We start from the raw sequence: 57671 nt of genomic DNA, 5'->3' as shown, positions 1-57671 counted from the left end.
CTTAAGATATCCACTTTCAATTAAACTACGAAAAGGGGTACCATTTGTTCGTCCACCATCTTCAAAATTTCGTACATCATGATGAGCATCCCATTGAATGACTCCTATTCGGCCAAGGTTTTCCGAAAAGGCACGAATCGAGGGAAAACTCACTCCATGGTCACCACCTAAGATCACATAACGTTCACAGGATTTCTCCTTAAGCATATCTGACACACTTTGATATATTCGCTCAATCGACTCAGTTAAATCAGTTGGATGAGTGAGGCAATCACCATAGTCTAGTATTTTCATGTCATGGTGATCCTTGTCTGCTTCCCCAGAATAGGTGGTGAAGCTTTTAAAGTGAGAACGAATTTTTTGCGGTGCCTCGGCTGCCTGTGAAAGAGAGATAGATGTTTTCGAGAGTGGGAGACCGATGATACCAATCTCTCCTTTCTCACCTTTACTAAATGGCACTATGGTTTCAGACACCTTTGTCACATGTCGATCTCGGAAGACAGCTTCCTTCCCAAACGTTACGTATTCAAAGCTCATTACTCATTCCTCCGAATCATTTTCCCTGCAACATACACGGAGTTTGCATGATTCACACCAAAATGGTACGGAAGATATTGATAATTGGGAATATCCCATATAACAAAATTGGCTAGTGCACCAATTTTTAATGTTCCTGCCACATTCTCTTTCCCGATAGCAAAGGCTGCGTTTATCGTTACAGCGTTCCATATCTCCTCTGCTGACATCTTTAGTTTTAATGCTGCTAAAGACATAATCATTTGGAGATTCTCCGTTACACAACTTCCTGGATTAAAGTCTGTTGCCAAAGCCACAGCTGCACCTGCGTCGATCATTTTTCTCGCCTTTGCATAATGCTCTTTCCCCAGATAAAACGTAGTACCTGGTAATAACACCGCTACCGTATTACTAGTACCTAGCTGTTTAATTCCTTCTTCAGAAGCTGCCACTAAATGGTCGGCACTCATTGCGCCTATTGTTACCGCTAACTCTGTGCCACCAAGAGAATCAATTTCATCTGCATGGATTTTCATTCCAAAACCGAGCCTCTTCCCTTCTTCTAAAAACCGCTTAGATTGGTCGACAGTGAAAACTCCTGTTTCACAAAAAATATCTACATACTCAGCCAGTGACTTCTCTTTAATGTCCTTTAACATAGAAATCATCTCATCTAAAAATAGATCACTTTTCCCCTTAAATTCGGGCGGAACTGCATGAGGACCTAGGAAGGTTGATACCAATTGAATGGGATACTTTTCCTGTAGTTTCTTCATTACCCGTAGCTGCTTTAGTTCCGTTTCGCGATCAAGACCATAACCACTTTTACCTTCCACCGTTGTTACTCCATAAGAGATCATTCGATCTAGATGAAAAGAAGACTTTGCAAGCAATTCGTCTTCAGTACTGTTTTTTGTGGATTGGACAGTTGATAGAATTCCTCCTCCAGAGGCTAGAATGTCTAGATAAGGAACGCCAGCCTGTTTTAGTGCCAATTCATGTTCCCGTGATCCTGCAAATACGAAATGGGTATGAGGATCAACTAGACCAGGAGAGACCACTTTACCCTGGACGTCTAGAAAAGACAAAGCTTCTAGCTTCTCCCCTTCTTCCGAATGACCTATCCATGCAACACTTCCCTCTTTTACCGCAAGTGCTGCTTTTTCGATTACGTGTAGATGCTTCATTTCCTCGCCTTTTAGTGGACGAGATGAGGAAGCTGGGAGAATCAGCTGACCGATATTAAATAAAAGCAAATCGTACATCATGATCACCTTTCTCTGAAAATATCATTTTTTATAACGGACCATCGGAATATCCACGCCCTTTTCTTTTGCCACTTCAATCGCTTTTTCATATCCAGCGTCAGCATGGCGGACAATCCCCATACCAGGATCCGTTGTTAACACACGTTGTAATCTTTCCTCTGCAAGTTTTGTCCCGTCAGCTACAGCAACCATTCCCGCATGCAGGGAATAGCCCATGCCAACACCTCCTCCATGATGAACAGAAATCCAAGATCCGCCAGCAGCCACATTGATTAATGCATTTAATATAGCCCAATCACCAACGGTATCACTTCCATCCTTCATTGCTTCTGTCTCCCTGTTTGGAGATGCCACTGAGCCGCAATCTAAATGGTCACGCCCAATAACGATAGGTGCTTTTAGCTCTCCTTTTTTCACCAACTCATTAATCCCAAGGCCCATTTTCACTCGTTCACCATATCCCAACCAGCAAATACGAGACGGAAGCCCTTGGAAACTCACCTTTTCTTGAGCCATGGTAATCCATCTTTGCAATGGTTCATTTTCAGGAAAAAGCTCCCTGATTAACTGATCAGTGCGGTAAATATCATTGGGGTCCCCTGATAAAGCTGCCCAGCGAAACGGTCCTTTTCCTTCACAAAACAATGGCCGAATAAAAGCCGGTACAAAGCCTGGAAAATCAAAGGCGTTTTGTTCTCCTTCATCAAACGCCACTTGCCGAATATTATTTCCGTAGTCAAAAATGATCGAACCTATTTGTTGAAACTTAAGCATCGCTTGAACATGGGCCATCATAGATTTCTTTGACAAACTTATATATTTTTCAGGATCTTCCTTTCGAAGGATTTGAGCTTCTTCAAGTGATAAACCACTTGGAATATAACCATTTAGTGGATCATGCGCGGATGTTTGATCCGTTACAATGTCTATAGGTATCTTCTTTTGTAACAATTCGTGATGAACATCAGCAGCATTACCAACAAGAGCAATGGAAAGTGGTAATCCCTTTACCTTTGCCTCCTGCGCCCAGGCAATTGCCTCATCAACTGAGTGTGTAAAACGATCACAATATTTTGTTTTGATTCTTTTTTGCACCCGCTCAACGTCTACCTCAACCGCAATACAAACTCCTCGATTCATCGTGACTGCCAAAGGCTGAGCACCTCCCATTCCACCCAAACCAGCAGTTAAGGTAATGGTACCTTGCAAGGAACCACCAAAATGCTGCCTTGCTAACTCAGCAAATGTTTCATACGTACCCTGTAAAATCCCTTGCGTTCCGATGTAGATCCAGCTACCTGCCGTCATTTGTCCATACATCATGAGTCCCTTTTGATCCAACTCGTGAAAATGTTCCCAGTTTGCCCACTTCGGAACAATGACCGAATTGGATAAAAGTACACGAGGTGCAGCATCATGCGTTTTGAAAACGGCTACAGGTTTCCCAGATTGAATGAGCAACGTTTCATCGTTTTCAAGCCTTTTTAACGTTTCAACGATCGCGTCAAATGCCTCCCAATTTCGAGCAGCTTTCCCAATTCCACCATAGACGACAAGCTCTTCCGGTTTCTCCGCCACATCAGGATCTAAATTATTACAAAGCATGCGAAGTGCCGCTTCCTGTTCCCAACCTTTGCACTCCAGTTCGTTTCCTCGTTTGGCTATGACTACACGATTTTGATTTGCATTCATTGAACATATCCTCCTTTTTTTGAATCAGTGGGTGGTGGTCCATTTTTAAAATTAATTGTTCATTTTATATCCGTTTCCTTCAACCAGGCCGCCATCTTTTCAATATCTTTCGAAAATATTCGATCACTATCAATAGATGGGACAATGTTTCTTGCTTCTTTATAAAAAGCTAGGGTAGTTGGGGCCATTTTTTCAATCCCACGGTATTGGACAGCTTGTAGCGCACATATGCATTCGATTGCTAGGACACGTCGTACATTTTGGATTATCATATGAGCGTGCCGTGAGGCAATTGTTCCCATGCTTACGTGGTCTTCTTGATTGGCTGAGGATGGGATGGAGTCTACACTAGCTGGATGTGCTAGCGTTTTATTTTCAGAAACGAGAGAAGCAGCACAATACTGCATGATCATTGCTCCAGACTGTAATCCTGGTTGGGGACTTAAAAACGGTGGGAGGTCATTTAATCCCGGGTTTACGAGCCGTTCAATTCGACGTTCTGATATATTAGCGAGTTCAGCCATGGCAATTTTCATAAAATCCATTGCGAACGCGATCGGTTGACCGTGGAAATTCCCACCTGATATGACCATTTGGCCATCATCAAAAATTAGTGGATTATCGGTTGCTGCATTCATTTCAATTTCGAGCTTTTCCTTTACATAATCAAGCGCTTGTAACGTCGCACCATGTACCTGAGGAATGCAGCGTAAAGAATACGCGTCTTGAACTCTCTTTTCGCCTTGACTTGTTATTAGCTTACTTTCTTTAAGCAGCTCACACATTCTTGCAGCAACTTCTGTTTGCTGCACATATCCACGTGCTTCATGAATAGCAGGATGGAAGGCATCAATAATTCCTTCTAATCCTTCAATGGTCATAGCTGCAATGATTTCACTTTGATAAAACAATCTCATTGATTCAATCCAATTGATGACACCTTGCGCAGTCATTGCTTGTGTTCCATTAATTAAGGCTAACCCTTCCTTTGCCTTTAAAGAAATAGGTTGAATTCCTTTTTCTTTTAGTATGAGTATCGCTTCATATATTCCTCCTTCAACATGCACTTGTCCTTCACCAATAAGCACAAGTGCTAAATGTGATAAAGGAGCTAGGTCTCCTGATGCGCCTAACGAACCCTGCTGGGGGACAACCGGATGGATTCGCTCATTTAATAGGGTTTGGAGCTGCTGGATAATCTCTACCCTTACTCCTGAAAACCCTTTAAGCAGGGCATTTAAACGGAGGAGCACCATTGCACGTGAGACAACTTCTGGAAATGGATCACCCACTCCACATGCGTGAGAGCGGATCAAATTTAACTGCAAATCATTCACATCTTTTTCCGCAATCATACAATCGCTAAATTTCCCAAAGCCGGTAGTGATTCCATAGATCGTTTTCTTTTTTGATACAATTTCCTCAACAGAGTATCGAGATTGCTCAACTTTCCTTATACTTTCTTCTGCTATCTCTACAGTTGCAAAACCATAACAAATATCCTTTATTTGCGATAACGTTAAGGACTGACCTGTTAACACAACCTTCATGTTGCTCCCTCCACCTTCACCACTTTATGCGACTAACATTCAAATAATATATTCTGAAAGTTTTAATAATTCTATTGTAAGTGGATGTTTTTAGAAAGGTCAATAAAAAATTGGTAAATTTTAGTATATTAGAATGTTAGTTTACTACTCTGGTAAAGGGACAGAGCAAATTAAAAACAAGAAATGCCAGCTATAACATTTAGCTGGCATTTCTTGTTTTATTATTTTAAAATATCTTCTTTCGATCTCTTTCTTCCTTCAAGAGTTCAACAGCCTCACGAAATCTTTGCGAATGAATGACCTCCCTTTCCCTTAAAAAGCGAAGTGAATCATTTAAATCAGGATCATCTGACATATTTATAATCCATTGATAAGTGGCACGAGCCTTCTCTTCTGCCGCAATATCCTCGTAAAGATCGGCAATAGGATCTCCTTTCGCTTGAATATACGAAGCGGTAAAAGGAACCCCAGCAGCATTATGATAAAAGATAGCCGAATCATGGTTCGCATAGTGATCAGATATACCTGCAGCCTTTAATTGCTCTGGTGTGGCATCCTTTGTCAACTTATAAATCATCGTTGCAATCATTTCTAAATGTGCAAATTCCTCTGTCCCAATATCAGTTAACAGACCAACCACTTTGTCTGGAATCGTATATCTTTGGTTTAAGTATCTTAACGCAGCAGCCAATTCTCCATCTGCTCCGCCATATTGTTCTATTAAAAATTTTGCTAAGGTTGGATTACAGGTTGTTACTTTTACCGGATATTGCAATTTCTTTTCATATACCCACATTTTTTACCCTCCCTTTCTACACCTGCCAGGGCCAAGGAGATGTTCCCCAACTCCAATTTGCATCTGTATAACTATTTCCATATTGAAGAAGTGGACCGAACTCTGCTTCAAACTGTTGTTTAATCTGTTTACTGTATTGTGCAAATTGATTAAATTGCTGCATCGCTTGTTGATCGGTTTGGTGAGTATCTAAGTATAATGTGAGTTCTACTAGGACGAAGTCAACGGCTTGAATTTCTTCCATTAATTGATAGTATCTTTCAGGCAACTGCTTCATAAGCCCTCCCTCCTTTTTGATTCATAAGGGTTTTCATAATAATCATAAAAAATAGGCCATAGCGTGCCTTTTTGTAACGCTTCTTTCGGAGAGAATTGCTGAAGATTAGGTGGTTGAAATCCTACATAAAGATTTGGTGGTGTTGAGTAAAACTTAACTCCAATCGGACGACAAGGATCGAACGGACTGTGGTAAGGTTGGTACGTTTTCATGTGAGTAAATACTTGTTTAGGCTGGTTAGCCATAATTTCCACCTCTTTTTACCCAGTTTATAAAATATACTCGAATACCGCTTGTCACTATGTCTAAAAAGTTCTTTTCATTCAAATCGTATGTTTTCTTATCCAGCCACATATTTTTAACTGACAATCTCGAATAAGAGGTGTGGTGCGAATGAGAAATGAAAAGGTAAAGAAGACCAAAGACCAATTAATTGAAAGTCTGAGAGGTAAGCAGAGAAGAGATGGTTCGTGGAAGTTTTGTTTTGAAGGAAGTTTAATGACAAATGCATATATGATTATTTTGTTACGGTCATTGAATATCCAATCTGAGGAGATGCTCATTAAACGACTGGTGCATGAGATATGTAAAAAGCAAGAAAACAATGGGGCATGGAAATTATATTATGATGAAAGATTCGGAAACTTATCTAATACAATTGAATGTTATTTTGCACTTCTTTATTCCGGTTACCTACCAAGGGATTCTGATGTTCTCCAAAGGGCAAAGTCTTTTATTATCAATAATGGGGGAATTCAAAAATCTGAGTGGTTAACAAAATCCATGTTAGCTATTACGGGACAAATCCCCTGGCCAACCATTATTAAACTCATTCCAATAGAAATCATGCTTTTACCAACATGGTCACCCATTTCCTTGTTTGAAATCGTTGGCTACGCTAGAGCTCACTGGGTACCTATTATCATTTGTTCGAATAAAAATTATAAAAACGTTCACCCACAACGTCCTTCACTAGAAGACTTGAATTTAGGGAGAGGAGATGATCAGTCGCAAGTAGATGACCGTTCAATGAAATTGATCTCAAAAATTAAATCAGAAGCTATCAAACTAGCAGAAATACCAGAACAAATTCATGAAGAGTCATTTCATAAAGGTGAAACGTACATGCTTGAAAGAATAGAATCGAATGGTACATTATATAGCTATTTTAGCGCTACCTTTTTTATGATTTACTCCCTGTTGGCACTTGGATACAAAAAAGATCATCACATTATTAAAAATGCCATTGAGGGGATGAAATCTTTTCTATTTGAAGAGAAAGACCTCTATTATATTGAAAACTCACCATCTACGGTTTGGGATACCGCACTAATAAGTAATGCCTTGCATATTGCTGGTGTAAAGGATTCGGATCCAATGATAGCAAGATCAACTCAATATTTATTAAACCACCAGCATACTACCTTTGGTGATTGGATGATAAATTGCCCAGACACTCCACCGGGTGGATGGGGTTTTTCTCCAATCAATACAATGATTCCAGATATAGATGATACGACCGCTGCTTTACGTGCGCTTACACCTTCCACTATTGCAAAACAAATCCCTTCAACTGCTTGGGAAAAAGGAGTTAACTGGGTAATTTCCATGCAGAACAACGACGGTGGGTGGGCTGCTTTTGAAAAAAATACCACGAATAAGTGGCTCTCCTTTATCCCTTTCAGATACGAGGATCGAGTTCTATTTGACCCATCCACTGCTGATTTGACTGGTAGGACACTTCATTTTCTTGGAGAATACACGAATATCGAAAGAAAATCAGCCACAATTAATAAAGGAATTAACTGGCTTAAAAAGCATCAACTTGAGGATGGCTCATGGTATGGTCGGTGGGGAATTTGCTATATTTACGGTACTTGGGCTGCCGTTACCGGATTATTAGCTTGCGGAGTTAGCCGATCTGATCCTACCATCAAACGAGCGGTAAATTGGTTGGTTTCGATTCAAAACAATAATGGTGGATGGGGTGAATCATGCTCTAGTGACATGAAAAAGAAATATACGCCACTTTATGCAAGTACCCCCTCACAAACCGCATGGGCTTTAGATGCACTGATTTATTATTATGAGAAACCAACAAAAGAAATAGAGAATGGAATGGAATTTCTTTTATCGTCACTCGAAAAATCGAATTGGACGATTGAGTATCCAACAGGGGCAGGTTTGCCTGGAGGTTTTTATATTCATTATCACAGTTATAACTACATTTGGCCCCTCGTTACAATTAGCAATTATCAACGAAAATATTTATAGAATTCAAGTGAATAAGACCGTTTATGCATAACAATTTTTTTACTGTGGAAAATACCTCCTAAGTAGTCTTACTAGGAGGTATTTGAATGGACACTTTTATCAGGCATAAGTTACTCCAAAATCGTGACGGAGCATATGAACTCATTCTTTACTTAGACGATACTTTAACGGAGTTTTCACAGGAACTTGGCACTAAGTCATCCATCCGCTCTGATATTATGAAGCAAGCAACTCTTTTAATAAAAAATCGTTATCCTTCGATCAGAATTACAGTTGTCAAGATTGTGTTAGGTGGTTTCGTCATGAGCACCTTGCCAATAGCAGCTGATCGCGCATTTGCTAATGCTTCTATTCAGCAAACAAATTCAAACGTCTTTTACTCCGTTTCTCCTGGAGATACACTATGGGGATTAAGCAAAAAATTTGGGACCTCTATGGATCTTATAAAAAGTGCGAATAAGCTATCCTCTGACACCTTAACGATCGGACAAAAGCTAGTTATACCAAAAGCGATACATACGGTCCAAGCTGGAGATACATTATATAGTTTATCGAAAAAATACAATAAAACCGTTGATAGCATTAGAGAAGCCAATCAAATGCCATCCACTACATTATCTTTAAATCAAAAACTGATTATTCCTGCTGTACTAGAAATACCTCAAACACCTGAAGTTACAGACACCCCAGCCACACCTACTAGTGTCACCCACACGGTTGTTGCTGGAGATACACTTTATAGCCTTGCGAAAAAGTATCATACTACGGTTGTTGCTTTAAAAAAGGAAAATCAGCTAACAAGCGACATATTAAGTTTGGGACAGAGATTAACCATTCCTTCAACACAAACGGTAGATCCAGCTCTCATGCCGACCTCAACTGCCCCATCCGTTCCTGACACTTATACGGTTGTTAGCGGGGATAATCTGTATTCAATTGCACTAAAATTTGGATTAACAGTTGATGAACTTAGATCTCAAAACCAACTAGTTAGTGATGTATTACGAATTGGTCAAGTTTTACAAATTAGTGATAAGTCAGCTTCCACTCCTATCAGTACAGTTAGCTATACCACGCATAAAATTCAAGCTGGTGATTCGATTTGGAGTCTGAGTATTAAATACGGAATTCCACAGGCAGAACTTTTACAAGCGAATGGGTTAACCACGTCAAGTATGCTCTCGATCGGTCAAGAGTTACGAATTCCCGTTCATAATATACCTGTGAAAGAGACCGTCAGTCCGAATCATGGTGAATTATTAAATTGGTGGACAGAAGCCCAATATGTATTTACTATTGGCAAAGTAGCTAAGGTAACAGATCTCGCTACAGGCAAATCATTTAATATTAAACGGACAATTGGTGCGAATCATGCAGATAGTGAAACGGTCACAGTAACTGATTCAAATACTGCCAAAACCATATGGGGAGGCTATTCCTGGACACCACGAGCTGTCATAGTGGAGGTTGATGGAAGAAAACTGGCCGCCAGTATGAGCTTCTACCCTCATGAAAGAGAATACATTATGAACAATGGAATTACGGGTCACTTTGATGTGTACTTTTCAGGTAGTTCAAGACATGTGGACGGCAAACCAGATCCTTCCCACCAAGCCCAAGTGGAAAAGGCTGCTGGAGTGAGATAAATAAAGAAACAAGGAGCTTTTAATCAGCTCCTTGTTTTTTCTCATGATTATAAGATGTCTAATCTAGCAACTAGAGCTAGTAGAACTTGTAGAAGCACTTGTACGTTAACAGCTAAATCTGTATCAGTAGTTGTTACTTTTACACCACGAGAGTTTTCAATATACGTTTGTTGGCGATTCACTTGCTTATTGATTAGTTTTTGCGTTAATTCTTGAGTTAATACTTCAGCTTGGTCGCTACTTGCAATTGAGATGCTGATGACTAGTTGAATAGCTGCTTGAAGAGCAACTTGAAGGTTAATGGCTGCTTGCGTGTCAGTAGTGATTACTTCAACATCACAAGAATCTTTGATTACGATTGACTCGTAAGATGCTTGCACGCTTTTAGTTGTTTGATCTGCTTCTTGTGTGTCGTTATCACAATCCCAAGGGTGTGTGCTGCTAGGGTCTAATGCATTAAATCTTTGAGGTGCTGCGCATCCTCTGTTGTCAGAAAGAACTGGCGCCTGGCCTCTCCATACTTTTGAACTCATATATGATTTCCTCCTTATTGAATTTAGTTATTACACTATTGGTATATGTAAGTTTGACCCGGTCTGGCAGGGCAAAAGACTATATTTATAGAAAAATGGACTATAGACTAGTCATTTTTTTAGGTAAAAAACTAGAAAAAGTGGTTGCTTGTCACAACCACTTTTACAACTTACTTTTTTGTAATATTAGTAAGAGACTCTACATTTTGCTTAAGTCCTTCAATCAGACTTCTTAATTCTGCTCTATCTTCATCCGAAAGCTGTGGCTTTGTATTAAGATTGATGCCATGTCTTTTTAAAGTAGCATTAATCAATAAATCCATACTTTGTTTTGAAATTTTTTCAAATTCTTCTTTATTGCTCATTCAAATCCCTCCTACCTTTTTAATATAGGTTATGTCACGATACTTCTTGATGTGTTAAGGGTATATGACCAATTTTCAATGAAAAAATAAAAACCATAGGAATTTATCCTATGGTAGGTTAGGTGGACATGTATAGAGGTTTTTACTTAAACCAACCTTTTTCTTTCGATTGTGTAATGGCTTCAATTCTGTTCGTAACTTCAAGTTTCTCCAAAATCGCTGATATGTAATTTCTAACTGTTCCTGTTTTAATGTTTAACTGCTCAGCGATCTCCTTCGTATTCCTTCCCTCAGCAACGAGCTCAAGAACCTCACGTTCTCTTTCCGTCAAAGGATTTTCCTCTGTATAAAGATCATCCATTAGTTCTGGTGCATAAATTCGCTTGCCAGCTACAATATTTCTAATCGAGCTTGCCAATTCTTCACTTGGACTATCCTTTAAGAGATACCCTCTTACACCCGCCTTTAACGCACGCTGGAAATAGCCTGAACGCGCAAATGTCGTTAGAATAATCACTTTACAGTTCCCACCCTTTAGCTCTTCAGCCGCTTCAAGCCCTGTCTTTTCTGGCATTTCAATATCCATGATACATATATCAGGTTGTAATTGTTTCACAAGGGAAACAGCTTCATTTCCATTATTCGCCTTCCCAATCACTTCCATATCATCCTCTAGGCTTAAAAGTGATCCTAAAGCGCCTAACAGCATTCGCTGGTCCTCTGCAATGACAATTTTGATCATACTGAATTTTCCTCCTTTGCGACCTGGACAAGAGGCACCTTCATAATTAGCTTGGTTCCACCATCACCGATAATTTTAAGACTTCCATTCACAAAATCAAGACGTTCTCTCATCCCAATTAACCCATGTCCTGGTGATTGGCTCTGCTTTTGCCAAAGACCTATACCATCATCTTGTACAATAATCGTTATGTCTTTTGATGATTGTTTTATTGTCAGTTGAACGACATTTGCCTGACTGTGCTTAACGACATTCGTTATTGCTTCTTTGATACACATGCTTAAAATGTTTTCAAGAAATAGTGATACATGTGTAACTGGTTTTTCTTGACTATAAATAAACTCAATATCTGCTGCTTTTAATATTTGTCTAACGAGTACAATTTCTTCATCCAGCCTAATCCCTCTCATTTGTGATACTAATTGTCGAACCTCATTTAACGCAGTTCTTGCAGTTTGCTGCACATCCCTTAGCTCATCCTTGGCCTGTTCAGGATCCTTTGTAATCAATCTTCGAGCTAAGTCACTTTTTAAGCCGATAAGGGAAAGCTTCTGTCCCAAAGTATCATGTAAATCGCGAGCAATCCGTTGCCGTTCCTCTTGTTTCACCAATTCGGCAATGCGCTTGTTGGCATCCTCCAACTTTTCTTCAAGTACCTCTTGTTTTTTACGATTATATATATTAAAAGGTAATAAAATAACACTTATCCAGATAATAATGACAAATGGCAGCTGTCTTAAAAACTGAGGATCTTGTAGAACCACATTGTAATTAATTGCGAATGTGGTTGCGACAAGATGAATAACATATAAAGTCATAAAAGCAACACGTTTTTTAATATTACCGTTGTAATACGCTATGTAAAAGGCAAAGTACACAAACGAAAAAAGTATAGCCATGGTAATAGAAATACTGATTAATATCATCGTCCATAAGTAGACTGGCCATCTTTTAGATAAGAACGCAAATCGTAAGGTAATGAAAAATATAACAGTCAGAATGATTCCTACGACAATTTCAGGAGTGGATGATGATTGGAAGATAAAATAAAAAGGAAGTATACTGATAACGCTCCAAATATATGGCGAAATGCCCCAATTTCTTTTTGATATTGGATTTTTTAACACGAATCAAACCCCATTTTCTTACCAGCTTTTTCTATATAGTATCATATCTTTTAGAAATGAAAAGAAGGTTGCCTATATTAAGCACCCTTTGTAAGTGAACATTAAATTATGTTGCGGCATTTGATGAGTTATTACGCTTTTGTATAGCGTTTACCCCCATGATTACAGCTATTAATTCTGGTGATGTTATCGTATTAGAGTGATTGTCTAATTCGTAAGCAGCGGAAGAAAACATACCACTTACTTTCTTAAAAGTCGCAATCACCGTTTCGTCTGCTTCTCGCTTAATCACATATTCCTGTGAAAACAATTCTGAATCAATAAAAAAAGTGTCTCGATCATATGCTTCATACAAATATTTTTTTGAAAAGAAAGCAAATTTCTCCTTTAACTTTCCTAACTCTGAACCTTCACTATCTAATACTCTCCAATGAATACCTAACATCGGAAACTTTCCACTCACTAAAACCTCATGTTTTCCATTCAATATATCTACAGATGAAGAAAACATACTTTTAAGATCGATCTCTCCAATCTTTTCTTCCTCTTCGGTTAATATATCCGTCTTCCCCGTAGAAAAGAATGAATCGGAAAAGTACAGTTTCTTTTGGTTCACCGGAAATCCCCCTAACTTGCTTTTAACTTATCTTTAATACGGGTCAACTTTTAAAAAGATTCAAAAATTAAAAAACCACTCAAATGAGTGGTGACTACTTACTGGCTAAAACTGCAATAAACTCTCTCATATAATCAGGTAAGTCTGGTGGACGGCGACTTGAGATAATATGTCCATCGACGATAACTGGAACATCTACCCACTCAGCTCCCGCATTGATCATATCATCTTTAATTCCTGGAGTACTTGTTACCTTTCTACCTGATAGGATTTTTGCAGAGATTAATACCCATCCGGCGTGACAGATTTGACCAATCGGTTTTTCAGCCTGATCCATGGAACGAACCATGGAGAGAATACTTTCAAACCTTCTTAATAAATCCGGTGACCATCCACCCGGTACAAGAATGGCGTCATAATCTTCTGGGTTAATATCTTTAAAGGCCAGATCAGATTTAATAGGAACTCCATATTTCCCGATATACGTTTCTCCAGCTTTTTCTCCAACAATATCAACGATTGCCCCTTCTTCACGAAGTCGCAGAACCGGATACCATAATTCTAAGTCCTCGAAATCATTGCTAACCAACTGGATGATTTTTTTTCCTACTAACTTCAATCCTTCTCACTCCTTTTGTATAGTCTTACTTCTCTGGGATCTCACATGAATCATCTGTACATACTCCCGCAGTGTCGGAAGACAGATTTTGAAGTGGAATATTTGCGTTCTCCTCTTCCCAAACCTTTTCTAGCGCGTTTTTAAACGTTTCCATAGGCTGCGCTCCGGAAATTCCATATTTATTATTCACAACAAAGAATGGTACGCCTGTTATTTTGTATTGCTGGGCAATCGTTTCATCGATACGAACATCATTCGCGTAAAGAGTGTTATCATCTAACACTTTCATTGCGTCCGCTCTTTCAATACCCACACTTTCAGCAATTTCTACTAATACTTCTTTTTTAGATAACTGTTTGTTCTCCGTAAAATAAGCATATAAAAGCTTTTCGGTCAGTTCCTTTTCTTTCCCTACCGTTTTGGCATACTTGGCTAAACGGTGAGCATCAAAGGTATTACTAGGCATCATATCGTCAAAGCGGAATTGTAATCCGACAGAATCCGCTTGCTTCGCCATATTTTCATTTGCTCGTTTGGCTTCGTCCACACTCATCCCATATTTCTTTGCCAACGACTCATGAATTTTCATAGTTGGCTCTAACGGCGAGTTAGGATCCAATTCGAATGCTTTAAACTCTACTTCTACTTGGTCTTTATGTTCAAATTGATTAATTGCTTCCTCTAGTCTTCTTTTGCCAATATAACAAAATGGACAAACAAAATCTGACCATACTTCAATCTTCATAGAAACCCCACCTACAACAATATTTATTTGCATATGAACCATAGTTTGCAACAACAAAAAGTAATTAAACACACTTGTGATTTGTTAATTGTACCCCTCTCATATTATGCTGTAAATTATTCTGCTCACATGAAAAAATCCCACTTTCACAGGTGGGATCCCAGTTTTATGAAAACAAGCTTTTCAAACTATCTATAAACGACTTAAAGAAATTTGCAATGGTATCCAAAAATCCTTTATTTTCACTAATTGCATTCTCAATACGATTTTGGATATCCTTTGATAGATCTTCAAGCTGAGATTGAACATTATCAAAATTAATATTCAGATTACGCATTTTCTCAAAAAGGTCAATTAATAGCTGACGATCTTCTTCACTTAATTGAACATTTAAGGTTTGGAGCTTTTCGTCAATCAATTGCTCCAATTCTTCCTTTGTTGCTGGTTTTTGTTCGGCAATTTCTTTCTTTATTTCCGTTAGCAGCTCACTTACCTTATCTTCATCGAGCCCTTCTTTTTTGGCTAGATCTGTGGCTAGCGTTAGTTCTTCATTCGCTACTTCTGTTCGCTCCTGATTCAGCTCGCTCCCTTCACCCTCGTCGTAAGCTTTATAAATACCAACAAGAGCAGAGTGTCCACTTACCTTAACCGGAGATGCTACATCTACGACTGCGTCCTCAATTCCCGCAGTCAATAATGCATTGGCGTACATTTCACTCGTTACTTCTGTAATGTTTTCTGGTGTAACTTGGTTAATAACCAGTCCTTCCCCTTTTTCCTTACGAGTAATCTTTGCTGAAGAGTACATATTTGAGTTTTTATCTCCATCAATATAATAAACAAGGTCTTCCCCTGTTACGGTGATTTCAGTTACTTTACTTGTATCCTTCACCCCGAGCAGGTCTCTAACCTCTGTTTTCTGACTGTCTGACAAGGCTTCACCATATACAACAATCGGAAGACCAAATTTTTCATTAATACTTTCTTCGTCATTTGAATCAGTAGAGGCATAAACCATTTGAGTTGAACTGACCACTCCAAAAGCCAGGGCAATCATACAAATCCATTTTAACAACTTCATTTATCTTTCCTCCTAATAGTGGGTAAGCATGTACTCTCTATCCTATGTTCTTGACTTATTAATATTTCATTAATTAAATCGTTTGAACAAATGAAAAGATAAATGCGTATACCAGTTGGTAAGCCTCCGCAACGGTCATATCCTCCCGAAAACCTGGAAGTGTATGTAGGGAAAAGTTAATATTCCAAATGCCTTCTTGCGCGTCGAACATTAAGTCTACAGGCTCTTCAGGAACTTCTGAGTGTTCCGTAAAATAGTCTCTAAGCTTTGAGGAATACTTCTTTTGAATTTTGAGACCGAGCATCACATCGTAGGTTCCAAATAAGTCGTCAACTTCAAAGGAAATCGCATCGATTCCAATTAACGTAAACCATTTTGATTCCATATATAAAAACTCATTCATATGCTCCTTAAAATACGTAATCCGCTCATTTAAAAAGCTCGCATTTTCCTCTGCCAGAAATTCTTCTGTTTCCTTATTTGAGCGCTCCATATAGGCATCATGAAATCTAGATTTCCCGTCAATTTTAACTACTTCCGTATCTGAGTTGATTAATCCATTGTTTATGACAAAATTGTATTCCTCTGGATATAATTCAACCTTGCTTTGATTTTTCATTAAATTCTGTAATGACTCTTTTAACATGAGAGAATCCTCCTAAGTAATTGCTATCTTCAGTTTTTACAAACTCACTTCAATGCATACCGGGCAGTGGTCACTTCCCATTACATCGCAATGAATCTGTGAGTCTAATAAATTCATAGCAATCCTATTTGATAAAATGAAATAATCAATACGCCATCCGATGTTCCTTTCTCTGACCTTGCTCATATATGACCACCAAGTGTACGTATCTTTTTGTTCTGGGTATAAATAGCGGAAAGAGTCTACAAAGCCAGAACTGAGCAGGTTGGACATTTTACCTCTTTCTTCCGATGTAAAACCAGAGTTTCCGATATTGCTTTTTGGATTTTTCAAATCAATCTCTTCATGGGCCACATTTAAATCCCCACAATAGATGACCGGTTTTTTCTTATCTAGTTGTGTTAAGTAGTCTGATAATTCATCCTCCCATTCTAAACGAAGGGGCAATCTAGCTAAATCACGTTGTGAATTCGGTGTATACACATTTACTAGGTAAAAGTTTTCATACTCAAGGGTAATTATTCGTCCTTCTGACTGCGATTCATGTTCACCCACACCATAAGAAACAGAGAGGGGTTTATGTTTTGTAAAGATGGCAGTACCTGAATAACCCTTCTTTTCTGCGTAATTCCAAAATTGATAATAACCGTCTAACTGTAAATCAATTTGACCTTCTTGCAGCTTCGTTTCTTGTAACGAAAAAAAATCTGCATCCATTTCATTAAAATAGTCTAAAAAGCCTTTTTTTACACAAGCTCTTAAACCATTCACATTCCAAGATATAAACTTCATCTATCTTTCTCCTCTATCTAAATCTGAGGCTCATTTTACTATAATTTATAAAGTCTGTCCAAATTGAATAAGGATGCACGTTTCTGCATCCTCATTTTTAGGTTTGTATAAACTGAAGAATTTCCCGCTTTTTCTCCTTGTAAACTTGTCTGCCTAATTCTATTAGCCATTCAATTGTCTCTACCTGATCAAAAGGAACTTCCTTGCCTAAATCCGTATTTAATCGTAAGTAGTTTTCTCCAAGTAAATGTTGACACTGATACGAGATAGATTCAGACGATAAATGAAGGGCAAGGTCCAAGAGCTTTGGCGTAAAGGTCATCGTATGTAACCGGAAAGGCATCCAATGCTTAATCCCCCACAAATGAGATTTTTTAGAATTGAAATTGATTTTTTGTTGACCAAGTCCAATCGATAATATTTTTATTTGTTTCATTTCTAATTCGTAATGGTCTATCGCTTCCGTAATACATACGAGTGAAGGATTGTTGGCCCAGAGACCTCCATCAATAGTAATGACTTCATTATTTATATTGTTAGGTGGAAAATAGATAGGAGCAGAGCAGGAGGAAAGTACAGCATCCCAGAGCATGATATGATCATTTTCACCTTTCTCATGAACGGCATAATGCGACCGATGAACATATGGTTTTCCCTCTGTTACATTTACTGCAGGAATTAATAGTGGAATACCTACCTCGGCAAGTGATTTATCCTTGAATGCTTTTTGAATAAAACGGCGTAGATCCCGATCACTATAAATACTGCGAAACAAGCCAATTCTTGCTTTTCGTTTAAAAATTCTTCTTCCATAGTGGCGGTACCCTTCGAGGAGTTCATCCATTTCCCTTTCTACAGCAATTGAAGCAGCTATGATTGAGCCTGTACTTGTACCTGCAACAAGGTCGATGGAATCTCGAATGCTCACTCCTATATCCTTTTCTAATTCCTGAAGAATGGCAACGGCAAAAACCCCACGAATTCCTCCACCATCAATACATAACATCTTCATCGTTTCACCTTTTGGATATGGTTTAGTAGTTTTTAAAGCGATTTTGCTATCTCCTCTTCATATGAGACATTCAATAATCATCAGACCGCACTACCATTATTTCTTAATTTCCCCAAACCAAAAAAAAACAACCATTTACATGATTGTTTTTTCGTTATGAATATTAATTTTTCTTAGTTGCTTCAAAAACAGATACAACAGGTGTAGCAGCAAGATAGGATGAACTTACCTTTCCCCAGTCTTTGTAGTGCGGAGTTTCATTATGAAACTTAATCGCTTCCATGTCCTTCCATTCCTCTAACACGACAAATGTATTAATGTCCGTTGTTAACTCATATAGTTCATAACGGATATTCCCCTCTTCCGCTTGTGAACCCTCTACTAACGGCTTAACCACTTCCAAAAATTCTTCACGTTTTTCTGGCTTTATTTTTAAATGTGCATGAATAATATTCATTACGAATCCCTCCTTTTTTCAACTTCTTTTATTTTAGCAAAATTTCGGTTAAATTGGGAATAATAGCTATGAGGTGATGCATGATGAAAATAAAAACTCTAGTTATTTGTTTCGTATTTTTCCTTCTAGCCCCACTTGTTAGTTTTGCCGAACAAAAGCCTATTGAAATTTTTGATATCGAAGAAGGAAAGGTGGTTCAGGAAAGTCCTACAACTTCTGATATTCAAAAGGAAACAGAAAAAATCATTAAAAGTATTTCAGGCGTATACAAAAATCTAGATCCCCTTCCGAAAAAAGGTGTGATGGTCAAGATACCTCTAGATCCACCCATCACGTTAAAAAATGAATGGTTTAATGATTTTGTCAATGAAGCTGTGCTTATTTTCTCATATGAGGAGAAAGATCCGTATATCCTCATTTGGGATGATGAAAACCATCCTCACTTTTACACCTTTAAAGGTCCAACCGAAAAGCTAATGAAGTTATTAAAGTTTCAACCCAAAGAAAAGGAATAGAACCTAGGGCTGTTTCCCTAGGTTCTTTATTGATTCGCTAATATCGATATCATTCGGTCTTCTACTTTTTTGGCTTTTTCTTCATCCATTACATTATTTATAAGAATTGAAAATATCAAATTAGCCTCTGATCTTGTTTTTACATAACCGGAAATGGAGCTTACTGTCGTTAACGTTCCGGTTTTTGCCACAACATTCCCTACTAAAGGTTCTTGCTTCATCCTATATCGTAATGTTCCACCTATCAGCTTTTCTTTTGCCCCAGATACTGGCAAGGCACGATAATAGCTTGGAAACCAGCTCTTTGATTGAATGGAGAACAATAGCTTCGTAATTTCATTCGGTTGTATTAAATTCACATGAGAGATCCCTGACCCATCTCTTATCACTTGGTTGGCAAATTCCATTCCAAATGGGGTTAGCTTCTCATTCATCACAGCTAATCCTGCTTCAAAACTCCCTTTTCCTTTTATAACCTTTCCCATTTCCTTCACTAATAGCTCCCCGTGGCCATTATTGCTAAGCTTCATAAACGGTAGTAGTAACTCTCTTAGGGATATCGATTTATGCTCGTTGACTAAACGCGCATGACTGGGTGTCACTCCTAATCGGTATCCTTTATCAACCTTAATACCAACTTTTTTTAACTCCTCTTCAAATAGATGTACAACAAACTTACTAGCATGAAAAACAGCTATCCACTCACTTTCACTTGTAGCACCTTGAGGAATTTGACCAGAAATCGTAATCGTATTGGTAGAGTGATCCCTTGAGAACGTAAGGTCCTCTTTACTATCTTTTGCGCTAGTTACTGCTTTATTTACAATCTGAACATATGTATTATCTGGCCTCATCGTAAAGCTTACTTTTTCTCCAACCTTTTTTGCAGGCTTTACTTCTAATGCTACTGTCCCCGCATCATAATCTTGATCGGGCGATAAAGTTAATGCAGATATTTCTGCGCCATAATAGGCTTCTTCATCGCTCCAAGGCATATCAATGGAATAACGAATATCATCATACCTTGTATCGTCTCCTACGATTTGTCCACCAATTCTTTTAATTCCGATCTCCTTGAGACTTTGAGCAAAAGCTTGTAAATCCGCTTGCTGTAGGGTAGGGTCCCCACCCCCTTGTAAGATTACATCTCCCTTTAGCACTCCTTTTTCAACCCTTCCATTTACAAAAAGCTTAGTAGAGAAAGTATAGTTTTCCCCAAGCACTTCCAAGGCACTAGCTGCCGTGAATAATTTTAAATTGGAAGCAGGCCGAAGTCTGGTTGATCCGAGATGATCATAAATTAATTCACCTGTTTGTTGGTTTCTAATACTAACACCGACCATTGCTCCCGTAAAAAGTGGCTCTTCATTAATAAACGAATCCAATTGCTGACTGAGAACTGAGCCTTGAGTATTTGCTTTTACATGGGGAGCAGTAGCAGTGAGAGCAGGTAAAAACCAAGTAAATAGTATACTTAAGACGATGACTGTAATTTTATACCGGGACAATATCTCTGCTCCTTTATTATTCATTTCAGTCCTACTAATATATGTTACAGAAATTCAATCTATGTAAATCTACTCGATTTTTTTCCTTACCATACGCTCCCAAAGCCTCCATGGAAGATAGCCCTTTAGGAACAAAGTAAGTCTTACTCCCTTCCCTATTGGGTACCTTAGCTTAGTCGAGGAATATTGGCATATTTTTGTAATGAGGTTAGCTACCTCTACTGGGTCGCCATAGGAGGCTTCTCCCTTTTCCAGCTGTAACGAAAGTTTTTTCATATAAGAAAAGTAGGGGGATTGCATCTGTAATGATTTATCTGTTATATGCTTTCCAGACGACCAAATACTCGTTTGAAACGAACCTGGTTCCACTAACACCACATCAATGCCAAAAGGTCCTACCTCCAATCTTAAGCTTTCGCTCCAACCCTCTAACGCATGTTTGGACGCTACATAAGGTGAAAGCCCCGGAAAACCAACTCTTCCACTAATGCTGCTAACATTAATAATTTTCCCCTTCCTCTGATCTCGCATCAAAGGAAGGCATAATTGAGTGACAGAAATCGCCCCGAACACATTTGTTTCAAACTGCTGTCGATACTCTTCAATCGGTATCTCTTCAGAAAACCCAGCGCCAGCATAACCTGCGTTATTGACTAACACATCCACTCGACCAAGTTCTCTAAGTTTCTCTTTAAATACAAATAAAGAATGGTCATTGGTTACATCCAAAGGAAAGATCTCTACAAGTTTGGTAACCTTTGCTTCTCCCGCCCTCTCTAGTAAAGCTACCTTTTTATCTACATTCCTCATTGTCGCCACTACATAATAATTTTGTTTAGCTAGCGCAATGCTTGTTAACATGCCAAAACCACTTGATGCACCTGTTACAACGGCTATTTTTTTACCGATCATAAATGTCCCCCATTCACTTTATATTGCTTATTTTAGCAAGAAAAGCCAAGGACCCATCCTTAGGACCCCTGACCATTTATAAGGTAGAAAAAAAGAAAGATGACAACTTCCTCGAGTATAAGCCATATACTTTTCTAAGAGCATGCGAAAGTAGGTGGCGGTTTGTCTCACAAACAAAAGGAAATAATTCTGTTTCAAAACCTTCAAGAAAATCACATGTCATTTGAAGATATATTTGAAAGAATGATTACGTTTATGAAGCTGCACCCCAGTGGAAACTACCGTCTGATGGTTGGAACAGACTCCCAGGTTCACCATAATCGTACCCTTTTTATCAGTGGAGTTGTCATTCAAAACATTGGTAAAGGTGCCTGGGCCTGTATTCGGAAGGTTGTAGAACCCAGAGAAATGAAACAGCTTCATGAACGGATTTCCTATGAAACGACTCTTACCGAAAGAATTGTCTCCCTCTTTACCGAAGCACATAAAAATCGACTTATCGATATCGTGCTTCCCCATATATACCATGGTGCCTCATTTACGATGGAAGGACATATTGATATCGGTTCAGGACAGCGAAACAAAACCCGTGAATATGTGGAAGAAATGGTGACAAGAATCGAATCAATGGGTTTTGAACCTAAGATCAAACCTGACTCCTTTGTTGCATCTAGCTATGCGAATCGTTATACAAAATAATCTTTATGACCTTTTATAGCGTGCTGCATGGCATTGGTCACAAATTGGAAATTCATAATTCCATGGCAAATGCCGTCCACAACTACGGCATCTTTTTGCAAAAGAACCAACATCTGTTTGAAGCTTTTCATGGACCTCGTCACTCAACTCATCCCTTACTCTTTCCCAATAAATTGCCTCTGTTCTCCGATCTAAGCGATATAAAAACAATAAATGCAATCCTAATTTCTTATACGATAATTCGAGGTCCTCCAAGGTTCGCTTTTTTATATTTGGCTCTGGTAGGTCTTCGTTATTAATGATTGCAAATATGGTTTCATACCATTGCTGAATTAAGGCTTGCTCCCTTGAAGCAAAAGGAAGATGTAAAAATCCATATAAATCCTGTAAAGAAAGGCGGGCTTCAATTTCACTTCCCTTTACAATATCGTAAAGCTCCCGCTCTTCAGCTAAACTTGCCTTTTCCGTACCCCTTGGATTTTTAAAACGATCCCATAATTCAAAAAAATTACCAAGGTCACGATAATATGTTTGAAATCTTTCCAACACACCGGTTGTAGGTGCAATCGCAAAAGTATGAACAGGTTCATCTTCTTGTTCTAGTTTCCTTTTCATAAGACGGATATCCTTTGTAAATGCCACTTTTCCAACATCATAAATCCCTTTTCTGCCTGCCCTCCCTGCAATTTGCTTGATCTCCTGTGAAGTTAAAAGTCTTCTTTTTGTACCATCAAATTTCTCATTTTCCAAAAATACTATTCGGCGAATCGGTAAATTAAGACCCATCCCAATTGCATCCGTTGAAACGATGACCTTCGACTTTCCTTCGATGAATTGTTGAATTTGTTTTTTTCTTGTCTCAGGAGGCATGCTACCATAAATCACACTGACCGAATGACGATCGTTTTGAAGTCTTGATGCCGTTTCTAATACTCTTCGACGAGAGAAGCAAATTAGTGCATCTCCCTTTCGCACATGTTTGATGGAAAATTCATTTCCTTCCACCTCAAGCGGAATGTCTCGTTTATATTCATGAATTTCCGTTTTTGATTCTCCTAGTAATTGCAAAATCATATTTTTTGAATTTCTGCTTCCTATGATATGAACTTCCCGAGCTCTTGCCTTCGTAATCGCCTTAAACCACGAAAACCCTCTATCCTTATCAGTGATCATTTGAGCTTCATCAATGACTATACAATCGTATCGATCTTTTTCATGAAACATTTCAACAGTTGAAGCAATATGGCTTGCTCCTGGAGTCAATTTCTCTTCTTCTCCTGTTTTTAAAGAACAAGGTATGCCTTCCGCATTTAATTTATCATATACCTCAAGTGCAAGAAGTCTGAGTGGTCCAAGGTAGAGACCGCTTGTTGCTTTTTTCATTCTTTCAAGAGCGTGATGTGTTTTACCCGTATTAGTTTCTCCTACATGGATGACATATTCAACATTTGGATCATAGATCACTCCATATTCCCTGCCAAATATATCGTCCATCATCCGCTCTTCTTCTTCAATCTTTCTTTGTCGTTCAGCCTCCTCATCGGCTTTCCGTTTCTCTCTTTCAGCTTTTTGCTCTATATAAAATTTGCTATGAAAATCAAGATCATAAGGTGTTTCCACTGCTTGTAACAAATGATCAATATATTCTTCTTCTAAATCAGAAAGCATTTTGGAAAATAGAGTTTCAAGCTCTTCTTCCACAAGTTCCTTCATCTTTGATTTCGACAGAGCTTGACCGGTTAGCTGGATGTAATCATTTTTTGTTTCTTCATCAAGATTTGTCATCACTTTTGATGGAGCAAGAGACAAAAGATTTTTCCAAACAAAGGAACTATACAGGTCGCCATAGGTTTCATATTCATAATAAAACCTACCATCATAATTCGTTTTCTGAATATCCCCTGTTAGTTCATCCAAAAAGAAAGAAAAGGGCAAATCACGAAGCTCCTCGAAGCTACCTTCTATTTCAAGCTTCTCTTCAAGTGCATATGTATCCAGCCTTTTATATCTTGGCTTAGCTTGAAGATCTGCTTTCATCTGTAAACCAACTAAATATCTAATATACAAATAAAGACTTTGATAGCCACCTGTGAATACAAACGAAGCTTTTTCTTTTATCGCTTCTAAGACAGACTCCTTTTTTATTAATTTCTGAGTTGCTTCTTCTCTCTTTTGCACTTGCTCCATTGTACGATCATATAAATCATTCCATTTATCATAATCATGAGCGTATGTTTCCTCGAGCCAGTCTGTTACAATAAACGGTTCATACTCTCTGACTTCTGTTCGGAACAGGTGGTCAATCATTTTTCTAGCCATTCCCTCTGTTTCAATTCCACGGTCCTGCAAAAATTCTTTTTTATCTAATCGAGGAACCTGGTTAGACACTCTTGTAAGCCAAACATTTACCCAAATTTGATTCAAATAATGACCCCTTGTGCGTAAGTACTCTTCAAAGGTTGTTCTCTCTTCCTGTTGCTCGAAGAATGACTCTATATCCTGATGGATCTTCATCTTTGTATGGACCATACTTTCATCATGTATTTTTTGTAATAACATTTTTCACCCTCCAAATAACCTTCTAATCGATTAACCATACCATTATTTGATATTGTTTTAAATCATATGGCTTTTTATCCTTTTATTGACCTTTGCGTCATCTCAAAAAAGATGCTATGATTATGTTGCTCCCTCCGAACATTCGCTTGTTGCGGGACACTTAACCATGTACGGACGGAGGGAGTTGGTGTCTGCTTAGCAGACACCATTTTTAATAACTAAAGGGGCGAATTTCTGTGAGTGTACATAAAGCATTATCTGATCATGCGAAAAAACTAAACGCTATACTAACCCAATACGCAAATCTTGACCGGGAACGAGAATCCTACATAGAAGAAGCATTATCTCTTTATAAAAGAGGTCTTCCTTTCACTACCGATCACATTAATTCTATTACGATTCAAATGAACAAACTTTCTAATAAAATTGAAAATCTTCCACCTCGAAAACTTGTAACCAAGGAAATGGTCGAAGAATATGCAAATAGACGAAAATAATTGAAACAGAAGGCCGTGACCTTCTGTTTTTTGTTTTAAAAAATTGCACTTCTTTTGGCGAAATAAAAGAAGTTTTGTCGCCAAGATAGGAATTCAATTTTTAAAGCAGAACATTACTGTAAAGGAGTTGAGAATATGAATACAAGTTCGGTTGCGAAACAATTAGGAGTTTCTTCAAGTACCGTAAAACGTTGGGTAAAACAACTAAAACTAAACTTAGAGAAGAACGAAATGGGGCACTTCACCTACCGGCAAGAAGACATTGACCTATTAATGACTTATAAGGAACAGCAAAACGAGGCTTTACTCGTTTACAATGAGATAGCAGCTGGTAAAGACTATTTACGAAGAGGCTCCGTTCATACATCCATTGTTGATGAAAATTCGGTTCTACTAAATCGTATTAACTGTCTAGAGTCCATTGTGCAGTCAAAGGCGGACCAGGTCGTTGAATATCAGATACTCCAGCATCGGAGAGAAATGGAAGAAATGCAAGCTACAATTGAAAAACTTGAAGAAAGAATTCGGTTATTAGAATCACAACAAGCACCTCCTTCATCCCTTAATCCCCATTCAGAACAATCCATAAATATAAAGCCGCGAAGAAAGAAAAAACAGAATATCCTACAAAGTGTTTTCCGTTCTTCCACCCAACACAGTTCTTAGCATCTAAGATGTTTTTTTTTTTTGCGTTTTACAGAAACTTATATGAACAATTTGCAAAAAACCTGTATTTTTTCGACAAAATTCTTTCCTATTTAATAGTTTTCGTATAATATTAATCTCGTTTGGATGAAGTGATATATTACTGGAGGTTACATGATGGTTTTCAAAAAGAAAGACAAGTTTAATACTTTGTTAAGCAGCATTGCACTAAACCTTAAAGAAGGTGCAGATTATTTCGCTGATTACAAGTTGAAAAATGTGAGCGATCTAAAAATATTCTCCGAGACATTAAAGGACTACGAAACAAAAGGAGATACATATGTACACGAAGTAATAAAAGAGTTAAATAACGCTTTTATTACTCCAATTGAGCGCGAAGATATCCTTGCTCTAGCTATGAGTATGGATGATGTAATTGATGGAATTGAGCATTGTTCAGCTATGTTTGAAATGTACAATATCACTCAAGCTGACGAATTTATGATCAAGTTTGTAGAGGCGATCAGAAATTGTGCGATTGAAATTCAGCAATCGGTTGAACTGCTTTCAACAAAAAAACTTCCAGCGATTCGTGAACACGCGATTAAAATTAAAGACTATGAGTCAAAATGTGATGGAATCCTTCGTCAGTCAATCAAGCATTTATTCTCAGTTGAAAAAGATCCAATACGAGTTATTCAATACAAAGAAATTTACGAAGAACTTGAAGAGATTGCTGATAGCTGTCAAGGCGTGGCAAACACACTTGAAACCATCATCATGAAAAATGCATAAGGGGACACACTAACATGGATGCATTATTTGTGATAACGATTTTAATTGTGATCGGTGCCCTTGCATTTGACTTTATCAATGGTTTTCACGATACAGCAAATGCGATTGCAACCGCTGTTTCTACAAAAGCGTTAAAACCAAGGCACGCGATTATCCTTGCTGCAGTCATGAACTTCTTGGGAGCAATGACATTTACAGGTGTAGCCAAAACAATAACAAAAGACATTGTTGATCCCTTTACTCTTCAAAACGGATCACTTGTTATTTTAGCCGCCTTAATTGCAGCCATCTTTTGGAACTTACTAACTTGGTATTATGGTATTCCAAGCAGTTCGTCGCATGCCATTATTGGATCTATTGCAGGTGCAGCCATTGCTGCTGCCGGATTCACTGCATTAAATTACACTGGATTCTTAAAAATCTTACAAGCGTTGATTTTTTCTCCAATCCTTGCGTTTGTCGCTGGATATATCGTTTACAGTATTTTTAAAGTTATCTTTAAGAACAATAATTTAGCTAAAACTAACAGAAGTTTCCGTACTTTCCAAATTTTCACCGCTGCCCTGCAAGCTTATACACATGGAACAAACGACGCTCAAAAAGCGATGGGGATTATTACGATGGCATTGATCGCCAACGGGTTTACTACTTCAACAGATATTCCTTTGTGGGTTCAATTTTCCTGTGCATTAGCCATGGGATTAGGAACTAGTGTTGGTGGTTGGAAAATCATCAAAACAGTTGGTGGAAAAATCATGAAAATTAGACCTGTTAATGGGGTTGCCGCTGACTTAACTGGAGCAATGATCATCTTTGGTGCAACGTATATTCACCTACCAGTAAGTACAACTCATGTTATTTCGTCTTCTATTTTAGGAGTCGGTGCTTCTCACCGTCTGAAGGGTGTGAAATGGGGAACAGCTCAAAGAATGTTAATCACTTGGGTTATTACCTTACCAATTTCAGCAACTATCGCAGCTCTATGCTATTTTATCCTTAATATGATTTTTTAAAATAAAACTTCGAGTTCACCACTCGAAGTTTTTTATATTTTTCTAATATTTTTCTTTTGTTTATTCATTACCTCATAAGATTTATCAATAATATCCGTAAGTACATCACCTTTATAGACTCTTCCTATTTTTGTATGCTCCTGATAATACTCAACAATTTCATCAAGTTTTTCTAATGTTTCTTTGGTCACTCGTACATTTAGTTGGACTCTTTTCTCTTCTCCCATCCCTGTAACCATCCTCCTAGTTCTTTTTTATCAATTTGCTAGCATCTGCTAACATAATTATATCAGTATAAACGACATTGTCTATCAAAAAAGATGCCCATTTTCTACGGACATCTTTTAACTCTTTATTCTTTTGTATCTAACGGCTTTAATTTAGCCTCTATACTGCTTCTTTGTGCTTCAAAATATGGAGGAAGAGCAAGACGCTCTCCAAGATTCTCAAACGATTCATCACCCTCAAACCCTGGTCCATCCGTCGCTAATTCGAATAATATTCCATTAGCCTCTCGAAAATATAAAGACTTAAAGTAATATCTTTCTACAAATCCTGAGCTAGGGATACGCAACTCTTTTAAATACTGAACCCACTTTCGCAATTGTTCTTCATTTTCCACTCGAAAAGCTACGTGATGAACACTTCCACGTCCTGGTCTTTCCACAGGAAGATCTGACTCTTCAAGAACATGTATTTCGGCTCCAGTTCCTCCTAATCCGGTTTCAAATACTGTCACTTTCTTCTCTTGTATCATATAGGTTCCTACTTCATTAAATCCTAAAACCCGAGTTAAAATCATAGATGTGGATTCAAGCTTTGCTACCGTCAGCATCACAGGCCCCAATCCTATAATTGCATGTTCAACGGGAACTGGGCTTTTCTCCCAAGGTCTTCCCCCTTCAACCCCATGATTATTCTCATCAGATACAAGCATCAATCTTTGCCCTTCAAAATCCTTAAATGCTAGAGATAATCTTTCGTATACGTTTTGTTCCTCGTATTGTATACCTAAGGAATCAAATCTTTCCTTCCAATACTGAATTGCAGAATCTGATGGAACACGTAAAGAAGTGGTTGAAATACTATTTGTACCGTATCTTGTTTGGGCTGCATTAGGTATTTCAAAAAATGTCAGATCGGTACCTGGATTCCCTCTTTCATCTGCATAAAATAAATGATAGACAGAAGTATCATCTTGGTTTACGGTTTTCTTCACAAGTCGTAAACCTAGAGTTTTAGTATAAAATTCATAATTCCCCTTCGCATTAGCTGTTATGGCCGATACATGATGTTGTCCTTTTAAAGGTAATAACTGCTCCATCATTAGCACTCCCTTATCTCTAATTAAAATATCTCAGTTTAAAAGTATTTGTTTAATTGTGCACTATTTTACATCTGATTGCAAATAAATAAATTTTTCTTGTACAAAATGATAAGACATGCTATAGTAATAAAGCGATGAGCTGAATTGCATAAGTCGAGAGACACTCCTTAATTGGAATACACGAATGTGGCGTGTAGTCTCGTCGCCGCAATACGCAGAAAAGACTCCTACGGGGGTCTTTTCTTTTTTTACTTCTATAATTGTGATAAAAAATAGGTACAAAGTCTCTCTGAATGGACTCGGACAGATATATATGGTGGCAAAGTTCCAATGGCAGCCTCATAAGGGACTCCAAGCCAGAGTATTTTGTTATCAACCATGACAAAAGGAAACGGTGGTTGTTTCTCTTCTTGTTTAAATATTTGCTTTATGGAAGCGCCTTGTAGAAGCCGGTTCCACTCATTTGATAATTCTTTTCCTTCTGGGATTGAAACGAGAATTTCAGATTTGGCTGACCTAACATCGCTCGTTAATTTCTCAAGTTTTTTTGCATGCATCCAGTTAACTTCTTCATGTTGATTTTTTATCCAGGTGCCTATTTGTCCAGGAGTAATAAGCTGATTCGAACTTTCCTGAAATTCTAATAACTTTCGAATCGTTTTATCTCTATATACCTTCTGTTTTATGTAATTTCGGTTAGCAAGATGAACAAATTTCCCCTTTGTCCTTGTTACTGCTACATTAATTAACCTCTCACTCTCTTTCCCTGTTAATAACATACTAGGTCTACTCTCAGGAAACGAATCAACTGTATCAAAAACCATTACTTCCCTTTCACTACCTTGAAACTTGTGTACCGTTGCAGATAGGATTTCCCCATTCTGAAGCTGTTGATTGTATAAATCTTGTAACAGTGTATCCATCAGTTCTGCTTGGGCACGGTAAGGAGTCGTATACCCTATATTTTTAGAACCACCCACATATAATTCATGAATGACCTGAAATGAGAGCAAAACCTGTAACAAATTAAATCGTGAACCTGAGGTGGAACGCATACAATACTCCCCCATATGGCTCGTATCTAATAAGATCGACGCCATCTTTGGAAATGGAGCTCTATTTGCGATCGGCTCTCTTACGGCATACATACTTTTGTAATCTTTTACCAAACCAAAATATACAAACTGATTTGTGAATGATGAGATGTCAGGATGCATTCTCCTTTGTTCTGAAAGCATGAATATATGAGGATGCAACGTTCCCTCTTTCAACCCCTTTACAACTCCAGATTTATGAAACACATCCTCTTTTAACCATTCATTTACTAAAGGGTGATTGGCATGTGCAATAGGCGGAAGCTGTTTGAAATCACCACATACAATGCTCTTTTTTCCTAAAGAAACTGCCAAAGCAACTTGCGGGATATATGCCATGCTTACCTCGTCAATAATAACGAGGTCATATTCCTTTTCATAAATAGCAGGATCTGAGGCAGCTTTAGCAAGTGTAGTACCGATTACCTCTGCATCTTTTAGAAAAACCATTTCTTTCGCGCGAATTTTATCTAGTAGTTGAGCTAACTTTTTTTCAACTTCTAAAAGTGTTTCAGAGTCTCTAGTGGAGAAAGAACCTACCAAATCTTTTTTTAATAGTTGCCGCTCATTCCTCATTTCTTCTTTTTGCTCTGAAAGTTCAGGGTGATTTTTCTTTAATAAATAATCAATGGTTAAAGGAGTGTCCTGTAATAGTTCACTTGCTTGCGATCCATATCTAAGCAACTCTCCAATTTGTAGCTTGTTTTGTTTGTCAACAAAACGCAGGATCTCTAACATAAGCACATCAACAGCTTGGTTACTTTGAGACAAAACAAGAACCTTTTTTCCTTTTAAATATTTATTTGCAACGACCCTAGCTAGTGTATATGTCTTTCCAGTTCCAGGTGGGCCCCAAACAAAGGTAATCGGATTATATTTTGACCGAAGCACAAGCTCATGTACATTCGTTTTTATTTTTTCTATTGGATGGAGAGGGTCCATGTTTGGCTCCATCATTTTTTGAATCCTGGCCCTTTTCTTCTTGCTTGAACGAATGTCTTGAAGTCGATTAATTAATTCGTCTAAAAGTTCCCACGGGTCATATTGAAGCATGAGTTCACTTAAGTTAGCTCCAATATATTGTTTGAGTTCTACCATCATACTTTTTCCTTCTGATGATAAAACTCGACCTGCTATTTTTCGCTCTCCCCACCATAATGTCACCTTAGATCCAATGGGAATATTTGTCGTTGTTGATGCTGTATTAAAATAATAAATATAAGGTGGCCTCTCATTAATCGCATAGCCATGAGTAAGGCGATACCTTGTACTACCGTACTTTTTTAAATATGAAATCTCCATTTGCAGTGCCTTTTGCCATAGTTGTAAATAAGTTGCCATCATTGTCTTCCCTTATATTAATAGTAAAAACTCAGAGAGTACACACTGAGTTTTGTCTTGAGCCCATATTATACCTTAATTGGACCAAAAAAGTGGTTTAATTGTTATATTCAGTTAGGCTATGGATTGGCATATGGTCATCCTCGAACAACTCTTGACCTTCTTCAAGCGCAAAGTTTCGTCCGAGTGGCAACTTAAACATATCAATATCAACGATGTATTTTGGACGTCGTTTGGACTCTTTATATATTTTTCCGATATATTCCCCGATTAATCCAATTGCGATTAATTGAAGACCACCAATCAGCCAAATAGATGTGATAAGGGAAGTCCATCCAAGCTCTGTATTTCCAAAAAACTTTAAACTTAGAAAATAAAGGGCAAAGAAAAGACTGATAAAAAAAGATACTAAACCTCCCACGAGGACTAACCGAATCGGAGTAACTGAAAAGGAAGTAATTCCATTAAATGCAAACGAAAGCATTTTGCGCAAAGGATATTTACTCTCACCTGCTGTTCGTTCTTTTCTTTCATAAAATACCTTTGTAGATTGAAAACCAAGAAGGGGAATAATTCCTCTTAAAAACATATTTACTTCTTCAAATCCTTGAAGGTATTCTGCTGCACGCTTGCTTAGTAAACGATAGTCCGCATGATTATAAATAAGCTCTACTCCCATTTTGTTCATTAACTTATAAAATGATTCCGCAGTAAATCGTTTAAAGAATGTATCTGAATCACGCTTCTCCCTTACACCGTAGATAACTTCATATCCCATCTGATATTTCTCAATAAACTCCCGCATAACATAAATATCGTCCTGTAAATCTGCATCAATTGTAATAATAGCATCCGATGACTCTGTTGCTATGTGTATTCCTGCTAATATGGCATTTTGATGTCCTACATTTCTAGACAGCTTCACTCCCTTAATCATTCCGTTTTTTAACGTTTCTTTATAAATTAGTTTCCATGTTTGGTCTATACTACCGTCATCTACAAACAGTATCTTACTCTTTGAAGAGACTAGTCCACCATCAATCATACTAGTCAACAAGTTCGATAACTCAGAAAAGGTTTTGTGTAATATTTCTTCTTCATTGTAACAAGGTACAACAATCGTTACGTTTGTTGAATTCAAAGTATTGCTCCTCCTAGCTGTTTAATATAATTTGTATAGATAAATGGTCCAAGCAGAGCTTTCAGATTGAAATATATTTTCAAGTTGTAATTCGTTCTCATCCGCATTCTTAATAGGCATTGCTGAAAATACATACTCCCCACCTAATTCCTTTAATTTAGATGGCTGCAGCTGCAGATTTTTGAGAGTTTTAGATGAATTCTTTTTGACCATATAATGCTTTCCAATTTGGGCAGTAAAAATATAGCATCTCCCCCCCCATTCATCGAAATACCTTTTGATTTTTTGATTTTTCCTTAATTCCTTTTCAATAATGGTCCGAAATTGATGCTTATATGTTAAAGGATAGAAGTTATTATACGTATCAAGTGTGTAGAAACCGTTATACTGTGCGATTGCTGGGTGAATACCGATACTTACCACACGATAGTCGGTTACTGGTCTTCCAATAAACGTTTTTATGTTGGCAAATTGTTCTGTTGCGTAAAATTGTTTTACGGTTGGCTTTCGATGATTAATGATCTCTTCATTAAAGGCAAATAACAGCAGGATCTGCGCAACAAGGATGTATCGAATATATCCGTTTTTTTGAATGTATGCCTTAATAATGAACAAGGCTTGTGCGAAATTGATATAAATAATAAGCGGTCTAAGAAAGTGAAACCTCGCGAAATTAAACGTATTCAAAAAATGAATTCTTTCTACGATAGGAGCCCACCCTTCATAAAACCAAAATGCATACCAAAGGGATAAGAGAAAGTTTAAAACGAATAACGTAAGATACACTTTATGAACTTTCCAACTCTTATTTTTTAATATTAAAAAAAGAGCAATTAAGAGTATCGGAAGGATGACTAAACCATGAACGGTCATAACATGTGTATGTCCTAGGATGAAATTCTTAAAGGTTAAGCGAATCACGCGCCATAATGGAAGCGTGGCATGAATATATTCATCTCGACTGTTTGGTTCACTCGCCACGAGGAAGGAACTAACCAGACGATATTCTACGAGCAAAAAAAACAATGTCATATACACGATAGAAAGAAGAAATCGTATTTGAAGCATTTTTCTCGTTAAAAGCTCGTAAAACCAAAAGATGCCCACCGCTACCAAAAAGAAGAAAAAACCTAGTACAAAGCTTGAGTAGAAAGGTAAAAAAGTAAAAATGATTACGTTACTCCAAGTTTTCTTTCCCCTACGAACATTCAACAATGCCCAAAAGGCCAAAGGCATACCAAGTGTACTTAACATCCCTGATGGCCAAAAGGGAGTTAACGCAAACGCTAAAGCGACACCTATACGAATCAGCGTATCTTGACTCCTGGTCACAAAGTAATCCCGAAGCAATAAGTACATACCAAGAAAAGCAAAAAAACGAGTGATCGCTTGGCTAATGGCATACGCTGTCATCGTTGGAAGAAAATGATGAAGCCAAACGATTCCACTAAATTCAGTTCCAAATGCATTTCTAGGCAGACCATTTATGACTTGCGGGATTACAGCATCAATCCCTCCAAATAGTTCGCCACTCCTGGAAAGAACTTTATACCAAGCAAGATTCGAATCCAAGTTATCATGAACTCGTATATGTGCATTTTCTCCTAATACAAATAAAGGCAGTAAGTACACAGCTATCACTACTAATGCGAACACGAACATTTTCCGCTCAAAAACAGTTGAAGATTTGAACAAACTAGCCACCTCATTCAATAAAGCTCCATTTCTAACTTTTGCATTATTACCGTAATTATTCCATTTTGTTTTTCAAATTAAAAAAGCCCCCAGATGGGAGCTTTTTTACTATTTCTTTATAAACATTTGGGTCCAGTGGTTTCCAGCTTCGACATAACCAACACCAATATGTGAATAGTTACCACTTAAAATGTTTTTACGGTGTCCTTCACTATTCATCCATGCTTGGACAACTTCCTCAGGAGTTCTCTGTCCTTTTGCAATGTTCTCTCCAGCACTTTGATACGTAATTCCGAAATCACGCATCATATCAAATGGAGAGCCGTAGGTCGGACTAGTATGTGAGAAATATCCTTTTTGTTGCATATCGCGTGATTTCTCACGAGCTACGTTACTAAGCTTAGTATCTGCTTGAAGCGCAGGTAAACCAGCTTTTTTACGTTCCGCATTCGTTAACTCAATTACTCTCGATTCAATCGAGCTAATGGAACCAGCAGCAGGTGTAGTTTTTGGTGCTGGAGCTGGGGTAGCAGGAGCTGCTTGGTTTTGATTTTGTGTTGGCGCTTGTTGAGGCTGTGTCGCCTTCGGCTGTTGTTGTGTAGGTTGTTGCTGTCCAGCTTGACCAGTAACAATCTTCCATTGACCTTGCTTGATAATCTGGCTATGAGGATATTTACCACTTGGTGTACTTGTACTATAAGCATTTGGGTCAATTGTGATTACACCCGTTTTAATTTTTAATATGTCACCGTTATGTGCCAGTGCTTTGGGTCCACCTTGTTCCTTTGATGTCCCGTTCATTCCAGCTGCTCCAAAGCCTCGATTATCTCCTCGACCTTTTTTCACATATCGATAATCATCGGTTGGGGACGGATTAGTACCCACATCTGTACGGCCAATCTCTCTTCCGCCTCGGTAATCAGAGTCCATATGATATTGATGATCTCCTCGACCTAAACGAACAAGAGGATTCATATCTGTATTATTCACTCGTTGAGTTCTGTTTGTTGTATATCTTGATGCTTGGTCACTTGTAAATCCTACATCCGAAGTACCGGTCGTGCGGTTATTAGTATCTTCGGCTGCATTGTTGTTACAAGCAGTAAGCAACATTAAAGAAAAACCTACAGAAAGTAGACGCTTGTTCAATGTAAACCCCTCCTTTTAGTAAATAAGTGTTACATATGTATTGTTTCTTCTTTCGAGACAAAACATAGATGGGAAAAATCGAGAATAAAAATGGCATAAACAAGGAAAAATGACATAAAAAAAGATAACCTTATTAAAGGCTATCTCAGGTGACTTTTATTTTGATCGTACAGCTGATATCTTTACAACCAGATCAATGGTACGTTCGATATCTAGTTTGTTCACTTGATGATGAGTGGTAAACCTAACAGAGGTTGGTCCAAAGGTGACAGCTAGCACTCCCTGTTTTTCTAATTCATTTACAAATGCTTGAGAGCTCATTTGTAAATTTGCTATATCAACTACCACAATATTTGTTTCTACTTCATTGACCACTTGAATCCCCTTTATATTTTTTAGACCATTAGAAAAGCCCCTAGCTAACTGATGGTCTTCAATTAACCTTTCTCTCATAGTTGTTAAAGCTACATACGCTGGTGCCGCAATCAGCCCAGCCTGCCGTAATCCTCCACCTAATCTTTTTCTCCACTTTCTTGCTTTGACGATAAAATCTTTATCTCCAGCCAAGATGGAACCAACAGGTGCGCCAAGCCCTTTTGATAAACATACTTGTACCGTATCACAGTACTGCGTAAAATCAGTTACAGAAACACCTAAAGCTGCAGCTGCATTAAACAACCTAGCTCCATCCACATGTACAGGTACATGATTTTCTACTCCTATTTCATAGATCTGTTTCATGTTTTCAACAGGAACGACCGCACCACCTGCGCGATTATGTGTATTTTCCAAGCAAATTAAGCCCGTATCTGGAAAATGAATGTCCTCGGGACGAATAGCCGAACGTACTAATTGTGGATCCATCGCTCCTCTAGAGCCTTGTATCGTTCTAGTTTGCACTCCAGCTAACGCGGACACCGCACCTGACTCATAATAAAAAATATGTGATTCTGCTTCTAGTAAAAGCTCTTGTCCCGGACGGCAATGGGTTAGAACAGCAATTTGGTTCCCTTGTGTCCCACTTGTTACGAATAGTGCCGCTTCCATACCAAGAATGGCAGCAGCTTCCTCTTCTAATTTATTAACAGCTGGATCCTCTCCATACACATCGTCACCAACCTCTGCATTAAAAGCAGCCTCTCTCATTTCCTTTGTCGGTTTTGTCACTGTATCACTTCGTAAATCAATCACTATGTTTACACTTCCTTTTATTTCGTATCTCTAAATTATAAAACTTGATCCACCATTTTTGTATAAAAAAAACCAGATCTTAAAAAAGTTCTGGTTATGACTAAGGTTTAATGACAGTTTTTTGGGTCAATGTCCTGAAATAAAGTAGCGAAGGTGGACTTATAATTCTTCGTTATCGTTACTAATTCATTCTCTCCATAAGCTTGACAATAATGAATAAAATCATCTAATTCATAATAGATGTTTTCAACCACCTGTAATGGCAGGGAAATTGTAGTCAAATGCTCTCCTCCATCAGCTTCTGGAACACACATTAAAAACTTGTGGTAGAGAAAGTCAAAAAACTGTAACTCATGATGAAGATGCTCCCTCTCCACATCATCAAGACCCTCGTTTTCTTCCACCTCATAACCACGCCAATGCAAGTGAAAGGAAGAAAAATGAATCCAAAACATTAATATCTTCGAGTTAATCATTAACTTAATATCATTCGTTTCAACAGAAGAATCTAAAGAAAATAACTCCATAAAAAATGCCCCCTCATTTTAAAGACATTTTAACTTCTCAGTTTTGCAGAACGCCTATAAACAAATAACCGATACTCATCATAACATAAAGGAAGGGTTCCACCTATTTACTTTTAATTCCATAAAGGAGAGATTTGATGACGCTTAAAAATCAAAATCCGTTAATACTTTCCAACCAAGGAGAACCAAACTCCAATCAGACTGTATTCCGCTATTCCTACTTTGAAGACGTCCTGCAAAACCAAAAAATGACTAACTCTACTTTATCTCAATCCATTGAATCATTTCATAGCACGCTTAGTGAAACCACCTCCTCTCATCAGATAAAATTTAATGAGTTATTACAAGAAATCAGCCGATCAGAACAATCTTTACGGGACATTGCATCAATAATGATTGAACAAAGTAAAACAAATCAAAAAATTCTCGAGAGACTCGATAAGCTTGAAAAAGAAAATGAACTTGTCCTTAATGAAATTACAAAAGAAGGGCTTATGCACGAAGCAATGGTGGATCAACTGTCTTTACAAGATCAACGTTTACTCGAGATTAGTTCAACTCTGTCTGCACACGAACAACAAAAAGTTGAGTTAACAAAACAACTACATGTACATGAAAATATGTACGAAGAGATTTCAGAAAAAATGGGATTACAAGAGGTATTTCATCAAACAGTGATGGAAAGGTTAGACCATCAAGAGGCCATGTCGGAAAAAATTCAAAGACAACTCGATCATTTAAAGACTGCCATTTATGAGAGAGCCTCACACTTGGCAGAAACAATAGAGACGAACTTTAGCAAAGTTGCTAAACCTGTTCATCGATTTTTTGTACAAAAAGAAAAAAATGAGCAAAAATAATAAAGAAACCCCAGTTTATAATGACTGGGGTTTAAGCTTAAGCAGTTTTTGCAGGTAATATGATATTAAAGGTGGTGCCTTTGTTTATTTCACTTTCTATATATACTTTCCCTTGGTGGCTCTCAATGATTTTAAAGCTAACCATTAACCCAAGACCGTTGCCTTCCTTTTTGGTTGTATAGAACGGTTCACCAATCTTTTTGAGCTTATCCTCTGGTATCCCAACTCCCGTATCTTGAATTGAGATTTGTACTTGGCTACCCTCGACACTTACTTTAACGGTTAGTTCCCCACCATTCGGCATAGCCTCAATACCGTTCTTTACAAAGTTTAGAAACACCTGTTTTAGTCTATCCTCATCACACTCAATTTGAATGATTTCCTCGTTTGCTTCAAAACTCATTTTCACATTCTTTTTTCGTGCTTCGAATTCTAATAGTGAAAGTACATTTTTTATAATCGTGATGATATTTTTTTCTTCAAGTTCTACAGCCTTAGGCTTGGCAAGAACCATAAAATCCTCAACAATCGTATTTACTCGGCCAATCTCATCAAGAATGATCTCAATAAACTCTCTTCTTTGTGGATCGGTTTCATCCTCTAGTAGAAACTCTCCATATCCCTTCATAGAAGTAAGCGGGTTTCTTATTTCATGGGCAACCCCAGCAGCTAACTGACCGACAGCAGCGAGCTTATCCTGACGATGAAGTGTTTCTTCTGTTTTCTTTCTTTCAGTAATATCATTTCTTATAGCAAGATATTGATACGGTTTCCCTTTTTCATTCATAAACGGAATGATGGTTGTATCTACCCAATAATATGTTCCGTCCTTTGCTTTGTTTCTTATTTCACCTTTCCAAACATGTCCGTTCCCTATTGTGCTCCACAACTCCTTAAAGAAAGCTTTGGAATGTAACCCAGAATTTAAAATTCTGTGATCTTCCCCAATAAGCTCTTCACGTGTGTATTTAGAAATCTCACAAAATTTATCATTCACTTTTGTAATTTTTCCCTTTTCATCCGTAAAAGCAACAATGGAAGATTGATCTAAAGCAAAATTTATGTCGTTGACTTCTTTTAACGAATCTTTTAATTTCTCTTCTGCTAATTTTCTATTGGTGATATCATGTCGAATCGCGACATATTGATACGGTTTGCCATTTTTCCCTAGAAACGGAACAATGGTCGTATCCACCCAATAGAAACTTCCATCCTTCGCTCTATTTCGAATTTCACCTTTCCAAACTCTCCCTGAGCTAATCTCTTTCCAAAGTTGTTGGAAATAACTACGTGGATGGTAACCTGAATTTAATATCCGATGATCCATACCGAGAAGCTCTTCTCTTTGATACTTAGAGATTTCAACAAATTTGTCATTAACAAAGGTAATTTTCCCTTTTGGATCTGTAATAGCAACAATGGAAGACTCGTCTAATGCAGCTGTGATATCTTTAAGATTTGTGTCAGTAATAGCCAACTTTCTGCTGATAAAGGCTGAAGATGAAATTAACCCTATTAAGATAACTATCGATAAGAAGAGAACAAAATAAATGAATAATCTTTCATCGTACATATTCTCTAATTGATCATTATTCTTAAACCTAATAATTTCAGCAGATTTTACAAGTAAAAAATGCCCTTCCACAATAGCTATCGTTAATACTAAAGCTGCTAAAGGCTTCATCCAAATACGATGACTTACTGAAAAGTTTTTAGCAAAAAACAGCATCCAAAATACAAACCAAAAAGAAGCACACATTAAAACAAGAGCAACGACAAGGATAAGAGGATTATAAGAAAAAACGATTTCCAGCCCTAGCATCCCAACCATATGAACGAACAAAACTGCACAAGTCATAAAAATACTTCCTAATAACAGGCTCGTTTTATGGAAGTGCTGTGTTGTAACAGTATAAAACGCAAGCCCTACAAAGCTAATACCAATTATCAGTGATAACAAAAGTAATGGAATACGATAATGAAAGGAAGCTGCTCCATCTATAGTAAGCATTCCAATAAAATTCATTAACCAAATACCAACACCCATTGATAAGGTACCGGCTATTAATAAAAACCTCCTATTTCGTTCAGAGGAATGAAGCATTGCAACAAGGTTCATTGAAGTATAGGAAGCCATTATCGTTAAAATAAATGCAGAAAAAATTAAAATAGGATTGTACGATCCAATAATTTCTTGCATAAAAGAGATGCCTCCTTTTTTAAAACAGTTTATATCTACTTGATTTTAATGGATAGATACCGTTTATAAAAGAAAAAGTTTTGTTTTTTGTCACAATTATTTTCTTTTGTTTTCCCACCTAAAATGATATCTTAGTACACTTCGCTTATTTATAAAATATTTTGAATTTTTTATGAAAAGGGTCTACACATTTTAAACATCCTCGTGTATACTGTACTATAACAATAGGTAATATAACATTCTGTATTATATAAGGAGGGGTAAAAATGTTAATTAGTCCAGTTGAGTTTTTCCGTACATTACCCAAAAAGGTTTGTCCCGAGTGTGGTCAACAAGTACATGAACAGGCTGAATCGTACATCTTGGAATGTGACAGATGCCTTTCAAAGAAAATGGAAGAGTAACAGTAACTGAGCACGGTGAGATTAAATGATCTCACCGTTTTTTTTGTATTAATTTGTTAAAATATTTAGAAAAATCCATCCAAATCATGTATACTAACAATGTATATACTTAGGAATACGAAATACATAGTTAGGGGGAAAGGAAAATGGAGAAAACATCTCAAAAAAGGTATTTACGTGGAGAGGTACCCGAGCATTTAACATGGGACTTGAGTGATTTGTTTGCCTCTGAAGACGCATGGCAAGACCATCTCAAATTGGTAGAAAACGATCTTAGTCTGTTTGATGCTTTTAAAGGAAAAGTAACCGAAAACTCCGCTACGTTACTCGAATGTTTAGAACAACGTGAAAAGTTTACTCATAAATTAATAAAAATTTCTACTTTTGCTTCTTTAAAGCAATCTGAAGATGGAACAAATCCAATCAATCAGGCGAATGTTGGGAAGCTTTCATCGCTACTATCCAATATAAATTCATCATTATCCTTTATTGATTCAGAATTATTAAAACTTGACGAAGTGACCCTTTCACAATTCGTACAAGAACAACCGAATCTCCTTCCTTTTCAGAGTATGCTAAATGATTTGCTAGAGACAAAAAAGTATCGTTTATCCCCCGAAACTGAACAAGTACTTGCTGCTCTTGGAGAAGTTTACGGAGCACCTTACCAAATTTATCAAACAAGTAAATCTGCCGACATGACTTTTTCTTCGTTTTTAGACGCCGAAGGAAATGAGTTACCAAATAGCTTCGCTCTATTCGAAGACCGATACGAATTTTCACCAGATCCAATAGTGAGAAGAAATTCCTATGAATCATTTGTAACTACATTAAGCAAGTACAAAAATACGTACGCTACTGTGTATGCAACTGAAGTAAAAAAACAAGTCGCTTTGTCTAAATTACGGGGTTATGATTCTGTAACAGATATGCTTTTACATCCACAAAAAGTTGATAAAGTTACCTATGAGAATCAATTGAATGTTATTCAAAGGGAGCTTGCTCCGCATATGAGAAGGTTTGCTCAGTTAAAAAAGCGTGTTCTTGGTCTTGAAACGATGAGATTCTGTGACTTAAAGGCACCTTTAGATCCCTCTTTTAATCCATCTACGACCTATGAGGAAGCAAGCCAAGTGATTTTAGAGGCATTAAAAGTAATGGGACCTGAGTATAGTAGCATCATGAAAAAAGGATTAACGGAAAGATGGGTTGACTTAGCTGATAATGTTGGAAAATCAACCGGTGCATTCTGTTCTAGCCCTTACGGCTCCCACCCGTATATTCTTATAACATGGACAGACACCATGAGAGGTGCTTTTGTACTTGCCCATGAGCTTGGACACGCAGGACACTTTTATTTGGCAAATAAAAACCAACGGATAATGAATACTCGCCCATCCATGTATTTTATTGAAGCCCCCTCAACGATGAATGAAATGCTTTTGGGTGACTACTTACTCTCTCAAACGAATGATGTACAAATGAAGCGCTGGGTGGTATTACAATTGTTAGGAACGTATTATCATAACTTTGTTACACATCTTCTAGAGGGAGAATTCCAAAGAAGAGTTTATCGTTTAGCTGAGGAAGGTGTACCATTAACAGCTAAAACACTTTGCGAACAAAAAGCAAATGTGCTGACGGACTTCTGGGGTGATACAGTTGAGATCGATGAAGGTGCAAGTCTCACATGGATGAGACAGCCTCATTACTATATGGGACTATATCCATATACGTATTCCGCTGGCTTAACTGCTTCAACTGCTATGGCTCAGTTAATAAAGGAAGAAGGTCAACCGGCTGTTGAGCGTTGGCTAGAGGTATTAAAAGCTGGAGGGACTCTGCGTCCATTAGAGCTCCTAAAACATGCTGGAATTGACATGTCATCACCAGCCCCTATTGAGAAAGCCGTAAGCTACGTGGGGACATTAATTGATGAGCTAGAAGCTAGCTATCAATAATAAAAAGAGCACAGATTACTTTTACGTAGTCTGTGCTTTTCAGTGCAAATAAAAACTCTCTAGTTATAACTAGAGAGAAAGTCAACATCTTAGGGGACCCAACCATTTTTCACCAGCTTTGCTTCCGGTTTAGTTATTTTCCTACTTCAAATAACAAGGTTAAGCTTTTTTAAAACCTTTGCTGATGTGTGTTTGTTCCGTTTTAGGATTACGTTGGATGATCTCACACTCTTAGAGAGAAGTGAGAAGGTATTCCTTCCGAATAACAAACAGCCTTATTAAGTTTTAGTTTTTAACTCTCATACACATAAAGGGAAGCTTTATTATCATTATATAAAGGAAGTTGTAATTTCCATTACCAAATTTTCCGTTTTTGGTCAACTTTTTAACCCAAGGCTTTGGCTTCTTTTCCCTTTTTTTCTCGTAACTAATTTTCTTAATACTATATCGCTACAATACTTAAAATGAGAATTTCAGCTTCAGGTCTTAGCTACTTACTAAGTAGCTTTTTACTGAATAAGTAGTGATTAAAAAGTAGGGATTTTACATTTTACCTTTCTTTTACCGCTTCACAAATTATGTGTGAACTATATAGTTTACTCGTTCTCAATACACTTACATACGGAACGAACACTATATGGTTGAGTCTCCTAAAATGTTAACTCCTTTCTTTTTTGAATTATTTTTCTTTACACTCTTATTATATCACCTGAAAAAAGGAATACTCCCCAAAACTGTGATAGTTATGTGAACGTTTCCATTCCTTCAGAAAGAATAACACTTGAAATTGATGAGAACGATATATATATGCTCATCAACTAAAAGGAGGTAATCATGAGATGGAGATGATCAATCCAAAAGAGGTCAAAGTAGGAGATGAGGTGTTTGTGATCTATAATAACCCACATACTCCGACTGTATCTAATATAAGAGCTGCTGAAATCGTACAACATCCTCATAATCCCGATGCAGTAGCCTTATTTTTAAATGAGACCTTTCATGTAATTGAAGATGATGATGCGCTTTTTGCTTCTGAAACTGCTGCTGAACAAGCATTTAATGACCATTATTTTAATTCGGATACACACTAAAGAAGCAAGGCTACGCCTTGCTTCTAATCCCTAATTGATTTTGGGGAGCTCTCTAACTTCCATTGTTGTGTCATGTCCGCACAATGGACATTTTAAATCGGAGCTTGCAAACTCTTTTCTCATCCAACCAATACAATCGTTATCAGCACATGTATACACTTCAATATCCATTAAAATATCTTCTGGTTTTTCTTCTTGAGCTTTTCTGTTAAAGAACATAGCAATTGCCCCCATTCTAGAGATTCTTTCGTTCTTTTTATTTAGTATGTACAAATTATTATATTTTAAAAGTATTTTTTCCTGTGTATCCAAAAACAAACAACCTGCCCCTTAAGCAGGTTGTTTATTTCTTCTTATAACCAAGAAGCTCCAACAATGATTAATAAGATAAATAATACGACGATTAACACGAATCCTCCGTATCCAGTGCCACATCCACCATAACCATATCCGTAGTTATAGCCCATAGCATTCAACCCCTTTAATTATCAATTACTAATTAATATCCCCATCCTACGTATGCTGCTCCCACTATAATCAATAGGATGAATAAAACGACGATCAAAGCAAATCCACCGCCGTAGCCGAATCCAGCTTCTGCGCTCATTACTTCCACCTCCCATGACATCTATCGGCAGTATATGTGTGCAAAAGTTGTCCTGTATGGGCGTTTTCACTAATTCATTTTTTTCATCATCAAAAAAACTCCTTGAGCTGTATCAAGGAGTTTTTCCATACCATTAAATTCTTACATTTTCGCTACTCTTTTCTCTGAAACGGAAAAAGAAACTTCATTTTCAATTACTTTCTTTTCTTTAACAACAGGCTTTTTATTTAAATACACATAGAAAGCTCCGACAAAAATACTTCCTCCAATTAAATTTCCAAGAGTTACAGGTATGATATTATGGATTGCTGACCAAATGGTAATCGTTTCTGGATGTGGAACCATTAGTGCAATACCAAATAGCGCCATATTTGCAATGCTGTGTTCATAGCCAGAGATAACAAAACCAAATACAAGTAAGAGGGTTAAAAGGAGTTTTGCTACGTCACCTTTTACATGCATTGGTAACCAAATGGCTAAACATACAAGCCAATTACAAAGAATTGCACGAAAAAAGATTTCTACTGTATGTCCGTGCATCTTATAACTTGCAACGTCCATCAAAAGTTCCGATTTGTCTGGTGATAAAAATAAACCTGATAGCATGATCAGAACAGAAAAAAACAATGTACCAGCTAAATTACCAAAGTAACAAGCCACCCAGACTTGGAACGTCTCATACCAGGTAGTTTCCTTTTTTAACGTTCCGATGGTCATTGTCATTGTGTTACTTGTAAACAACTCCGCCCCACCGTAAATAATCATTACGAGTGCAGTCCCAAAGAAAATAGCTACCAACATCATGGCAGACGGAGACCCGGCATCAAAGAAAAATTCCCCCGTTTTATAAGATACCATGATTCCAAAACCAATATAGACCCCAGCAAGCATCGCCTTAATAAAGTAATGTAGTTTAGAAGACATCCACGTATCTCTTTTTTTCCTAGCGTTTAATGCCGCTTCCTCAATGGGTGTAAGCTCATTATACATGTTCAGGATCCTTTCTCTTTTCAAAATGTGAAAAACGTCACAATATTTACTGTCATTTTACCCCTCATTTTTGCTTTTGTTAATAGAAAAACTAATGAACGCTTCGTGACTCTTTATGAAGCGGTTACATAATTCTTATTTCATCATTAAAATATTGAAAACTAGGGTTTTCAATATAGGAATATTAAAAACCTCCCTTTCTCCCCTGTTACAAATATCACACTTATAAAGAAATTTTCAAATTAAACGTGATTTCTGTCACAAAACGTTAACTCTTTGTGAAGTAAACTATATTGACCAGATACATAACATTCTTTTAAATAAACTATATGGCCAGCGCTTAAAGGAGGATACGAATGGTGAAGCAAAAATATAAGGAAGAATTGTCCTACGAACTTGGCGAATTATTAAAATCGGCTGAACGAATTGTACCTATAAAAAAAGGAAGTTTTCTATTTAAAGAAGGACAAGAAGCGAGAGAAATGTATATTATCTTATCAGGTAAGGTTCAAATATCAAAAATGAACGCCGAAGGAAACGAACTGAGTTTAAGACTTTGTAAGCATAATGATATTGTAGGAGAACTAACCTTATTTACTGTAGATCCAAGGTATATATTTAATGCCAAAGTCATAGAAAATGGTGAAGCAGCAGCCATAAATATTGCTGATCTTGAACAAGCATTTTTTAAAAATAGCGAGTTGGCATTTGAATTCCTAAGATGGATGAATGATCATATAAGAAAAACCATTACTAAGTTTCGTGATTTAGTGTTAAATGGAAAAAAAGGCGCACTCTATTCTACCATTATCAGATTATGTAACAGTTATGGGGTTTTAAGAGAAAATGGAATTGAAATATCGGTTCCATTAACCAATCAAGATTTAGCAAATTTCTGTGGTACAGCAAGAGAAAGCGTTAGTAGAATGCTGACTGAATTGAGGAGGAACCATACCATTTCTATTAGCAAAAAAATAATTACTGTCCATGACCTAGATTATTTAAAAAAAGAAATAGATTGTGAGAACTGTCCGATAGAATATTGTAATATTGATTAATCATAATCGCCTATTTAGGGCGATTATTTATTTTTGTCGAAAAATCGTGTCAAATACTATCGGAATATTCACTATATTAATGATTGAAAAGTAGTTTTATAAAATGATAGTATTAACCGTGTAAGCGTTGTCATAGTTTGGAAATTACTTAACCATTTAATAGCGGGAGGGAAACAATGAGTCAATTAACTGTTCAATTGCATGAAAAAGTAGAGAAGTTCCTATCAGGTAAAAAGAAGCTCTTTATTAATGGAGAATTCGTCGAGAGTCAAACTCAAAAGACATTCGAAACCTATAACCCTGCTACTGGCGAAGTGCTTGCAACTGTTTTTGAAGCCAACGAAGTAGATGTAGACCTTGCTGTGAAGGCAGCTAGAAAAGCTTTCGATGAAGGTCCTTGGTCAAAAATGGGTAGCGCTCAAAGAAGTAGATTAATGTATAAGCTTGCTGACCTAATGGAAGAAAATGCAGCTGAACTAGCACAACTTGAAACATTGGACAACGGTAAACCAATTAAAGAAACTACGAATGCTGATATTCCTTTAGCTGTTGAACATATGCGATATTATGCTGGCTGGGCAACGAAAATCGTCGGGCAAACCATTCCGGTTAACGGGCCGTACTTTAACTATACTCGACACGAAGCGGTCGGGGTGGTTGGACAAATTATTCCTTGGAACTTCCCTCTTCTAATGGCCATGTGGAAGCTAGGTGCTGCACTAGCAACAGGATGTACAGTCGTACTAAAACCAGCAGAGCAAACACCTCTTTCTGCCTTGTACTTAGCAGAGTTAATTCAAGAGGCAGGCTTCCCTCCTGGTGTTGTCAATATCATTCCTGGATTCGGTGAAACCGCAGGTCAACCGCTTGTTGACCATCCACAGGTTGATAAAATTGCTTTCACCGGTTCAACTGAAATTGGGAAAATGATTATGGAGAGAGCAGCCAAAACGTTAAAGAGAGTAACCCTAGAACTTGGCGGAAAATCGCCAAACATCTTGCTCCCTGATGCTGATCTTTCAAAGGCAATTCCTGGAGCACTAAATGGGGTCATGTTTAACCAAGGTCAAGTGTGCTGTGCAGGTTCTCGTGTCTTTATTCAGAAAAAGCAATTTGATAATGTTGTTGCTGATATGGTAAGTCATGCGAAGAACATTAAGCAAGGAGCAGGTCTACACTCTGACACAGATATCGGACCTCTCGTTTCAAGTACACAACAAAAACGCGTTCTTGGGTATATTGAAAAAGGAATTAACGAAGGAGCGGAGCTATTAGTTGGTGGAAATAATCCATTTGAACAAGGATACTTTGTTTCACCAACGATTTTCGCCAATGTTAATGACCAAATGACGATCGCTAAAGAAGAAATATTTGGCCCTGTTATTTCTGCCCTTCCATATGAAGACTTAGATGAGCTTATAGCTCGTGCGAATCAAAGTGAATACGGCTTAGCTGCTGGGCTATGGACACGTGATGTAGCTCAAGCACACTACGTAGCCAACAATTTACGAGCTGGAACGGTTTGGGTGAACTGCTACAACGCATTTGATGCCGCTTCCCCGTTCGGTGGATATAAGCAATCCGGTCTTGGTCGTGAAATGGGCTCTTATGCACTTAACAACTATACTGAAGTTAAGAGTGTTTGGATCGGTATGAATTAATAACCACAAGAAAGCGAGAGGGTCTTCCCTCTCGCTTTTTTATAAACAAATATTAGTAGCCGTAGCCTCCACCGAAGAATCCTGCTCCAACAACGATTAGCAAGATAAACAGGACAACGATTAAAGCGAAGCCGCCTCCATAATTTCCACTCATGATAGTTAACCCTCCTCTATAGCCTTTTCACTCTTAGTGTATTCAGACGGGATGTCAACGGTATAGATGAATGTCCTATATGGGATCAATTAAATAAGTTCACAATATGTCCATAGGATTTTCCCTCAAGATTCATTATCTTAAATAGAGGGGGTATGTTCATGAAGAAAATATATATGATTTGTTCAATTATAGTCATCGTTGGTATTACTGCTGGAATATCCTTTTTTTTAATTCGTGATGCCAATGCAACAATTCCTGATGATATCGTTTTGACGACAATGAACAATGAAAGCTTTGATTTTAGTAAAACCGAAAAAAAGATAAAACTGGTTGAATTCATGTATACGCATTGTCCTGATATTTGTCCCACCACAACATTGAAAATGAATCAATTAAAAACGGATCTTGAAGAGGAAGGCGTATTCGGAGATACGATTCAATTTCTAACCGTTAGTATTGATTCCTATCGTGATACACCGGAAGTGATGAAAAGTCACATGTCCCATTTTGAAATTAAAGACGATGGAAACTGGTTATTCTTAACTGGTGATCCCAGTAATATTAAGGAAGACCAAAAGGATATTGAACGATTAGCCAATACCTTTCAGTTTCAATATAGAGATCCAGGTGATGGATTCTATGTCCACTCTACTTTCGTTTTTCTTGTAGATGAAAACAATAAATTTATTAAGAAATTCCCTATGGGTGATGATTTTAATCGAGAAGATGTCTTTAATAAAATTATGAAGGAAATACAATAAAACGAGCGGCGTCAATAGCCGCTCGTTTTATTAATTTGTTGAAGAAGATAATTTTGCCTGTTGCTGCAGTAGGAGAATTGATTTTGGGCGAGGTTTCGAAAAACTCACTTTAATTCCTGACCCCTTTAACCGATTAACTAAGTCTATTAATTGTTTTTTAGCCATATTAAAGACTCCTTTTCCGATCTAATTAGCTTTATTGTACATGATAAATATGAAAAAAATATGAAATTTCATCATTTTTTTCTATGAAAATAAAACTTTTATTTAAGGTTGATTTTTTTGGCAATGCTGATGATATAGAAATTCATGCGAACAACCAGTAAAAAGTGTTATAATGAAAATTATTGTTTATTTTGTTTGGAGGAAAAGAAATGATTACAGTAACAGACGTAAGCCTACGATATGGTGACCGTAAACTATTTGAAGATGTAAATATTAAATTCACACCTGGTAATTGCTATGGATTAATTGGGGCAAATGGGGCAGGAAAATCAACATTTTTAAAAATCCTTTCTGGTGAAATAGAGTCACAAACCGGTCAAGTTTCCCTTGGACCTGGAGAAAGATTGGCGGTTTTAAAGCAAAACCACTATGAATTCGAAGAAGAAGAAGTAATGAAAGTAGTAATCATGGGACATAAGCGTCTATATGAAGTCATGCAAGAAAAAGACGCTATTTATATGAAAGCGGACTTTACAGATGAAGACGGAATGAAAGCTGCTGAGCTTGAAGGAGAATTTGCGGAGCTAAATGGTTGGGAAGCCGAATCAGAAGCTGCCATTTTATTAAAAGGGCTTGGAATCACTGAAGACCTTCACACGAAAAAGATGGCAGATATTTCAGGTTCTGATAAAGTAAAGGTACTTCTTGCGCAAGCTCTATTTGGTAAGCCTGATGTTCTTCTACTTGATGAGCCCACGAACCACTTAGACATAAAAGCAATCCAATGGTTAGAAGAATTTCTAATTAACTTTGAAAATACCGTTATTGTTGTATCCCATGATAGACATTTCCTTAATAAAGTATGTACGCATATTGCGGACTTAGACTTTTCAAAAATCCAAATCTACGTTGGAAACTACGATTTCTGGTATGAGTCAAGCCAGCTAGCACAGAGAATGGCTCAGGATCAAAATAAGAAAAAAGAAGAAAAAATCAAAGAACTTCAAGCATTTATCGCGAGATTTAGTGCTAACGCATCTAAATCAAAGCAAGCAACATCAAGAAAAAAATTACTTGATAAAATTTCTTTGGATGACATTCGTCCATCCTCTAGAAAATATCCATATGTTGGTTTTACTCCTGAAAGAGAAATAGGAAACGACCTGTTACGTGTTGAAGGAATAACAAAAACCATCGACGGAGAAAAAGTTTTAAACAATGTTAGTTTCGTAATGAATAAGGAAGATAAAATTGCACTTGTTGGAGCAAATGAACTTGCTAAAACAACCTTATTCAAAATTTTGACGGGCGAGATGGAAGCTGACAGTGGTACGTACAAATGGGGTGTCACTACTTCCCAGGCGTATTTCCCAAAAGACAACACTTCTTACTTTGAAGGAAGTGAGCTTAACCTGGTAGATTGGTTACGTCAGTTCTCCCCTGCTGATCAAAGTGAAAGCTTCCTTCGTGGCTTCTTAGGAAGAATGCTGTTCTCAGGAGAAGAAGTATTAAAGAAGGCGAGCGTTCTTTCCGGAGGAGAAAAGGTTCGCTGTATGCTATCCAAAATGATGCTAAGTGGTGCGAATGTCCTTCTATTAGATGAGCCAACAAACCACTTAGACTTAGAATCAATTACTGCGGTTAATAATGGGTTAATTAACTTTAAAGGCTCTCTTATGTTTGCATCTCATGACCATCAGTTCATTCAAACGATTGCCAACAGAATTATTGAAATTACTCCAAATGGTATCGTTGATAAGCAAATGACTTACGATGAATATCTTGAAAATAGTGAGATCCAAAAACAAGTAGAAGAAATGTATAAATAAAAATAAAAGAGAGCCAATTGGCTCTCTTTTAATGTCTTTTTGTTTTTCGTCTTGCACTATCTTTTTTTGTCCCAGCCATTTCATTCTCTGTTGTGCCTTGCCCTTCAACTTGCGGAGAACTTAATCCAACAGTAGAAGGATCTTTTTTTCTATTTGACATAATGAAAACACCTCCACATATATTTTTTTATATTTCGAAAGTTTTTATCCAAACCATAAAGCAATTTTTTAAATTATCACTGTCACAACTCTCTATTTTTCGCTATAATTTCTTGTATGCATAATAAATAGGAGGCTTTTTAACTTTTGAGAAAAATAACCATTGCCATCCTCATTTCATGCTTGTTTAGCTTACTAAGTTCCTGCAGCCAAGAAAGAGAAGAACATATTCAAATGACGATCTCAGCTGCAGCAAGTATGAAAGATGTGTTAACTGAGCTTAAAGAACTATACGAACAAAATCATCAGGTTGACCTTCTGTTTAACTTTGGTGGTTCTGGAGCATTAAAACAACAAATAATTCAAGGAGCACCTGTTGATCTTTTTATTTCGGCATCAAAGGATCATGTGGATGAGTTAGTAGAAAAGGAACATATACTCACTAATTACCACTCGCCATTAGTAGCTAATTCCCTTGTTCTAATAGCGCCGAAGAATGATAACAGTATCCATTTGAGACTCTCTAATCTTCAAGGTCAGTCAATTGAAAAAATTGCTATTGGAATACCAGAAACGGTACCTGCCGGAAGTTATGCGAAGGAAGTATTGCAAAACGCTAAATTATGGAATCAAATTGAAGATAAATTAATATATACGAAAGATGTTTCTCAAGTGCTTACATATGTAGAAACGAAAAATGTGGATGCTGGAATAGTTTATAAAACTGATGCTTTAACATCAAAGAAAGTAGAAGTGACTGAAAACATAAATCCGTCTCTCCACTCCCCAATCATGTACTATTTTGGTGTTTTAGCAAATACAACCAACAGCAAAGAGAGCAAATCCTTGTTTGAATTTCTACAATCACCCGCTGCACAACAAGTATTTAAAAAATATGGATTTAACGTATTGGATTGATTATATGAATTTACAATTTTGGTCACCAGTGCAACTTTCCTTGACAGTTGCCTCGCTTTCACTACTTCTTGTGATTATTTCTGGCGTGTTCGTTTCTAGGATTATGTATCGATCTTCCTTTAAAGGTAAAACCATTATCGAAACAGCACTTCTTTTACCTATCGTTCTCCCCCCTACCGTTGTTGGATTTTTATTAATTATGATTTTTGGCGTTAATAGTCCTGTAGGGCATTTCATTGAACAAATTTTTAAGCAACCCGTTATGTTTACCTGGTGGGCAGCAGTAATCGCTTCAACAGTTGTTGCTTTTCCTCTTATGTATCAGTCATGTAAGACCGGTTTTTTATCAGTAGATAGGGAAATAGAGGATGCGGCAAGAGTTGACGGTGCTGGAGAATGGAAGGTTTTTTTATTTATCGCTCTTCCTTTGAGTGTAAAGGCCATTGTTTCTGGTTCTATTCTTGCATTTGCCCGTGCTCTTGGTGAATTTGGAGCTACACTCATGTTCGCTGGAAACATTCCTGGAAAAACTCAAACCCTTCCAACAGCCATATATGTTGCCTTCGAGTCTGGTAATACTAGTCTCGCTTGGACCTGGGTCCTTCTGATGATTTTTTTATCGTATATTATGCTTTATCTATCAAGCCATATAAAATAGCCATGAGAAAACTCATGGCTATTTTTTCATCCGTTCAATATTCGTTTTTTCCACATTCCTATAAATGCTCCAAGTAACGCAAAACCTAATCCAATTGATATAGCTTTCATCACAATAGGTGTAGTTTTATCACTCGATGTGGTTTCTCCAATAATAGATTCTCTCTCTGGAGCTGTTTTGATTTTATAATTAGCTAAAGAGATCGTTTGCAGCTCTTTATTCGAGGAATCAAATACAGCTAACTCTCCCTCTTTTGTTACATTTACTATAGCAGAGCCAGTAAGAGGTTCTGTTATATATAACGGATCCGTCACAACAAACTTATCTTTTTCATTTTCAAATGTTGTATTTACAGGAATAATTGAAGTTTTATAGTTAGAAAATCCAAAGCTTAGCAAATTAATTGTGTCATTATAAATATCACGTTTATACGTTGCTCCTAAACCAATGACTGTTAACCCAATTTGACCATTAGAAGCAGTCGTCGCTAACGTTTGCCTGGATTCATTGACAAAACCAGTCTTTCCACCTGTGATTCCTTCGAATGGGATTTCTCCCTTCAATAGTAAATGATGTGTAAACAACGTTGTATCCCAGGATTGTCCATCCCAAGCCAAATCTTTTGTTCCGAAAATTTCTTTAAATGTTTCATTTTTAAGTGCGTAATTCGTGATTAGACCTAAATCATACGCTGTTGTATAGTGGTTTTCATCAAAGAGCCCATGCGGATTCGTGAAATGAGTATCCTTAACTCCAACCTCATTTTTTAGAAATTCATTGATATTTTTTTCATATATCTCCATGCTACCGTCAATATAAAGGGCAATGGCAGCAGCAGCATCATTTCCTGAATTAATAAGCATACCTTGAATTAATTTTTTTAGAGTAACTTCTTCTTCCTCATTTAAATATACTTTAGTTCCCTCAACTTCAATAGCTTCACTTTTTACTTTTACTACTTCATCTACTTTTACAGTTTCAATTGCGTAAATGGCAGTTGCAATTTTTGTTAAACTAGCCGGATACATACGTTCATGCTCATTTTTTGAGTAAAGGACCGCATTGGATTGTGAGTCCATTAATATTACCGAATCGCTTATTATGGACAGCTCGTCCATTTGCTCAGCGAACACTTGATTTGCACTAAATGAAAGGATAGTTAGAAAAATAAAAGATAGTTTTTTAATCACTGTATGCACACACCTTGTTTGAATTCAGTCTTTTTCGATTGTACCAAAAAAATTAACATGTAAACGTATAAATTATACATTTGTTACAAAATTGAAAAACTAGGTAATATTTCGTGCTTTATAACGAAAAACCGATACTAAGGTCGTAAATTTACATTCATAGAAAAAGTATAGACAAGTTTCCATTACCTTGATGCATATAAATTAGTAGAAATAAATTTTTTGGAGGGGTACGATGCAATTTCTAGTAGTCAAAAAACGTTCTATTATATTTTCACTTCTTCTGTTAGGTTTGGTTTTCTCCGCCTCCCTTTGGATTTATTTAAACATGGGCAGCGAGGCAGTCATTCAAACATCGGTCAATGATTCTACAAGGGAAATTCATTTAGTCACTGGCGAGTTTGAAGCGACAACTAAAGATGGAAAAGAAATCGAAGCGTATCGCTTTGACCCTGGTACCATCTTTCTTCAAAAGGGTGAGAAGGTAAAATTAAAGATTATGGGAATAAACGGTGCTAATCATCCGTTTATAATTGAGGGTACAAACATTAGCGGTAAAATACTTCAAGGAGAAGAAACTGAACTAGACCTCCAGTTTCAAAAGAAGGGGGTCTATCGGTTGGTTTGTTTAACTCACCATGATTCAGATTCAAATGGACCAATGACGGCCTATATTGTTGTGAATTAACACTTGTAGACGATTGTGTGTAACACGCACAATCGTTTTTTTTTGGTCTATTCAAACTGTCAAAATATCTACATAACCTAATTGACCACGAAGAGATTTATCACGTTACAATAGTGTTATTAATAATAACTTTTTGTATAACAGATTTCATTTTTTGCCGAATCATTATAGTACAGTTTTCTTTTTTCACCATTCTGTCACATAACGAACCTCTGACAAACCTAATGTTCATAACATTGTCAAAATGTCATCTAGATTATGTGATGTATTTCACTAATTATCTGTTATACTTCAAGTATGATGTATTTGTATCATCTGTTATATAAACATTTACTAAGAGGTGGACTCAAATGGAACAGTGGAAAGGCTTTTCAGAAGGTACTTGGAGAAAAGAAGTAAACGTTAGAGACTTTATACTAAGAAACTTTAATACGTACGAAGGAAATGATTCCTTCCTTGCAGGCCCTACTGAGGCAACAACAAAATTATGGGATCAAGTAATGGATTTAACAAAACAAGAAAGAGAAAACGGTGGCGTACTTGATATGGACACCGAAATCGTTTCTTCTATTGTTTCTCATGGTGCAGGGTACTTAAATCAAGATTTAGAAAAAGTTGTTGGTGTTCAAACCGACAAACCGTTCAAACGTTCTTTACAGCCTTATGGCGGAATTCGTATGGCACAACAGTCTTGTGAATCTTACGGTTTTGAATTAAATAAGGATGTTGAAAAAATCTTTACTGACTACCGTAAAACACATAACCAAGGTGTATTCGATGCTTATACTGATGAAATGAAAATGGCACGTAAAGTTGGTATCATTACTGGTTTACCGGATGCATACGGACGTGGTCGGATTATCGGTGATTACCGACGCATTGCTTTATATGGTGTAGACTTCTTGATTCAAGAAAAGAAAAAAGATCTTGCTGGCACTACTCCAGTAATGAAGGAATCTGTTATTCAACTTCGTGAAGAATTGTCAGAGCAGGTTCGTGCTCTTAATGAATTAAAGAAATTAGCTGCTAGCTACGGATTCGATATTTCTAAGCCGGCTACTACAGCTACTGAAGCTTTCCAATGGTTATACTTCGGATACTTGGCAGCTATTAAAGAACAAAACGGAGCTGCAATGAGCCTTGGACGCGTTTCAACTTTCTTAGATATTTATATTGAAAGAGATTTAGAAAACGGTGTACTTACTGAGCAAGAGGCTCAAGAATTGGTTGACCACTTCGTAATGAAGCTACGTCTTGTAAAATTTGCTCGTACTCCTGATTATAACGAACTATTTAGTGGAGACCCAACTTGGGTAACAGAGTCTATCGGTGGTGTAGCAAATGACGGACGTGCATTAGTAACGAAAAACTCTTTCCGTTTCTTGCATACTCTTACTAACCTTGGACCGGCACCAGAACCAAACTTAACAGTACTTTGGTCAACTCGCCTTCCAGAAGGCTTCAAAAAGTTCTGTGCGAAAATGTCAATCGAAACAAGTTCAATTCAATATGAAAACGACGATATTATGCGCCCAGAATGGGGAGACGATTACGGAATTGCTTGCTGTGTATCAGCTATGGAAATTGGTAAGCAAATGCAGTTTTTCGGTGCTCGTGCAAACCTTGCAAAAGCACTTCTATATGCAATTAATGGCGGTAAAGACGAAAAACATAAACTACAAGTAGCACCAGAATTCTCCCCTATTACTTCTGAAGTTCTAAACTATGAAGAAGTGATGGCGAAATTTGATTCTACAATGGATTGGTTAGCTGGTCTTTACATTAATACACTAAACATCATTCACTATATGCATGATAAGTATAGCTATGAAAGAATTGAGATGGCTCTTCATGATACAAATATTCTTCGTACAATGGCAACAGGTATTGCTGGACTAAGTGTTGTTGCTGACTCATTAAGTGCGATTAAATACGCTCAAGTTCGTCCAATTCGTGATGAAAACGGTATAGCTGTTGACTTTGAAATTGAAGGCGACTTCCCTAAATACGGAAACAATGATGATCGTGTGGACAGCATCGCTGTTGATTTAGTTGAGCGTTTCATGAAAAAGCTTAAAAAGCACGAAACGTATAGAAACTCTATGACTACTATGTCTATTTTAACAATCACTTCTAACGTTGTGTACGGTAAGAAAACAGGTAACACACCTGATGGTCGTCGCGCTGGTGAGCCATTTGCTCCTGGTGCAAACCCAATGCACGGTCGTGATACAAAAGGAACTCTAGCTTCTCTTGCATCTGTTGCTAAGCTTCCTTATGCGTACTCATTAGACGGTATTTCTAACACTTTCTCCATCGTACCAAAAGCATTAGGGAAAGATGAAGACAGCCGTGAAAATAACCTTGTAAGTATTCTTGATGGCTACTCAGTTAAGCAAGGACATCACTTAAACGTAAACGTATTTAATCGTGAAACATTGCTTGATGCTATGGAGCACCCAGAAGAATACCCACAGTTAACAATTCGTGTATCAGGTTACGCAGTTAACTTTATTAAGTTAACAAGAGAACAACAAATGGATGTTATTAACAGAACATTCCATGGATCACTTTAAAAAACTGATGTAGGGAGAGTGTAAACATCTCCCTACCTGATAATTGAGAGGAGTTTTTCATCATGAACGGAAACATTCATTCAATCGAAACATTTGGAACAGTAGACGGACCTGGAATTCGCTATGTCGTATTTACACAAGGCTGCTTGCTTCGTTGCCAATTTTGTCATAATGCGGATACTTGGGAAATCGGAACTGGAAAACAGATGTCTGTTTCCGAAATCATCGATGATTTAAAAACATACTTACCTTTTATCGAGTCATCAGGTGGTGGAATTACTGTTAGTGGTGGTGAACCGCTTCTACAAATTCCCTTTTTAATTGAACTCTTTAAAGAATGTAAAAAGCTCGGGATTCACACAACTATTGATTCTTC

The 57671-nt window shown here is 37.4% G+C and carries 60 protein-coding genes (2 of these 60 only partly in view); 21 read left to right on the top strand and 39 right to left on the bottom strand.

Annotated elements, in window-relative coordinates:
• The 7 genes from hutG to ACQ5H4_RS02700 all read right to left on the bottom strand — a co-directional run.
• Nucleotides 1–537 carry the 5' portion of a formimidoylglutamase gene (hutG, locus tag ACQ5H4_RS02730; RefSeq protein ID WP_430773444.1) on the bottom strand. Its footprint begins 420 nt before the window's first position, so only the first 537 of its 957 coding nucleotides appear in the window; it begins with the start codon at nucleotides 535–537; its stop codon lies off the left edge, out of view.
• Complete coding sequence (gene hutI / locus ACQ5H4_RS02725; protein ID WP_430773443.1) at nucleotides 537–1781, bottom strand: imidazolonepropionase; 1245 nt, start codon at nucleotides 1779–1781, stop codon at nucleotides 537–539. The genes hutG and hutI overlap by 1 nt, the downstream gene beginning before the upstream one ends.
• Nucleotides 1782–1805: 24 nt before the next feature.
• Complete coding sequence (gene hutU / locus ACQ5H4_RS02720) at nucleotides 1806–3476, bottom strand: urocanate hydratase (RefSeq protein WP_430773442.1); 1671 nt, start codon at nucleotides 3474–3476, stop codon at nucleotides 1806–1808.
• A gap of 59 nt (nucleotides 3477–3535) precedes the next feature.
• Nucleotides 3536–5026: a histidine ammonia-lyase gene (gene hutH, locus ACQ5H4_RS02715; RefSeq protein WP_430773441.1), complete on the bottom strand. Its 1491-nt coding sequence runs from the start codon at nucleotides 5024–5026 to the stop codon at nucleotides 3536–3538.
• A 226-nt stretch (nucleotides 5027–5252) separates the two neighbouring features.
• Nucleotides 5253–5822, bottom strand: coding sequence for a spore coat protein CotJC (gene cotJC / locus ACQ5H4_RS02710; RefSeq protein WP_430773440.1), 570 nt, complete (start codon nucleotides 5820–5822; stop codon nucleotides 5253–5255).
• A gap of 16 nt (nucleotides 5823–5838) precedes the next feature.
• Nucleotides 5839–6099 carry a spore coat protein CotJB gene (locus ACQ5H4_RS02705; protein WP_119708630.1) on the bottom strand — a complete coding sequence of 87 codons (261 nt, stop codon included), beginning with the start codon at nucleotides 6097–6099 and terminating at the stop codon, nucleotides 5839–5841.
• On the bottom strand, nucleotides 6096–6344 hold the full coding sequence (locus tag ACQ5H4_RS02700) for a spore coat associated protein CotJA (protein WP_430773438.1): 249 nt from the start codon (nucleotides 6342–6344) through the stop codon (nucleotides 6096–6098). Before ACQ5H4_RS02700 ends, ACQ5H4_RS02705 begins: the two co-directional genes overlap by 4 nt.
• Nucleotides 6345–6492: 148 nt before the next feature.
• Here ACQ5H4_RS02700 and shc point away from each other — a divergent pair, with 148 nt between their 5' ends.
• Together shc and ACQ5H4_RS02690 are read left to right on the top strand one after the other, a co-directional pair.
• The gene (gene shc, locus ACQ5H4_RS02695; protein ID WP_430773437.1) at nucleotides 6493–8373 is read left to right on the top strand and encodes a squalene--hopene cyclase; all 1881 of its coding nucleotides are present in this window, start codon (nucleotides 6493–6495) and stop codon (nucleotides 8371–8373) included.
• A gap of 86 nt (nucleotides 8374–8459) precedes the next feature.
• Nucleotides 8460–10019 carry a muramidase family protein gene (locus ACQ5H4_RS02690; protein WP_430773436.1) on the top strand — a complete coding sequence of 520 codons (1560 nt, stop codon included), beginning with the start codon at nucleotides 8460–8462 and terminating at the stop codon, nucleotides 10017–10019.
• 47 nt (nucleotides 10020–10066) lie between these two features.
• On the opposite strand, the gene ACQ5H4_RS02685 is transcribed toward ACQ5H4_RS02690, so the two are convergent.
• From ACQ5H4_RS02685 to ACQ5H4_RS02630, 12 genes are all read right to left on the bottom strand, one after another.
• Nucleotides 10067–10552 carry a spore coat protein gene (locus tag ACQ5H4_RS02685; RefSeq protein ID WP_391558079.1) on the bottom strand — a complete coding sequence of 162 codons (486 nt, stop codon included), beginning with the start codon at nucleotides 10550–10552 and terminating at the stop codon, nucleotides 10067–10069.
• Between the two features lie 170 nt (nucleotides 10553–10722).
• Complete coding sequence (locus ACQ5H4_RS02680) at nucleotides 10723–10917, bottom strand: hypothetical protein (RefSeq protein WP_251519512.1); 195 nt, start codon at nucleotides 10915–10917, stop codon at nucleotides 10723–10725.
• 142 nt (nucleotides 10918–11059) lie between these two features.
• Nucleotides 11060–11659 carry a response regulator gene (locus tag ACQ5H4_RS02675; protein WP_430773434.1) on the bottom strand — a complete coding sequence of 200 codons (600 nt, stop codon included), beginning with the start codon at nucleotides 11657–11659 and terminating at the stop codon, nucleotides 11060–11062.
• Nucleotides 11656–12786: a sensor histidine kinase gene (locus ACQ5H4_RS02670; RefSeq protein ID WP_430773433.1), complete on the bottom strand. Its 1131-nt coding sequence runs from the start codon at nucleotides 12784–12786 to the stop codon at nucleotides 11656–11658. Before ACQ5H4_RS02670 ends, ACQ5H4_RS02675 begins: the two co-directional genes overlap by 4 nt.
• Nucleotides 12787–12892: 106 nt before the next feature.
• Nucleotides 12893–13402: an LURP-one-related family protein gene (locus ACQ5H4_RS02665; RefSeq protein WP_430773432.1), complete on the bottom strand. Its 510-nt coding sequence runs from the start codon at nucleotides 13400–13402 to the stop codon at nucleotides 12893–12895.
• A 94-nt stretch (nucleotides 13403–13496) separates the two neighbouring features.
• The gene (locus tag ACQ5H4_RS02660; RefSeq protein ID WP_430773431.1) at nucleotides 13497–14021 is read right to left on the bottom strand and encodes a type 1 glutamine amidotransferase domain-containing protein; all 525 of its coding nucleotides are present in this window, start codon (nucleotides 14019–14021) and stop codon (nucleotides 13497–13499) included.
• A 25-nt stretch (nucleotides 14022–14046) separates the two neighbouring features.
• Nucleotides 14047–14766 carry a DsbA family oxidoreductase gene (locus ACQ5H4_RS02655; protein ID WP_430773430.1) on the bottom strand — a complete coding sequence of 240 codons (720 nt, stop codon included), beginning with the start codon at nucleotides 14764–14766 and terminating at the stop codon, nucleotides 14047–14049.
• A gap of 166 nt (nucleotides 14767–14932) precedes the next feature.
• Nucleotides 14933–15847, bottom strand: coding sequence for a DUF1002 domain-containing protein (locus ACQ5H4_RS02650; RefSeq protein ID WP_430773429.1), 915 nt, complete (start codon nucleotides 15845–15847; stop codon nucleotides 14933–14935).
• Nucleotides 15848–15920: 73 nt separating this feature from the next.
• A complete protein-coding gene (locus ACQ5H4_RS02645; protein ID WP_430773428.1) occupies nucleotides 15921–16493 on the bottom strand; it encodes a branched-chain amino acid aminotransferase in 573 nt (190 codons plus the stop codon).
• A 36-nt stretch (nucleotides 16494–16529) separates the two neighbouring features.
• The gene (locus ACQ5H4_RS02640) at nucleotides 16530–17285 is read right to left on the bottom strand and encodes an exodeoxyribonuclease III (RefSeq protein WP_430773427.1); all 756 of its coding nucleotides are present in this window, start codon (nucleotides 17283–17285) and stop codon (nucleotides 16530–16532) included.
• 97 nt (nucleotides 17286–17382) lie between these two features.
• Nucleotides 17383–18297 (bottom strand): CBASS cGAMP-activated phospholipase, encoded by a 915-nt coding sequence (locus ACQ5H4_RS02635; protein WP_430773426.1) that lies wholly within the window; start codon nucleotides 18295–18297, stop codon nucleotides 17383–17385.
• Between the two features lie 163 nt (nucleotides 18298–18460).
• The gene (locus ACQ5H4_RS02630; protein WP_430773425.1) at nucleotides 18461–18754 is read right to left on the bottom strand and encodes a putative quinol monooxygenase; all 294 of its coding nucleotides are present in this window, start codon (nucleotides 18752–18754) and stop codon (nucleotides 18461–18463) included.
• Nucleotides 18755–18837: 83 nt separating this feature from the next.
• On the opposite strand from ACQ5H4_RS02630, the gene ACQ5H4_RS02625 reads away from it, so the two are divergent.
• A complete protein-coding gene (locus ACQ5H4_RS02625) occupies nucleotides 18838–19269 on the top strand; it encodes a hypothetical protein (RefSeq protein ID WP_430773424.1) in 432 nt (143 codons plus the stop codon).
• A 26-nt stretch (nucleotides 19270–19295) separates the two neighbouring features.
• On the opposite strand, the gene dacB is transcribed toward ACQ5H4_RS02625, so the two are convergent.
• The gene (dacB, locus tag ACQ5H4_RS02620) at nucleotides 19296–20801 is read right to left on the bottom strand and encodes a D-alanyl-D-alanine carboxypeptidase/D-alanyl-D-alanine endopeptidase (RefSeq protein WP_430773423.1); all 1506 of its coding nucleotides are present in this window, start codon (nucleotides 20799–20801) and stop codon (nucleotides 19296–19298) included.
• A 45-nt stretch (nucleotides 20802–20846) separates the two neighbouring features.
• Nucleotides 20847–21686 carry an oxidoreductase gene (locus tag ACQ5H4_RS02615; protein ID WP_430773548.1) on the bottom strand — a complete coding sequence of 280 codons (840 nt, stop codon included), beginning with the start codon at nucleotides 21684–21686 and terminating at the stop codon, nucleotides 20847–20849.
• A gap of 219 nt (nucleotides 21687–21905) precedes the next feature.
• On the opposite strand from ACQ5H4_RS02615, the gene ACQ5H4_RS02610 reads away from it, so the two are divergent.
• Nucleotides 21906–22388, top strand: a complete 483-nt coding sequence (locus tag ACQ5H4_RS02610; protein ID WP_430773547.1) for a ribonuclease H-like YkuK family protein — start codon at nucleotides 21906–21908, stop codon at nucleotides 22386–22388.
• Between the two features lie 3 nt (nucleotides 22389–22391).
• Here the strand turns inward: ACQ5H4_RS02610 and ACQ5H4_RS02605 are convergent, their stop codons facing one another.
• Nucleotides 22392–24947, bottom strand: a complete 2556-nt coding sequence (locus ACQ5H4_RS02605) for a helicase-related protein (RefSeq protein WP_430773421.1) — start codon at nucleotides 24945–24947, stop codon at nucleotides 22392–22394.
• Nucleotides 24948–25183: 236 nt separating this feature from the next.
• Between ACQ5H4_RS02605 and ACQ5H4_RS02600 the strand changes: the two genes are divergently transcribed.
• The 4 genes from ACQ5H4_RS02600 to ACQ5H4_RS02585 all read left to right on the top strand — a co-directional run bounded on the left by ACQ5H4_RS02600 (nucleotide 25184) and on the right by ACQ5H4_RS02585 (nucleotide 27897).
• Nucleotides 25184–25444, top strand: coding sequence for a DUF2533 family protein (locus ACQ5H4_RS02600; RefSeq protein WP_430773420.1), 261 nt, complete (start codon nucleotides 25184–25186; stop codon nucleotides 25442–25444).
• Between the two features lie 135 nt (nucleotides 25445–25579).
• Nucleotides 25580–26110, top strand: a complete 531-nt coding sequence (locus ACQ5H4_RS02595) for a MerR family transcriptional regulator (protein WP_430773419.1) — start codon at nucleotides 25580–25582, stop codon at nucleotides 26108–26110.
• 156 nt (nucleotides 26111–26266) lie between these two features.
• Nucleotides 26267–26884, top strand: coding sequence for a DUF47 domain-containing protein (locus ACQ5H4_RS02590; RefSeq protein ID WP_430773418.1), 618 nt, complete (start codon nucleotides 26267–26269; stop codon nucleotides 26882–26884).
• A 14-nt stretch (nucleotides 26885–26898) separates the two neighbouring features.
• Nucleotides 26899–27897 (top strand): inorganic phosphate transporter, encoded by a 999-nt coding sequence (locus tag ACQ5H4_RS02585; protein ID WP_430773417.1) that lies wholly within the window; start codon nucleotides 26899–26901, stop codon nucleotides 27895–27897.
• Nucleotides 27898–27929: 32 nt separating this feature from the next.
• Here the strand turns inward: ACQ5H4_RS02585 and ACQ5H4_RS02580 are convergent, their stop codons facing one another.
• The 8 genes from ACQ5H4_RS02580 to ACQ5H4_RS02545 all read right to left on the bottom strand — a co-directional run bounded on the left by ACQ5H4_RS02580 (nucleotide 27930) and on the right by ACQ5H4_RS02545 (nucleotide 37362).
• Nucleotides 27930–28124 carry a hypothetical protein gene (locus ACQ5H4_RS02580; protein WP_119708652.1) on the bottom strand — a complete coding sequence of 65 codons (195 nt, stop codon included), beginning with the start codon at nucleotides 28122–28124 and terminating at the stop codon, nucleotides 27930–27932.
• A 125-nt stretch (nucleotides 28125–28249) separates the two neighbouring features.
• The gene (locus tag ACQ5H4_RS02575) at nucleotides 28250–29221 is read right to left on the bottom strand and encodes a ring-cleaving dioxygenase (RefSeq protein ID WP_430773416.1); all 972 of its coding nucleotides are present in this window, start codon (nucleotides 29219–29221) and stop codon (nucleotides 28250–28252) included.
• 257 nt (nucleotides 29222–29478) lie between these two features.
• Entirely contained in the window at nucleotides 29479–31659 is a 2181-nt protein-coding gene (locus tag ACQ5H4_RS02570; protein WP_430773415.1) for a DEAD/DEAH box helicase, read from the bottom strand.
• Between the two features lie 97 nt (nucleotides 31660–31756).
• Entirely contained in the window at nucleotides 31757–32800 is a 1044-nt protein-coding gene (locus ACQ5H4_RS02565; protein ID WP_430773414.1) for a glycosyltransferase family 2 protein, read from the bottom strand.
• A gap of 21 nt (nucleotides 32801–32821) precedes the next feature.
• Nucleotides 32822–34495, bottom strand: coding sequence for a DUF6044 family protein (locus ACQ5H4_RS02560; RefSeq protein ID WP_430773413.1), 1674 nt, complete (start codon nucleotides 34493–34495; stop codon nucleotides 32822–32824).
• Between the two features lie 108 nt (nucleotides 34496–34603).
• A complete protein-coding gene (locus tag ACQ5H4_RS02555) occupies nucleotides 34604–35296 on the bottom strand; it encodes a CAP domain-containing protein (protein WP_430773546.1) in 693 nt (230 codons plus the stop codon).
• A gap of 504 nt (nucleotides 35297–35800) precedes the next feature.
• Nucleotides 35801–36835 (bottom strand): low-specificity L-threonine aldolase, encoded by a 1035-nt coding sequence (gene ltaE / locus ACQ5H4_RS02550; protein WP_430773412.1) that lies wholly within the window; start codon nucleotides 36833–36835, stop codon nucleotides 35801–35803.
• Nucleotides 36836–36942: 107 nt separating this feature from the next.
• The gene (locus ACQ5H4_RS02545) at nucleotides 36943–37362 is read right to left on the bottom strand and encodes a hypothetical protein (RefSeq protein ID WP_430773411.1); all 420 of its coding nucleotides are present in this window, start codon (nucleotides 37360–37362) and stop codon (nucleotides 36943–36945) included.
• A gap of 137 nt (nucleotides 37363–37499) precedes the next feature.
• On the opposite strand from ACQ5H4_RS02545, the gene ACQ5H4_RS02540 reads away from it, so the two are divergent.
• Nucleotides 37500–38222 carry a hypothetical protein gene (locus tag ACQ5H4_RS02540; RefSeq protein ID WP_430773410.1) on the top strand — a complete coding sequence of 241 codons (723 nt, stop codon included), beginning with the start codon at nucleotides 37500–37502 and terminating at the stop codon, nucleotides 38220–38222.
• Between the two features lie 37 nt (nucleotides 38223–38259).
• Here the strand turns inward: ACQ5H4_RS02540 and ACQ5H4_RS02535 are convergent, their stop codons facing one another.
• Nucleotides 38260–40422, bottom strand: a complete 2163-nt coding sequence (locus ACQ5H4_RS02535) for a PAS domain S-box protein (RefSeq protein ID WP_430773409.1) — start codon at nucleotides 40420–40422, stop codon at nucleotides 38260–38262.
• Between the two features lie 266 nt (nucleotides 40423–40688).
• On the opposite strand from ACQ5H4_RS02535, the gene yhfH reads away from it, so the two are divergent.
• The 3 genes from yhfH to ACQ5H4_RS02520 all read left to right on the top strand — a co-directional run bounded on the left by yhfH (nucleotide 40689) and on the right by ACQ5H4_RS02520 (nucleotide 43878).
• Nucleotides 40689–40826 carry a protein YhfH gene (gene yhfH, locus ACQ5H4_RS02530; RefSeq protein WP_430773408.1) on the top strand — a complete coding sequence of 46 codons (138 nt, stop codon included), beginning with the start codon at nucleotides 40689–40691 and terminating at the stop codon, nucleotides 40824–40826.
• 146 nt (nucleotides 40827–40972) lie between these two features.
• Nucleotides 40973–42787, top strand: a complete 1815-nt coding sequence (gene pepF, locus ACQ5H4_RS02525) for an oligoendopeptidase F (RefSeq protein ID WP_430773407.1) — start codon at nucleotides 40973–40975, stop codon at nucleotides 42785–42787.
• Between the two features lie 839 nt (nucleotides 42788–43626).
• Nucleotides 43627–43878 carry a transcriptional regulator SplA domain-containing protein gene (locus ACQ5H4_RS02520; RefSeq protein ID WP_430773406.1) on the top strand — a complete coding sequence of 84 codons (252 nt, stop codon included), beginning with the start codon at nucleotides 43627–43629 and terminating at the stop codon, nucleotides 43876–43878.
• Between the two features lie 30 nt (nucleotides 43879–43908).
• Here the strand turns inward: ACQ5H4_RS02520 and ACQ5H4_RS02515 are convergent, their stop codons facing one another.
• The 4 genes from ACQ5H4_RS02515 to ACQ5H4_RS02500 form a co-directional block, all read right to left on the bottom strand.
• A complete protein-coding gene (locus ACQ5H4_RS02515; RefSeq protein ID WP_430773405.1) occupies nucleotides 43909–44196 on the bottom strand; it encodes a cold-inducible protein YdjO-related protein in 288 nt (95 codons plus the stop codon).
• Between the two features lie 35 nt (nucleotides 44197–44231).
• Nucleotides 44232–44345 (bottom strand): YjcZ family sporulation protein, encoded by a 114-nt coding sequence (locus ACQ5H4_RS02510; RefSeq protein WP_430773404.1) that lies wholly within the window; start codon nucleotides 44343–44345, stop codon nucleotides 44232–44234.
• Between the two features lie 32 nt (nucleotides 44346–44377).
• Nucleotides 44378–44485: a YjcZ family sporulation protein gene (locus ACQ5H4_RS02505; RefSeq protein ID WP_084361915.1), complete on the bottom strand. Its 108-nt coding sequence runs from the start codon at nucleotides 44483–44485 to the stop codon at nucleotides 44378–44380.
• Between the two features lie 141 nt (nucleotides 44486–44626).
• Nucleotides 44627–45475 carry a formate/nitrite transporter family protein gene (locus tag ACQ5H4_RS02500; protein ID WP_430773403.1) on the bottom strand — a complete coding sequence of 283 codons (849 nt, stop codon included), beginning with the start codon at nucleotides 45473–45475 and terminating at the stop codon, nucleotides 44627–44629.
• Nucleotides 45476–45831: 356 nt separating this feature from the next.
• On the opposite strand from ACQ5H4_RS02500, the gene ACQ5H4_RS02495 reads away from it, so the two are divergent.
• Nucleotides 45832–46533 carry a Crp/Fnr family transcriptional regulator gene (locus tag ACQ5H4_RS02495; protein WP_430773402.1) on the top strand — a complete coding sequence of 234 codons (702 nt, stop codon included), beginning with the start codon at nucleotides 45832–45834 and terminating at the stop codon, nucleotides 46531–46533.
• A gap of 176 nt (nucleotides 46534–46709) precedes the next feature.
• A complete protein-coding gene (locus ACQ5H4_RS02490; RefSeq protein WP_430773400.1) occupies nucleotides 46710–48194 on the top strand; it encodes an aldehyde dehydrogenase family protein in 1485 nt (494 codons plus the stop codon).
• Nucleotides 48195–48246: 52 nt separating this feature from the next.
• Here the strand turns inward: ACQ5H4_RS02490 and ACQ5H4_RS02485 are convergent, their stop codons facing one another.
• On the bottom strand, nucleotides 48247–48348 hold the full coding sequence (locus tag ACQ5H4_RS02485) for a YjcZ family sporulation protein (RefSeq protein ID WP_119708667.1): 102 nt from the start codon (nucleotides 48346–48348) through the stop codon (nucleotides 48247–48249).
• 161 nt (nucleotides 48349–48509) lie between these two features.
• Here ACQ5H4_RS02485 and ACQ5H4_RS02480 point away from each other — a divergent pair, with 161 nt between their 5' ends.
• Nucleotides 48510–49112, top strand: coding sequence for an SCO family protein (locus ACQ5H4_RS02480; protein ID WP_430773399.1), 603 nt, complete (start codon nucleotides 48510–48512; stop codon nucleotides 49110–49112).
• 30 nt (nucleotides 49113–49142) lie between these two features.
• Here ACQ5H4_RS02480 and ACQ5H4_RS02475 read toward each other — a convergent pair whose 3' ends face one another.
• Entirely contained in the window at nucleotides 49143–49277 is a 135-nt protein-coding gene (locus ACQ5H4_RS02475; RefSeq protein ID WP_340904102.1) for a hypothetical protein, read from the bottom strand.
• 209 nt (nucleotides 49278–49486) lie between these two features.
• On the opposite strand from ACQ5H4_RS02475, the gene ACQ5H4_RS02470 reads away from it, so the two are divergent.
• Complete coding sequence (locus tag ACQ5H4_RS02470) at nucleotides 49487–51106, top strand: ABC-F family ATP-binding cassette domain-containing protein (protein ID WP_430773398.1); 1620 nt, start codon at nucleotides 49487–49489, stop codon at nucleotides 51104–51106.
• A gap of 28 nt (nucleotides 51107–51134) precedes the next feature.
• Here the strand turns inward: ACQ5H4_RS02470 and ACQ5H4_RS02465 are convergent, their stop codons facing one another.
• Nucleotides 51135–51266: a YuzL family protein gene (locus ACQ5H4_RS02465; protein ID WP_119708670.1), complete on the bottom strand. Its 132-nt coding sequence runs from the start codon at nucleotides 51264–51266 to the stop codon at nucleotides 51135–51137.
• A gap of 146 nt (nucleotides 51267–51412) precedes the next feature.
• Between ACQ5H4_RS02465 and modA the strand changes: the two genes are divergently transcribed.
• Together modA and modB are read left to right on the top strand one after the other, a co-directional pair.
• Entirely contained in the window at nucleotides 51413–52183 is a 771-nt protein-coding gene (gene modA, locus ACQ5H4_RS02460) for a molybdate ABC transporter substrate-binding protein (RefSeq protein WP_430773397.1), read from the top strand.
• A gap of 4 nt (nucleotides 52184–52187) precedes the next feature.
• Nucleotides 52188–52841, top strand: coding sequence for a molybdate ABC transporter permease subunit (gene modB / locus ACQ5H4_RS02455; protein WP_430773396.1), 654 nt, complete (start codon nucleotides 52188–52190; stop codon nucleotides 52839–52841).
• A gap of 26 nt (nucleotides 52842–52867) precedes the next feature.
• On the opposite strand, the gene ACQ5H4_RS02450 is transcribed toward modB, so the two are convergent.
• Nucleotides 52868–54031 carry a D-alanyl-D-alanine carboxypeptidase family protein gene (locus tag ACQ5H4_RS02450; RefSeq protein WP_430773395.1) on the bottom strand — a complete coding sequence of 388 codons (1164 nt, stop codon included), beginning with the start codon at nucleotides 54029–54031 and terminating at the stop codon, nucleotides 52868–52870.
• A gap of 235 nt (nucleotides 54032–54266) precedes the next feature.
• On the opposite strand from ACQ5H4_RS02450, the gene ACQ5H4_RS02445 reads away from it, so the two are divergent.
• The 3 genes from ACQ5H4_RS02445 to pflA all read left to right on the top strand — a co-directional run.
• Entirely contained in the window at nucleotides 54267–54719 is a 453-nt protein-coding gene (locus ACQ5H4_RS02445; RefSeq protein ID WP_430773394.1) for a cupredoxin domain-containing protein, read from the top strand.
• Between the two features lie 350 nt (nucleotides 54720–55069).
• Nucleotides 55070–57295 (top strand): formate C-acetyltransferase, encoded by a 2226-nt coding sequence (pflB, locus tag ACQ5H4_RS02440; RefSeq protein WP_430773393.1) that lies wholly within the window; start codon nucleotides 55070–55072, stop codon nucleotides 57293–57295.
• A 62-nt stretch (nucleotides 57296–57357) separates the two neighbouring features.
• A protein-coding gene (pflA, locus tag ACQ5H4_RS02435) for a pyruvate formate-lyase-activating protein (RefSeq protein ID WP_430773392.1) crosses the window boundary here: on the top strand, nucleotides 57358–57671 show its beginning. It continues 427 nt past the right edge of the window; the window shows 314 of its 741 coding nt (coding positions 1–314); its start codon is at nucleotides 57358–57360; its stop codon lies beyond the right edge, outside the window.

Source organism: Bacillus coreaensis, from assembly GCF_050586445.1.
Lineage (GTDB): Bacteria > Bacillota > Bacilli > Bacillales > Cytobacillaceae > Robertmurraya_A > Robertmurraya_A coreaensis.
The sequence above is the reverse complement of the archived record's forward strand: the minus strand, read 5'-3'. Positions and strand labels throughout refer to the sequence as shown.

What these genes read in the sequence shown, in the direction of transcription:
- hutI (WP_430773443.1), bottom strand. Translation starts at nt 1,781, where the DNA reads ATGTACGATTTGCTTTTATTTAATATCGGTCAGCTGATTCTCCCAGCT.
- hutU (WP_430773442.1), bottom strand. Translation starts at nt 3,476, where the DNA reads ATGAATGCAAATCAAAATCGTGTAGTCATAGCCAAACGAGGAAACGAA.
- hutH (WP_430773441.1), bottom strand. Translation starts at nt 5,026, where the DNA reads ATGAAGGTTGTGTTAACAGGTCAGTCCTTAACGTTATCGCAAATAAAG.
- cotJC (WP_430773440.1), bottom strand. Translation starts at nt 5,822, where the DNA reads ATGTGGGTATATGAAAAGAAATTGCAATATCCGGTAAAAGTAACAACC.
- ACQ5H4_RS02705 (WP_119708630.1), bottom strand. Translation starts at nt 6,099, where the DNA reads ATGAAGCAGTTGCCTGAAAGATACTATCAATTAATGGAAGAAATTCAA.
- ACQ5H4_RS02700 (WP_430773438.1), bottom strand. Translation starts at nt 6,344, where the DNA reads ATGGCTAACCAGCCTAAACAAGTATTTACTCACATGAAAACGTACCAA.
- shc (WP_430773437.1), top strand. Translation starts at nt 6,493, where the DNA reads ATGAGAAATGAAAAGGTAAAGAAGACCAAAGACCAATTAATTGAAAGT.
- ACQ5H4_RS02690 (WP_430773436.1), top strand. Translation starts at nt 8,460, where the DNA reads ATGGACACTTTTATCAGGCATAAGTTACTCCAAAATCGTGACGGAGCA.
- ACQ5H4_RS02685 (WP_391558079.1), bottom strand. Translation starts at nt 10,552, where the DNA reads ATGAGTTCAAAAGTATGGAGAGGCCAGGCGCCAGTTCTTTCTGACAAC.
- ACQ5H4_RS02680 (WP_251519512.1), bottom strand. Translation starts at nt 10,917, where the DNA reads ATGAGCAATAAAGAAGAATTTGAAAAAATTTCAAAACAAAGTATGGAT.
- ACQ5H4_RS02675 (WP_430773434.1), bottom strand. Translation starts at nt 11,659, where the DNA reads ATGATCAAAATTGTCATTGCAGAGGACCAGCGAATGCTGTTAGGCGCT.
- ACQ5H4_RS02655 (WP_430773430.1), bottom strand. Translation starts at nt 14,766, where the DNA reads ATGAAGATTGAAGTATGGTCAGATTTTGTTTGTCCATTTTGTTATATT.
- ACQ5H4_RS02650 (WP_430773429.1), bottom strand. Translation starts at nt 15,847, where the DNA reads ATGAAGTTGTTAAAATGGATTTGTATGATTGCCCTGGCTTTTGGAGTG.
- ACQ5H4_RS02645 (WP_430773428.1), bottom strand. Translation starts at nt 16,493, where the DNA reads ATGTTAAAAGAGTCATTACAGAATTTAATGAAAAATCAAAGCAAGGTT.
- ACQ5H4_RS02640 (WP_430773427.1), bottom strand. Translation starts at nt 17,285, where the DNA reads ATGAAGTTTATATCTTGGAATGTGAATGGTTTAAGAGCTTGTGTAAAA.
- ACQ5H4_RS02635 (WP_430773426.1), bottom strand. Translation starts at nt 18,297, where the DNA reads ATGAAGATGTTATGTATTGATGGTGGAGGAATTCGTGGGGTTTTTGCC.
- ACQ5H4_RS02630 (WP_430773425.1), bottom strand. Translation starts at nt 18,754, where the DNA reads ATGAATATTATTCATGCACATTTAAAAATAAAGCCAGAAAAACGTGAA.
- ACQ5H4_RS02625 (WP_430773424.1), top strand. Translation starts at nt 18,838, where the DNA reads ATGAAAATAAAAACTCTAGTTATTTGTTTCGTATTTTTCCTTCTAGCC.
- dacB (WP_430773423.1), bottom strand. Translation starts at nt 20,801, where the DNA reads ATGAATAATAAAGGAGCAGAGATATTGTCCCGGTATAAAATTACAGTC.
- ACQ5H4_RS02610 (WP_430773547.1), top strand. Translation starts at nt 21,906, where the DNA reads ATGTCATTTGAAGATATATTTGAAAGAATGATTACGTTTATGAAGCTG.
- ACQ5H4_RS02605 (WP_430773421.1), bottom strand. Translation starts at nt 24,947, where the DNA reads ATGTTATTACAAAAAATACATGATGAAAGTATGGTCCATACAAAGATG.
- ACQ5H4_RS02595 (WP_430773419.1), top strand. Translation starts at nt 25,580, where the DNA reads ATGAATACAAGTTCGGTTGCGAAACAATTAGGAGTTTCTTCAAGTACC.
- ACQ5H4_RS02590 (WP_430773418.1), top strand. Translation starts at nt 26,267, where the DNA reads ATGGTTTTCAAAAAGAAAGACAAGTTTAATACTTTGTTAAGCAGCATT.
- ACQ5H4_RS02585 (WP_430773417.1), top strand. Translation starts at nt 26,899, where the DNA reads ATGGATGCATTATTTGTGATAACGATTTTAATTGTGATCGGTGCCCTT.
- ACQ5H4_RS02580 (WP_119708652.1), bottom strand. Translation starts at nt 28,124, where the DNA reads ATGGGAGAAGAGAAAAGAGTCCAACTAAATGTACGAGTGACCAAAGAA.
- ACQ5H4_RS02575 (WP_430773416.1), bottom strand. Translation starts at nt 29,221, where the DNA reads ATGGAGCAGTTATTACCTTTAAAAGGACAACATCATGTATCGGCCATA.
- ACQ5H4_RS02570 (WP_430773415.1), bottom strand. Translation starts at nt 31,659, where the DNA reads ATGGCAACTTATTTACAACTATGGCAAAAGGCACTGCAAATGGAGATT.
- ACQ5H4_RS02555 (WP_430773546.1), bottom strand. Translation starts at nt 35,296, where the DNA reads ATGAACGGGACATCAAAGGAACAAGGTGGACCCAAAGCACTGGCACAT.
- ACQ5H4_RS02545 (WP_430773411.1), bottom strand. Translation starts at nt 37,362, where the DNA reads ATGGAGTTATTTTCTTTAGATTCTTCTGTTGAAACGAATGATATTAAG.
- ACQ5H4_RS02540 (WP_430773410.1), top strand. Translation starts at nt 37,500, where the DNA reads ATGACGCTTAAAAATCAAAATCCGTTAATACTTTCCAACCAAGGAGAA.
- ACQ5H4_RS02535 (WP_430773409.1), bottom strand. Translation starts at nt 40,422, where the DNA reads ATGCAAGAAATTATTGGATCGTACAATCCTATTTTAATTTTTTCTGCA.
- yhfH (WP_430773408.1), top strand. Translation starts at nt 40,689, where the DNA reads ATGTTAATTAGTCCAGTTGAGTTTTTCCGTACATTACCCAAAAAGGTT.
- pepF (WP_430773407.1), top strand. Translation starts at nt 40,973, where the DNA reads ATGGAGAAAACATCTCAAAAAAGGTATTTACGTGGAGAGGTACCCGAG.
- ACQ5H4_RS02520 (WP_430773406.1), top strand. Translation starts at nt 43,627, where the DNA reads ATGGAGATGATCAATCCAAAAGAGGTCAAAGTAGGAGATGAGGTGTTT.
- ACQ5H4_RS02510 (WP_430773404.1), bottom strand. Translation starts at nt 44,345, where the DNA reads ATGGGCTATAACTACGGATATGGTTATGGTGGATGTGGCACTGGATAC.
- ACQ5H4_RS02505 (WP_084361915.1), bottom strand. Translation starts at nt 44,485, where the DNA reads ATGAGCGCAGAAGCTGGATTCGGCTACGGCGGTGGATTTGCTTTGATC.
- ACQ5H4_RS02500 (WP_430773403.1), bottom strand. Translation starts at nt 45,475, where the DNA reads ATGTATAATGAGCTTACACCCATTGAGGAAGCGGCATTAAACGCTAGG.
- ACQ5H4_RS02495 (WP_430773402.1), top strand. Translation starts at nt 45,832, where the DNA reads ATGGTGAAGCAAAAATATAAGGAAGAATTGTCCTACGAACTTGGCGAA.
- ACQ5H4_RS02490 (WP_430773400.1), top strand. Translation starts at nt 46,710, where the DNA reads ATGAGTCAATTAACTGTTCAATTGCATGAAAAAGTAGAGAAGTTCCTA.
- ACQ5H4_RS02485 (WP_119708667.1), bottom strand. Translation starts at nt 48,348, where the DNA reads ATGAGTGGAAATTATGGAGGCGGCTTCGCTTTAATCGTTGTCCTGTTT.
- ACQ5H4_RS02480 (WP_430773399.1), top strand. Translation starts at nt 48,510, where the DNA reads ATGAAGAAAATATATATGATTTGTTCAATTATAGTCATCGTTGGTATT.
- ACQ5H4_RS02475 (WP_340904102.1), bottom strand. Translation starts at nt 49,277, where the DNA reads ATGGCTAAAAAACAATTAATAGACTTAGTTAATCGGTTAAAGGGGTCA.
- ACQ5H4_RS02470 (WP_430773398.1), top strand. Translation starts at nt 49,487, where the DNA reads ATGATTACAGTAACAGACGTAAGCCTACGATATGGTGACCGTAAACTA.
- ACQ5H4_RS02465 (WP_119708670.1), bottom strand. Translation starts at nt 51,266, where the DNA reads ATGTCAAATAGAAAAAAAGATCCTTCTACTGTTGGATTAAGTTCTCCG.
- modB (WP_430773396.1), top strand. Translation starts at nt 52,188, where the DNA reads ATGAATTTACAATTTTGGTCACCAGTGCAACTTTCCTTGACAGTTGCC.
- ACQ5H4_RS02445 (WP_430773394.1), top strand. Translation starts at nt 54,267, where the DNA reads ATGCAATTTCTAGTAGTCAAAAAACGTTCTATTATATTTTCACTTCTT.
- pflB (WP_430773393.1), top strand. Translation starts at nt 55,070, where the DNA reads ATGGAACAGTGGAAAGGCTTTTCAGAAGGTACTTGGAGAAAAGAAGTA.